Below are 57,671 nucleotides of genomic sequence, written 5' to 3'. Positions count from 1 at the left end.
GATATCAGGCTTTACCGGGCCTACCGTTACGCTCCAGATGCCCTGGTCATTTTTCGTCAGCGGAACAGCCGTCTTTTCAAACTGCCCACTCAGCTTTACCTCCCGGGCCGTTGGGGCCAGATAGCGAAACGTAACCGTGTGATCCGCATGAACCTCGGGCGATACCACCAGCGGTCCCCTCGGTGGCTGGGCCGGGGAAACCCCTATCAGGCCAGCTAATAATCCGCTGAACAACCATCGGATTAGCCGGAGCTTCAGGTAATTGTTTTTCATAGAGTAAAGGGGTTTAGTTTAGAGTAAAGAGAGCCTTTATTACAAAAAGCCTGTTTCATTTGATGGGTTGAAACCTCGTTATTCACCTCGACGGTTTGGTACCGCAGGCACGGCCGACTAGTATAGCCCGTGAGCCTTGCAGGCTGGACCTCTCCACGACTAAATAGCTATGGGTTATTAGTCATTTGGCATTGTCGACGGCATAAACCCGAATGCTGTGCTCAAGCCGCCTACCATTCCATGGCAGCTCTTTCCGCCATGCGGTGGCTGGAGCAGTATGAAGTCAACGATGGGCGGCCGGCATGCGATGCCCGGCATGGATTACATACGGACTGAATAACCAGTCAAGCATGCAGGACGCCATATCTATTCTCCATAAACTCCTTACTGTCAAATATTTATACAAAACAACAACGTCATTATTCCCTCACCCCATACCCCTGCAACGACAGCATCTGCACGGCGTACCGCTTGCCTAATTGTCGGATGCTTTCGGAGGTAAAGTGAAGTTTATCCGGAACCGCCGGAAGGCCCGTCGATGAGATTACGTAGGCATTCGGAATCGTTTGGGGCAGCGTCGCGATGATCGCGTTCATGCTAGCACATTTTCCACCCTGATCTTGATTGACCACTTCACCCGCCAGTAAGGGGATAGAATTCGGGGCCAATCCCAAATCCACCAGCAGATTATCATAAAGTTTCTGAATCTTCGCTGGCCAGGCTTTATCGCCTGTGTTGGACTCCCCCTGATGAATCAGAATGCCTTTAATTACGCCGACTTTTTGAGCCAGCCGGGCCAGTTCCACCAAACGTTCGTAGGGGTTCCCTCCATAAGCCTTCGCCATGTTGATCATCCACGGTCTTTCCGCGGCTGAAGAGTCCAGATAAGCCTGATACTCAGCTTTATCAAAAATTTCAATCTTGCTTCCTGCTACCGCCACGGGTACTACGCCTACTCGGATGGTTTCGGGCAAATGAGCAACCATCGTGCGACCAAAATAATCGGCAGGGGAAAGTCGGGTATTACACCGAAACAAAGGCGGTTTAGCCGGATACCATTGGCCCTGACTCCGTCCCAGCTGCGGACAATCCAATGCTGCCAATACCTGAAACCGGGCATTTACGGTCGTATCCCGAGCCTCAATGGCAGCAGGACCTTCCATATTTGACTGCCCCAGACAGAGGTAAATGTGAAAGTTAGGGTCCTGAGCAACCGTATGCTCACGGCAAAACAGTACTAACATTACGGCCCAAATGATACCGATCTTTTTCATAACAAGTAGTAAAGGCTTAGAGCTCCATCCAAAGCATGGTTATAAAGACTGACCATTTAAATCCAAATAGAGCGGCCTTGCGTTGGCTTTCCCTCCGTTTGCAGGAACAGACGGGTTATTTTCATTTCACCGCCCTACTCTTCCTGTCATCCAGAGCGAAGTGAAGGCTCTTCCTAAGCCTGCGGATTGCTCTGGATTAGTAACTTATCCCAGTTCTATGCAAGTTCTATCACTACGTTCGAGATGACAGAGAGCTTCATTCGTTGAAACCCCGGTGGTCATCCAGAGCAAAGCACTTGCTTGCTCTCTGTCTGATTAAACCAATTCCTGTTCTTTGATCCACCTAATCTGAATTTAGGGCTGAGTAATGGTATCGCTAATATGGAAATAATCGAAATCAGCGTAGCCACCCGTTTGTTGCGTCGCGTAATTGAACAGGCCAAACCGATACCCCATAAAATGCGGAATGGTATAGGGCATTTTTAGCGATTCCCCGATACGTGTCCAGCTTTTGTTGTCAAGGCTGTAGAAGAAGTGAGCCGTATCCTTCCGATCCCGGAAATTGCATTCGGCTTTCAGATACACTACCTTCTGACTCAGGGGAATAGCTTGCAGCTCTACGGGTTTTCCATCTTTCATTTTAAACATTACTACGGAAGGCTTCCCCTGCGTAACCTTTACACCGACCAGCCCATAATCCTTTTGTAACAATCCTAAACCCGCAAAATCACCATCTTTCATCTGTGATACATCCAGAGCAGTGCTTCCCGACGATTCCGGCCCGATGGTCCGTTGGGTGAGGGTATTACGTGCCTGAGTAAAGGAAGTATCGATTCTTCCGGTTTTCAGTCGTAAAAACCCTTTGCGTTCGCTGAGCGACCAGAGCTTCGGTTCGGGGTTATGATTCCACTGCCAAACCAGCGGCAAGGTCGGTTCTCCCTTTTTGCGGCTGAATTCATCGGAGGCGACAATACCCGGAATCAGTCCTTTGCTCGCGGGCAAGGCCAGCTTTTCGGGCACTTTACCATTTTCTCCCAATACAGGCCAGCCGTTTTCCCAGGTAACCGGAACTAAATACGGAATCCGGCCTACGCCACCAAAATCCCGGAACAGATAGGCATACCAGTTTCCATTGGGCATATCGATCAGGCCACCCTGAGCTACGCCTAAATCCTGCAGGCCGACTTTTCCTTCCCACGGACCCGTAATTTTATCGGCCCGGTGAATCACAACCGTACGCATGCTTCCCTTAGGCCAGGTGATGTTAAACAGGTAATATTTTCCATTCACCTTAAATAACTGGGACCCTTCGGCGGGTAATCCACCTTCGGTACCCGAAGGCGTGCTGGCATTTTCGATGATAACCTGTTCGGTAGTACCCGGCTTTACCCCCGACAAATCGGAAGAGAGTTCGATCAGCTTGAGTTTACCCCCACCGTAAATCATGTAGACCCGACCGTCATCGTCGAAAAACAGGCTATGATCGTGATACGCTGGTTTGAACGAAACCTCTTTCCAAGGTCCTTTTTCAATGTTTTGGGTGGAATAGATATAGGTTTTACCTGTTGTCTGAGCGAATGTGGTAACGTAATAAGTACCCTTATGATATCGTAGGCTACTAGCCCAGGAACCTCGTCCGTAAGTGCTCTTACCATTGTTCAAATTCAGTTCATCCACTTCACCCAATCGGTCATACGCATAACCCACCAAATGCCAGTTGATTAAGTCCTTGGATTTCATCAAGGGCAAACCCGGACTCATGTGCATGGTGGTGCTACTCATGTAATACGTATCCCCTACCCGAATCATGGAAAGATCCGGCACATCAGCGAAGATGACCGGATTCTGGGCCTGGGCGAACAAAAGCCTACCTGAACAAAGCAAACACAGCAAAATAAAGCTTCTTCGCATGTTTATCTGATAAAGATTAAATGTTGAAAGAACCCATCTAAACTGCTTTGGGAATAGAGGATCGCTTGGGCGAGGTAACCTATTCCCAAAGCAGTTTAGTTACCCTTACTTATACATCGGGTCCTTGCCTTCGTACTTCAAATAACGGAAAGAAGCGGTATTAGTACTACTTTCGCCCGAAGAAGTGGCGTACATGCCATACACACAACCGATGAATCCACCCGCTACTTTGGTACTCAGAAACTTACCATCCACTTTATTTTTCAGCATTTGCCAGTTTTTGCCATCCGTTGTATACGAGAAGCTATACGAATCGCCCTGCGAAGAAATGCGAAGGTTTACTTTGTCAGCCGTGGTGTTCAGGGGTGCTTCCGTTACTAATTCCATCGATTTTTCACGGGGTACACTCTTGAAAAGCTGGATGAATGATTTCCCATCTTTCTGGCCTTTACTCAGGAAATAAAAATGATGTTCATCCTGAAGAATCACCAGCCCCGCTTTTTCATGTTCCGCTTTGGGACTAAAGCTCAGTTCGGTTTCTGCTGTACTATATAGGTGTTGCTGACGTTTACCCACAAAAGAAGGATTCCCCATTTCCATGCAGGTTTCTGGCTTTAGTTTCAGGGTTAATCCCTGCTTTTTGGAAAGCGTATACGAGCCGGGATCTACTGTCCGCATGAACAGCAGGGTAGGGTCCAGTTGTTTTTCGAAGGTCATCGTATAGCCGAAGTTACCCGACTGGGGTAGCATATCTTTCGGCTTGTTTTCTGCATAGTTCACCGGATAGGAATACTGAATTTCCTTATGGTTAGGGTTGATGATCGGCCAGTCTTCCTTCCATTCTACCGGAGCAATGAAGGTTTCACGACCCGTGTTGTAGAAATCGCCTTCGTAGGGCCGAACAGCCAGAAAGATCGAATACGTTTTTCCATCGGGGCCTTCCACAAACTGAGCGTGACCCGCCGAGGTAACGGGGTCTTTCCGGTCTTCGGGTAAGCCTTTCTGCGTCAGAATGGGGTTGTGTTCGTAAGGTACGTAAGGGCCCCAAACCGATTTACTTCGGAAAACTACTTCGGAGTGATTCACCGAAGTGCCCCCTTCGGCTGCGTAGAGGTAATACCAGTTGTTTCGCTTCAGGATATGCGGTCCTTCGATCCACACGGGCTTTTTACTGATATCCACCCCGCCGTTTACCAGTTGCTTTTCTTCACCTACTACTTTCAGATTCTGATAATCAAACTCATACATCCGAATGGTTCGGTGACCGGAGTACTGAGGTTTGTTATCGGGAGCATCGCTGTTATAGAGAATATAAGCTTTGTCGTTGTCATCGAAATACAGCGAAGGGTCAATTCCCCGAACCTGAGGAATACGAACCGGATTACTCCAGGGGCCTGCCGGATTTTTCGCCGTTACCACAAAGTTACCATCGTGGTCGATGTCCGTACAGGTTACGTAATACGTGCCTTTGTGATAGCTGATCGCCGGGGCAAACAGGCCACGCGTTAACCGTTCTCCCATGAAATCCATTTGCGAGGGGCGGTCAATGACATTGCCGATCTGCTTCCAGTTTTTCAAATCCTTGCTGTGAAAAACCGGAATGCCAGGAAAGTAGGAAAACGTAGAATTAATGAGGTAATAATCTTTGTCTACCTGAACAATACTCGGATCGGGATAGAAGCCCGACAAAATCGGATTTACTAAAGTTGTCTTCTGTGCTATTCCCACATTCAGGCCCCAAAGGCAGAGAAAAAGAACTGACAAAATAGGTTGTCTCATGTTTCTGTAAAATCGCTACGATGATGTGATAGAGGTTGCTCGTCGGGGTAACTTTTCCGTCAAGCTTGGTACTGGTCTTTTCTTCGTTTTAACGTAGAAGTCAGCGGACTCAAATGTAGAAGTAACCCAAGAAAGGCTAGGATAGAAATCTTTAAAAAATCAGAAAAAATGTTTAATTAGTTAAACATAAGCCCTCGTTAAGTCCTATTATTTACATTATTTCTATATTTTTTTACATTTCTACTACCGTCCGGTTATTCTCTCCCTCTAGTTTTGTTCAACCATTTTATCAGCCCAACACCCACGTAACTTCCAGTGTATTGTTCAGAAAGGGAGAGCCTTTGCGGACCTCAACCTACCGCTTAGCGATCCCTACCTGACTTCTATTCCTAATCAATTACTTCACAAAATTTCAACCAATGCTATGGGTAAATCTGTAACATTTAGAGAACATCCAGTCCGATGGATGATGTTTCCGCCAATGGTTTGTTTGCTGTTACAAATGCATCCGTCCCGTGCAGCAACCGACTATTTACGTCATGCTTCGATACCTGATAAAGCGATAGCCGGGCCTAGAGTCTGGATTGATCGGGTGATTACCGGAACGGTTAAAGACGAGCAGGGACAAGTGATTCCGGGCGTAAGTCTAGCCATCAAAGGCTCTACCCTGGGAACGGTTAGTAACGAACAGGGACAATTCCGATTAACCGTTCCTGATGATAATACAACGCTGGTCATCACGCACGTGGGTTATGCCAGTCAGGAAATCGTGGTAGGTACCCGGTCTTCCGTTGATGTAGTTCTTAAAAATGATCAGCGAGTGCTGAGTGAAGTAGTCGTAGTAGGTTACGGTACTCAACGTCGGGGAGCCATTACCGGAGCAGTATCTTCTGTTACCTCCAAAGCCCTTAATGAATTACCCGTGGCAGGAATTGATCAGGCCATGCAGGGACGGGTAGCGGGTTTAAACGTCACCAATAACGGATCACCGGGCAGTGCTCCCATTGTGACCATTCGCGGTATTAGCTCCATCAGCTTTGCCTCTGATCCGCTGTACGTAGTCGATGGATTTCCCACTGCTATTTCAAACATCGATCCCCGCGATATTCAATCAGCTGAAGTATTGAAAGACGCCAGCTCCGCCGCAATTTACGGTTCCCGAGCTACCAATGGTGTGATTATCATTACTACCAAAAAAGGTGCACTGCAAGATCGTCCGAGGGTTTCATTTGATGCTTATTTCGGGGTTCAAAGTCCAACTCGTGAGTTTAATCTTCTTAATACGCAGCAATATTTACAGTACGAAAGAGCTCTGAACGGAGCCAGCAGTTCACTACCCCCCCGGCTGGAATCGGCTAATTTCAATCTACCGGTTTACGAAGGCACTTCCCAGACGTTTGCCCAGACCAACACCAACTGGCAACGGGAATATTTCAGAAGAAATCAACCCCTTCAGCAATACAATGTCTCTTTAAGTGGCGGTAATGGCGTTTCGCGTTTTTATACCGGAGCGGGCTATTTCGATCAGCAAGGCATTGCCCAGGGTCTTAATTTCAAGCGTCTGAACTATCGCCTGAACTCGGAACATACCTTAAGTAAGGTCTTTACCTTCGGTGAAAACCTCTACATCAGCCAATCCAAACAACGATTCGACGTTTCTCAGGGCAACCGTACGCCCATTGTGAACGTCATTCGCATGCAGCCTTACTTACCCGTATACAATCCCAACAATCTGGGCGGTTTCATGGGTCCCCAAAACAGTTTTGATGCTTCCGATCCAGTCAATCCGGTTGAGCGGGCGTTTCTCGTAGAAAACATCAATAACACAACCCGTATCTTGGGCACCGCGTACCTGAAAGTAACGATAGCTCCCTGGTTGAAATTCACCTCCACCTATGGTCTGGATTATTCGAATGTAGCCATCGAGAACTACACGCCCATTCACAACGACGGCGGAACGTCCATTGCCGCCACGGCTTCCATTCAGAATCAGCGGCTGCTGACCAATACGCAACTGTTTACCCAGCAGTTAACCTTCGAAAAATCATTCGAAGGTCATAACCTGGGGGCCACATTTGTGTACGAAACACAGGGACAGAACGTGCGGAATGAAACGGCCAGCGGTACTCAGAGCACGAACGTGGTAAGAACACTGAACGGAGCGAACAACGTAACGGCTAACAGCATTTATGAAACCAACTTCATTCGCTCGATGGTGGGTCGGATCACGTATGATTTCAATGAACGCTATCTCCTAGCCGCCTCGCTTCGCCGGGATGGTCTCTCCGTCTTTGCTCCCGGTAATAAGTTCGAGAACTTTCCTGCCGTTTCCGCAGGCTGGCGAATTGATCGGGAAAACTTCATGAAAGAGGTAAACTCTATTTCTGAACTGAAACTCAGAGGAGGGTATGGGATCACGGGTATTAACGGGGTGCTGCTGGGGAATTACCCCTACCTACAACCCATCCAGCGGAATCAGTCTACCTATCCCTTCAACGGTACCGTTATCAATGGAAATGGCTCTTTTTATAACGGGCTGAGCAATCCGAATCTGGCCTGGGAGAAAACCAAACAGGCAAACATCGGTTTGGATATGGGCTTTCTGGAAAACCGCTTAACCTTCGTAGCAGAATACTTCCAGCGTAAGACAGACAACCTGATTCTGACGGTTCCTACGCCAACCAGCTTTGGCTTTGGTGGAGCGGGTACACTGGCTAACGTAGCCGGAATGGAGAATAAGGGCTTTGAATTTCAGGCAAGCTATCGCAAAACGCGGGGCGATTTCACCTGGAATGTAACGGGTTTACTAAGCGTGATTCGCAATCAGGTCGTACGCTTGAATAATGAGAATGCCTCAATCACTGCCGGTGGTGATGCTGATTTTGGCGGAGGTGGTCCTTTGACGAATACCGTAGCGGGTAAGCCCGTGCAATCGTTCTATGGATATTTAGTGGAAGGTATTTTCCAGAGTGAAGCCGAAGTAACGGCACACGCCAAGCAAAGTGGAGCCGCTGCCGGAGATCTGAAGTTCAAAGACCTGGATGGCAATGGCGTGATTAATGACGATGACCGCACCTTCATTGGAAGTTTCCTGCCGAAGTTCAGTTACTCGCTCAATTACGGAGCTAACTACAAAAACTTTGATTTCACCGTGTTCTTCCAGGGGGTACAAGGAAATAAAATCTTTAATGCAGCCCGGATTATTCGGGAAGGGATGCCTCGCTTATTCAATGCCGACGTGGCAGTGTTGAATGCCTGGACTCCTTCGAACACCAACACGGACATGCCAAGAGCCGTAAACGGAGACCCTAATCAGAACGTGCGGCCCTCCACCCGCTGGATTGAAGACGGCTCTTATCTACGATTTAAAAACGTAATGATTGGCTACAACGCCCCCGAATCCTGGACCAAGCGGACGGGTGTACTGGGCATCAGCAGATTACGCCTCTATGTTTCTGCCCAAAACCTGTTCACCGTTACCAAGTATTCTGGTTTAGACCCAGAGATTGGTTCGAAAAATGGTACGCTAACGAATGGCGTGGATTACGGACAATACCCCACTCCCCGATCATTTCAAGCAGGAATCCAGGCCACTTTTTAATACATAATCGTATGAAATTATCCAAGCAAACCATTCGGACGATGTGGGTGATCGCTGTTCTGCCCATCTTCTATTCCTGTAATGATAAAGCGTTGAATACCATTAACGAAAACGTGGTGTCAACTACCGATTACTTTAAAACCAGCGACGAACTTCTGGCGGGCACCAACTCTATTTATGCAACGGTGCGTAACATTTCACTGGTATCTCGGGAATGGTTTTTCCTGCATGACCTTCGCAGCGATGACGCCGCCGCCGGAGGTAGTCAATTGGAGGTGCCCCGTTTTCAGATTCTGAGCGGAAACACAGACCCCACCAATAGCGTGATGAACTCGGTGTGGAATGGTTTATATACCGTGATTCACCGGGCAAACACCGTGATTCAAAATGGGCCTAATGTGACGGATAATACAGCCGTAAGAGACCGCGTGGTGGCAGAAGCCAAGTTTCTACGGGCCTGGGCTTACTTTGAGTTAGTTACCTTCTGGGGAGCCGTACCTTTGTATACCTCACCCGTGAAAACGCCGGCAGACTACCAGGCCAGAGCAGACGTAAATGCCGTGTATACCCTCATTGTGGAAGATTTACGTCAGGCTGCCACTACGTTACCGAATAAATCTGCCACGGATAAAGGACGGGCCACCAACGGAGCTGCCAATGCCTTGCTGGGTCGGGTGCTGATGCAACGCAATGATTACGCCGGAGCCAAGGAAGCTCTGCTTAAGGTCACTACCTCAGGTGCGTATACCTTAACGGATCGTTACCTGGATAACTTCGAGGAAGAGACTGAATTCAACGCGGAGTCCATATTTGAAGTTGTGTACGTGGATAAAGGGGATAATGACTTCAACTGGGGCGGTAATGATACGCCGAACTCCGCTCAGTCAACCATTCGGAATCAGGAGTATAACCCCGTCGCCTGGCGAAACCTGATTCCATCGGACAAGCTGCTGAATGAGTTTGAAAACACGGCGACCGGAGCCGCCAAGACCGATCCACGGTATAGTTTCAGTTTTTACCAAACTGGCGACCGTTACAACAACGATGCGGATGTGCTGACGGATGCCGATCAAAATGGTAACTCATCCACCGTGAATGGCGTTCGGAAAAAAGTCAGCGTTCGGAAATTCATGATCCTTTACAAAGAGGGAAAAGCCAAGGCAAGTTACCACCCCGGTGGTAATAATCAGCGGATTATCCGTTACGCGGAAGTACTGATTAACCTGGCCGAATGTGAAGCCGAACTGGGAAACCTGACGGCGGCAGTGAATTACCTCAATCAGGTCAGAGCTCGCAAAAGCGTAGCGATGCCTGCGTACCCCACAAGCCAGTATCCAACCAGTACGAAAGCCCAGGTAATCAAGGCGGTTATGCACGAGAAAATGGTTGAACACTCCTTTGAATGCATTCGGAGTATTGACATTCTCCGCTGGCGTCCTAAGGGGTACTTCACTCAGGAGCCCTTCGCTTATTTTCGGTCGCAAAGAGACGAATTACTGCCCCTGCCGATTGCGGAGTTAGATAATAACCCACTGGTCAGCGGCAAACAGAATCCTGGTTATTAATCCTATAAAACCCACACCGAAACACTAAGCTTCCTGTAGAGAATTCTACTTTGAGTTTATTCCTTAATCACAACAAGTGCTGAATGGAAATCCATTCAGCACTTGTTTTTTTATAGCCTATTGTTCGTTTTGGTTTGCTCTTTAACACAATGCTGCCAGCGAAAAAGCTGGCCGGGCCACGCTGGCAGCGGCTGGGTTCGATGATTACTTGAAATATTGACTATTTATTATTCTATAAAATACCCTTCATTTTAGATCACTCTTCATCTAAACCGCTGCCAGCGTGGCCCGGCCAGCTTTTCGTTGGCAGCACTATTAACTCCCAGGGAAACAACACACTATTACTTGCCTAAGTATCACAATGCTGCCAGCGGCTGCGTTCGATAATTACTTGCAACGTGCAGCATTCGTTATTTTATAAAATACCCTCCGCTCTCGTCCGCTCTTTCTGGATGTACTCGGACGGAGTCATGTTAAAGTGAGCTTTGAATACCTTGGTAAAGTAGTTGGGGTTAGCAAAACCTATCTCATAAGCTACCTCGGCAATGTTCATGTCGCTTTTGTTTAAGAGCAAAGCGGCACGTTCAAGCTTGATGGATCGGATGTACTCAACCGGGGTCATACCCGTAAATTCAAGTAATCGGTTATACAAAGAGGCTCGACTCATGGATAAATGACTGCTTAGCGTTTCCACCGATAACTGCGGATTAGACAGATTATCATGAATATAAGCTAGCACTTTCTCCAGAAAACGTTCCCGTTCTGGAATAATTTCCGGATTGGGGGAAGTCATCACGACCTGCTTGGTGTACGTATCTTTAAACACCCGGTTGAGGGCAATCAGGCTATTCATTTTTGCCTGTAATACGGCAAAATCAAAGGGCTTGGTGATGTAATCCGTTGCTCCCGACTCCAGACCAGACAAAGGCCCATTTTCTTCAATGGCAGCGGTCAGTAATATGATGGGGATATGCTTGGTTCGCTTGTCGGCTTTCAGTTTTCGGGTTAACTCTAGACCATTCATCTCGGGCATATTTATGTCACAGACGATGATATCAGGGTGATGAAACAGAATTCGTTGCCAAGCCTCCTTCCCATTGGTCGCTTCAAAAAGCCGATAAAACGTTCTTAGGTTTTCTTTGATGTAAAAACGGAAATCTTCATCGTCTTCCACAATCAACACCAAAGGTTGATCCGAATTTTTACCAGAACTCTCCACGACGGGGAAAGGCACTAAGTCCTGATTCACAGGAACCAGGGTCTCGTTGACCACAGCAAGCTCCTGACTTACTTCGCGTTTCAGCCGTAGCCGAAAGGTAAATTTACTGCCCAGTCCTACGGCACTTTCTACGGTGATGTGTCCATCATGCATTTTGACAAATTCCTTGACAATAGAAAGGCCAATGCCCGTTCCCTGATTAAGGATAGCCGGACCAGTATCGTGCTGGAAAAAGCTTTCAAAAATCCGGCTCTGAGCTTCGGCAGGAATGCCAATGCCTGAATCTTTGACGGACACAGCTATACACGCCACCTCAGCGGTAGATTCTTCCAGACACTCTTCAAGGCTTACGCGAATAGACCCTTTCTCCGGGGTGAACTTAAATGCATTGGATAACAAATTGAACAGGATTCGCTCGACTTTATTTTCATCGAAGTAGAGCGTTGCTTCCTCCATTTCACTGGAAAAAGATAAAATGATATTCTTTCGGATGGCCAGGTCGTTGAAAGAGTTTACCACGTCTTTCAGAAAAGCCACCATCTGCCCCGGCTTCAGGTGAAGTTTCAGTTCCTGCTCTTCCAGTTTCCTGAAATCCAGGAGTTGATTTACTAAATTACTCAGCCTGCGAGCATTCCGATTAATCAGGTTAAGCTGATTGCTGGCACTTTCGTCCATATTCAGTTTTAACAGTTTTTCGGCAGGGCCCGCAATCAGCGAAATGGGTGTTCGGAATTCGTGACTAAGATTTGTCAGGAACTTAATCTTCATACGATCGAACTCCCGCAGGTATTCGGCTTCTTTGCGTTGTTGTTCCAGACGCTGGCTGGCCTGAAGTCTTTCCTGCTGAATGGCGAATTTCTGCTTTAACTGATTAATGCTGCGGCGACGTATTAAAAACAGAATACCGAAGCCTACCAGCACGTAAAATACATAAGCGTAGATGGATTGCCAGAAGGGAGGAGCTACGTTGATCCGAATGGATCTCCCTTCGGTATTCCAAAGCCCATCATTATTCGACGCAATGACCTGAAAGGTGTACTCACCAGGGCTCAGGTTTGTGTAATAGGCACTGTGTTCTTTTCCTGCATCAACCCATTGGTTATCCACTCCTTCCAGCTTGTATCGGTAATGATTGTGTTCAGGAACGGTGAAATTGAGGGCTTCGAAATGAATGGAGAAATTTTGTTTGTAGGCCAGTCGGATTTCGCTGGCCGTCAGTAAAGACTGATCGATAGGTCCTTTAGGAGAAGGGACAACGGCCTGATTATCAATTTTCAGCTCCGTCAGGACCACTTCCGGTATTTGATTATTAATCTTAATATCCGACCGCTTAAAGTGATTAAAACCACTCTGTCCACCGAAATAAAGCTCTCCGGTAGAAAGCTGTAACCCAGAGCCCAGGACAAAAGCTCCGCCCTGTAAACCATGGTGGTGCGTATAATTTTTAAATCGTTTGTTCAGGGGATTGAAACAGCTCAGGCCTTTATTCGTACTGAGCCAAAGTTCGCCGGTTGGGGTTTCGATGATTTTCAGCACTACCCCATTAATCAGGCCGTCGCTTTCTGATAATACCTTAAACTTCTTGCTTTGCGGGGTAAGATAGGCTAACCCATTTCCATTGGTTCCAACCCAGATGGTACCTTTGGAATCTTCTTTGATGGATAGAATATAGTTACTGGGTAAACCGCTGTTCTTTTTTTTGTAAAAGGAAAAGGTTTTGGTTTTGGGATTATACAACGAAATACCGCCGCCAAAGGTACCTGCCCAGATTCGTCCGGATTTATCTTCTTCAAACGCCCGGATGTAGTTATTGGAAGGTTTGGTTATGTCATCGGTATTGTCACTCTGACTAACCAGTTTTTCTATGGTATTTGTTTTGACGTTGAGGATGTTAATTCCCCCACCGTTCGTCCCAATCCAGAGGTTGCCCTGTCGATCTTCTTTCAGACAGAAAATGGCATTACTATTCAGATCTTTTGGTCCGTTTCCCTTTTTGAATTGAGTATAGCGTTGTGAATCTGGCTGGTAACAAAACAATCCGTTCAAATAAGTACCTACCCACAACTGCTGGTTACGATCCATTGCCAGAGCCAGCACGCTTAAATCATGACTTATGTTTTTGCTATCATCGGGTAACTGAATTTGTTTGAATAGGTCCTTCTGCGGTATATATTCATGCAGTCCGCCGCCATCAGTTCCCACAAAAACACGGTTTCGGTACTCCGCAAAGGAAGTAACGGTGGACGATTTTAAGCCGAAAGGATCAAAAGCATTGCTTTGTTTTAATTTAAAATGGCTCTGACTCTTGTCATATTGGTTAAGCCCGCCCTGATACGTACCAATCCAGTAAATTCCCTTCTCATCCACCAGAATGGACCGGATGGATCGACTACTCAAACTATGCGGATCGCGGCTGTCAGGGCCATAACTGACAATGTACTCCGTAGCCAAATCCAGCACGTCCAGGCCTTCGTCCGTTCCCAACCAGAGTTTACCATTGTCATCGGCGGCTAGGGCGTAAATGGTGTTACTGCTGATCGAATTTTTACCGGGGGAATCATTAAAATTCTTAAACCCACTCCCTTCTGCTTCCAGCTTACTCAAGCCGCCAATGGTGCTCACCCAAATCTGATTACGGCTATCCTGAACAATCGCAGAAATGTAGTTATGCGTTAAACTGTTGGGATTATCGTCCTCATGCGTGTAGTGTCTGATGAGGGTATAGTTTTTGTCATACAACCACAAACCCTGATCCGTTCCTATCCACATTTGATGCTTCCGATCCTGAAAGGTGTAGAGTGATGTCTGCCCTTCAAAATGCTTCATGATTGCCTGATAGGGCTTTTGCACCAGAAGTTTTTTCGTAACCGGATCGATGATATATAAGGCTCCGTAGCTGGTAATCCAGATATTCCCTTTATCATCAGCCGTGATGTGGGTAATAGCGGGCTGTATTTTCTTTTTGTCCCCTACTTCTTCAAACGGAATAATAGAGTCGGAAAGACGGTCATAATAACTGAGCGAACCTCCGTTGGTCCCGATCCATAAATCGCCGTTATTGCTTTCAAAAAGAACCGTAATATGATTGACCTTTAAACCCTTGTATTTTTCAGCATCATGCCGGTATACTTTGAAATTCGTTCCATCAAAACGATTGAGTCCATCTTCGGTAGCCAACCAGAGGAAACCGAAATGATCCTTGCACAAGCCGTAGATTGTACTGGAGGATAAGCCATCTTTGTTCGAATAACTCTTGAATTCCAAGGGTAATTTCTGGGCTAATACCCCAGCATTATTCAGGATAGCTAGTGTAACTAGAAGGGAAAAACGTATCAAGATTTTCATGCCTACTTGCTGCTAGATAAACACAGGTGTTGAGCTTATCTATGGAATGGAATAGCAGTTTTTCAAGAATAGACTCCTGCTTCTGGGCAATACCCGATCATCAGAGGCACAGGAGCCAAGTATTCTCAAATAAGTCCAAAAGTTAGTCAAATAAATCCATGATCTAAACTTTCGACCCGGCATTCATTCGAGGCACGATTGATCTTTTAAGCAGGAAAACAAAAAGTGATTCATTAGCAAAGCGAAAGTTTCTGGACAGGCAAACCTGACTTCACCAGAAGCTTTCGCTTTGCTCTACCTGATACCCAACGTTTACAATCATACGCTACCTTACTGGCTAACTAGCGTAATCTCTTCACCTTTTCGGGTGGGTATGTCGTACAGGAATGTTGGTTTGAGGGTAAGGTTATTACGTGGGGCCTGGGACGAAACTATTGCCGCTGGAATTTCCTCGGTGTAGTAATAGGGATTGGTATTAGAGCCCGTCGCCTGTGTTAGGCTTAATCCACCAGCCCCTTTCAATGCCTGGGGCGTTCGAATTCGAAGATTTCCGCCTAGTGTAGACCGAATAACCACTTTCTTTAGTTGACCCTGTTCCCATTCCAGAGCAAGAATTTCAAACCCACCTCTGGCTCGCAGTCCTCCAATGCTGCCTTGAGGCCAGGCATCGGGTAAGGCAGGTAACAAATGAACCGACCCGTCGGCACTTTGCAGCAACATTTCAGTAATACCGGAGGTACAGCCAAAATTTCCGTCGATCTGAAAAGGGGGATGGGCGTCAAATAAATTGGTATAGGTACCTCCCCCTTCTTTGTTAACGCCAAGCGGCGTTAACTGATTCTGAATCAATGCATAGGCATGATTACCATCCTGTAGTTTGGCCCACCAGTTTACTTTCCAGCCCATGCTCCAGCCCGTAGATACATCGCCCCGATGCAGTAAAGAAGTGCGGGCAGCCCTAAACAGATCAGGGGTACGATACGCTGAGATTTGGCTTGAAGGAAACAACCCGTACAAGTGCGAAACGTGGCGGTGCTTATCTTCGGGATCGTCTACATCGTCGAGCCATTCCTGTAACTGACCGTATTGACCCACGTGCATGGGAGGCAGTTGGCTGCGTTTCTGTTTTAACATTCCCACAAAATCCGCATCTTTTTTCAGGAGTTCAGCGGCTCGTATCGCGGTGCTGAATACGTCAAAAACAATCTGGTTGTCCATGGTAGTGCCCGCGTCGATCGACGACCCACCGTGAGCCTGGGGAGCATTTTCGGGCGAAGTTCCCGGAGCCACCACCAGCCAATGATACTTGGGATGTTCTACCAGAAAATCCGCGTAAAACTGGGCCGCCCCTTTCAGAATGCGATACGCGGAAGCCAGAAATTTCTGGTCGCCACTGTAGAGGTAATGCTCCCAGAGGTGCTGACTCAGCCAGGCTCCGCCTGCCGTCCACATGCCCCAGAAGGCCCCGTCTACAGGCCCGTTAATCCGCCAGAGGTCGGTATTATGATGAGCCATCCAGCCACCCGCCCCATACATCACCTTAGCCGTTTCCTGCCCCGTTTCTGCCAGTTCCCGAATCATCCGAAACAAGGGTTCGTGCATTTCGGACAGATTCGTTTTTTCGGCGGGCCAGTAATTCATCTGCGTATTGATGTTGATGGTGTACTTACTGTCCCAGGGCGGCCTCATCCGGTGATTCCAGACACCCTGCAAGTTGGCGGGTTGTCCGCCGGGTTGTGAAGACGAAATCAGCAAGTAACGTCCATACTGGTAATACAGCGTAACCAGTTGAGGATCATTCGTAAAGCGAAAGTTCTTGAGCCGTTCGTTTGTAGGCTGGGTGGCGGCATCACTCGTTCCGAGATCAAACGTTACCCGATTAAAAAACTTCTGATAAGTCGCGACGTGTGCTTTACGCAGGGCCGCATACGATTGGGTGAAAGCCTTATTCAGGTACGCAGCAGCCCGGGCGTCTGCCTGGCCGCTGAGGTCTTTGTACGTGTTGAAATTGGTAGCAATAGAAAGATAAAGCGTTGCTTCATTCGCTCCCGTTACCGTAAGCGAAGTATCCGTACGCGTAAGGGTTCCGCCTACGGTTTTAAGCCGGGCCATGCCTTGAAAGTTCACCAGCCCTTTCACACCTTCATGATCGGAGGTAATCCCGGAAAGGGTTAGTTCCCGGGCAGGAGTGGTATGACGTTCGGCTTTTGGGTGCGGGGAAGAAAAAGAAGCGGTGAAGGATAGTTTTCCTGGCTTGCTGGCCCTTAGCTGCATCACAATCACCTGATCGGGAAATGAAGCCAGCATTTCTCTCGTGTAGGTCACCTCTCCAACCCGGTAAGACGTTCGGGCAACCGCCTGTTCGATATCCAGTTCCCGGGAATAATCCGTAAAGGAATCGTGGCCGTCGAAGTTAAGGTTTAGATTACCTACGGGCTGAAACATCTGACCATGCGATTTTTTGGTTAAAACCGACTGGTTCGCCAGTTGCTCGGCTTCCTTTTGTTTTCCGGCAAAAATCAACCGCCGAATTTCTGGTAGGGCCGAGAGGGCGTTAGGATTATCATTCCGATTGGGGCTACCGCTCCAGACGGTATGTTCATTAAGCTGAATCGTTTCCGTACCCACGTTTCCATACACCATCGCCCCCAGTCTGCCGTTCCCGAGGGGTAAGGCATTTTCCCAAACTTTTCCAGAGGGTTCTGTATACCAAAGTTTTAAGGCCGGCTTATGCTGTGAAAAACCAGTGACAGAAATTATTAATAAGAGCAGGCAGAGGTATCGTCGCAACATAAGCAGAGGCACAGAATCGGATGAATGTGAGGCGAAAGGTAGAACGATTATTGGGTTAAAGAAAGACGCAAACCCGGTTGGCTTCCGCCTTTCTTCAAAAAATAGACTACTTTTTACTTAGCTACGTTCGGTTACGTAAGGAATTATGGTTTGAATCAATCCCTGTTCATCATGCCTAAGCTCCGTTACCTTAATACTTCGCAAATGAGTAACCCCATTGGATAAACTGGAATCGTGATAAAACAGGTACCACTTGTTTTCAAACGCACAGATGGAGTGATGAGAGGTCCATCCCACCACTGGTTCCAGAATTTTTCCGGCGTAGGTAAAAGGGCCATACGGGTTATCGCCAATGGCATAGCAGATCAAATGGGTATCTCCGGTGGAGTAAGAAAAATAGTATTTCCCCTGATACTTGTGTAACCAGCTCGCTTCAAAAAACCGTCTTTCGTTATCACTGGCTACCAATACCTCTCCTTTTTCATCCACGATGCGTATTTCCCTGACTTCTTCCGCAAATTCCAGCATATCGTCCGTTAACCGGGCTACACGCGGCCCCAGAGCTGGTTCATTACCCGTGGGCTCGGTATGGCTTTCATCGTATGTATTCGCCCGATACGACTGTAACTGTCCCCCCCACAAGCCGCCAAAATACATATAAGCTACGCCATCATCATCCACAAAAACCGCAGGATCAATGGAATAACTTCCCTGGATGGCTTCGGGTTGCGGGGTAAAGGGTCCGGCGGGAGAATCGCTGACGGCGACGCCAATCTGAAAAATGCCGTCGGCTTTTTTCGCGGGAAAATACAGGTAATACTTCCCTCCTTTAAATGCCGCATCGGGTGCCCACATTTGCCGTTCTGCCCAAGGCACCTCCTTTACGTGCAAAGCCAGTCCATGATCAACTGCGGGTGCATCCGGCGTTTCCATGGAAAAAACGTGGTAGTCTTCCATGGCAAAATGGCTTCCCAAATCGTCAAATGGAATACCGGCATCAATATCATGCGAAGGATAGATGTAGATTTTTCCCTCAAACACGTGAGCCGACGGATCAGCGGTATACATATGAGAGACCAGCGGCTGGGAAATCGCCTGCGTACGGAGTTCTGCAAAATCAATATGCTCAATTGAATCTTCTGGCATAGCAAAAATTAGTTATGGGTTTCTAGAAGGGCACTACGTCTAGCCTGAAGGTCTAATTCAAGCTTATCCTCCATTTTTTTATCAATGCGGTATCCGAACAGCAGCAGCGTTGCTCCGCCCATGAAAATCAGGCCGGGAACCAAACTCACCAGTAAGCGAATGCCCTGAATGGCACTTTCGGTCTGCACAGCCGCCTCGGCATCGTAACCGAAGGTACTGAGCAACCAGGCGGCAATGGCTCCTCCAAAACTCAGGCCTACTTTCAGACCAAAAATCATGGCTGAAAAAATGATGGCCGTTGCTCTCCGGTTGTTCTTCCATTCACTGTAATCGGCTACGTCGGCTATCATCGCCCATAAAAGCGGCGTGGTGATGCCGTACAGGAAGCCATGCAGCGTCTGTAAGGCAAAAACGGTGGACACGGCGGTCTGCGGAAGGAAATTGATGACCAGCAAAGTCATTCCCGAAAGGGTCAGAAAAATAGCATATACATTTCGCTTTCCGATTTTATCAGCCAGCGACTTTGAACAGATGATGCCTACAATCATGGCCAGGGTACTGGCCGCACTCACCACACTGGCCGTGGCGTAGGGAGCACTGCCGGGCTTGCGAAACTCGGCCAGAGCCGCTTTACCCGTGATACTTTCCAGGGAATTGAGCAGGCTTCCAAAGCCCAGATTGTCCAGAAAAGCAACCTGACTGGCGGTAGTCAAGTAATACTTGAAGTAAAAGATGTTCATTCCACCCTTAATGGCTAGCGTAATAAATACCAGAACGGTGAGGCCCAGCATAATCAGCCAGGGTCGGTTATGAATCAAATCCGACAAGTCCTGTACCAGCGGCGTCTTCTGTTCTTTAGGCGGTGAGACGCGTTCTTTGGTGGTGAAGAAGGTAATCAGAAAACAGATTACCCCGGTAATGGCAAATACGGTCATTACCTTTTCGAACCCGGCGGCCTTATCGCCTTTACCAATTGAAATGACCAAAGGCAATAACAATACCTGTACGATAAACTGAGCAATCATTACCGCCACAAAACGGTACGAAGAAAGGCTGTTGCGTTCTCTCATATCGCCCGTCATTACCCCACTCAGGGCCGAGTAGGGCAGGTTATTAGCTGAATACACCATAACCAGAATCAGGTACGTCACGAACGCATACGCTATTTTTCCGCTTTCGCTAAAGGAAGGCGTCGAAAAAGCGAGCAGAGCGATGATGCCGAAGGGTACAGATGTCCAAAGGATCCAGGGCCGGAATTTGCCCCATTTCGTCTGGGTTCTGTCGGCGATGGCTCCCATCGCCAGATTGAATATGGCTCCAATAAACCCACCCGTGAGCATAATAAAACTGGCACTTCCGGGCGAAATTTTATAGACATCCGTATAGAAAAACGTAAGAAAAGCCATCAGCGTCTGGAAAATAAGGTTCGCTGCCAGGTCTCCCAGGCTATACCCTATTTTTTCGAGTACTGATAATTGAGGTGAGGTGGATGGTCGCATGGGTTAATTATTGATGAGCCTGAATGACTTTATAAAAAGCTGGTTTGGGATTGTATTGCCGGTCGAACAGCAAGGGATAATTGGTTCTTCCCCGCACGGGCCAGCCGTTAAGCCAGCTTTGTCCATCATGCACGCCCCAGAAAGTAACTCTCGCTATTTTGTCTTTGTGCTTCACAAACAGCTTAAACAGTGACTCGTAATCACGGGCCAGTTGTTGCTGAAGTGAGTCGGGTAGTCCGCTGGTATAAGGGTTCAGGCCTTGCTCATTACTCATCCGCTGGCTGACTTCAGCTCCCTGAAAATCACGTTTCAGTACCTCAATGTCCAGCTCCGTGATGGCTACTTTAACACCCAAAGCCGCGTACGCCAAGATGCTTTCTTCGATATGCTGCAAGGGGATTTTACCTACGTGCCAATGGCCCTGAATACCCACGCCGTCAATTCGCACGCCTGCCGCCTGAATCTTTTTAATGATTTCAATACAACCTGCTCTTTTGGCGGGTTGCTCATTGTTGTAATCGTTGTAGTACAGTTGCGTTTCGGGGGAAGCCGCCTGAGCCAGTCTAAATGCTTCCACCAGATACCCTTCGCCTAACTTATTGAGAAATATGGATTTGCGGAGTGTTCCATCTTCGTTTAAGGCTTCATTAACGACGTCCCAGGATTGTACTTTTCCACGGTAGCGACCCGCAACGGTCTGGATGTGTTCTTTGAGGAATAACTGAAGGGAGTCCGCACGCTTGATTTTCCGTACAAAAGGCGGCAACTGACTATGCCACACCAGCGTATGAGCATTGATGGCCAATTTATTCTTTTTTCCAAATTCAACCAGCTTGTCTGCATACGTGAAGTTGTATTGATCCCAACGGGGGTGAATCACTTCCGCCTTCATGATATTTTCGGGCGTAGCGGCATTGAATTGCTCCGCGATGAGCTGTGTCTCCTTTGGACTTTTCTCGTCAATCTGCCCCGCATTTAAAGCGGTTCCGATCAGGAAATCGTCCTTATACACCTCTTTCAGTGACGGAAGATTCAACGGCACTAGCGAGTTAGACTCCGTCGTAAAATTGGTCAAGGCCAGAAAACCTATCCCCAGTAAAGCAATTGGCGTATACTTCAGTCGTATCATATCTATTTATCAGATGTTTCATACCTAGTTTCTTCCGGCCCCAAATAGCTTGGCTCGATGTTCCCAAAGTCCACTACCAGCTTTTGTAACACGACTCCCGGACTAACCAGCCAGAACTTGATCGTGTGTTTGCCCGGTTTGTCAAATCGGTGTTTACTGGGCTTTATGATGATATTGTTAGCCGCCCACTGGTTCCACACGCCCCGGTCACTCGTTTTGTCTTCCTGATTGAGACTGATGAGTTGTGGCGTTTGATCGTCTACGGACAAGGCATATTGCAATCCTTTTTCGGAACCATAGAAGTTCAGACTCGGAGAAAAATACGCGTGAATGGTGGCCTCTCCGTCGGCATACGTATAAATGTCATACGCTACGTGCGGGGCGTTTCCTCCCGGACTTTGTTCGGAGCCTGTTACGGGAAAAGCCGTCAGGGCCGAACCCGTTCGACCGTGGTCGGGCAGCACTTTCCAGGTTACTCCGTTGGAATGAACAACGTGGGTAAAATGATCCGCCTCTATGGAAACGCCCCGTTTTTCATCCTGATAGAAAACCGGGCTTTTTACTCCTGCCGGAATTGTTGCCTGACGCGAGTTTGCAGTTTGGGAGAAAGGTTTTTCGCTTCCTTCTCCATCGTACAAACGAAATACCTGAGGCATGCGTTGTCGTTCAGGCTGTTGCCAGTAGGTGTAACCAATGTGCGTCTGACTCATGAAATGATTCCACTTACCATTATTGAGCTGGTGATACCGTTGGGTAATCAGCGAATCTTTTTCGTATAATTCCCTGACCCGTTCAGCGTACGCATTGGTTTCTTTCCATTTTTGTTGATACGCCTGATGATTGAGTGCGACCTGGTAATACATTTCATTCAGATTGGCACAGGCCTGAATCGGATGTAACACCAGTTGAAAAAACGCATCCCGATATTGCGTTGGAAGTTTGGCATTCAGCTTCTCGGCTCTGCCTAACAGATCATTATAATCGGTTACTACCGTTTCCCATTCTCCATTTTCTAGTCTGTACGTTTTTGCGTCCAGTAGTTCGGGTTTTCTGCGGGCATTATACTTGGCGTAACGGGCCAGCAGGAAGGCAATTTCAGAAGCGTCTGCTTTACCAAACTGAGCCGCTGCCCATTCCTGCGTATAGGTCTGTAACTGGTCAGGGCCTATTCGCTCTGGATTCCAGGCATAATCCAGAAAAAAAGAAATAGGAAATTCCATGGGTTTCAAGTCACCCACATTCACAATCCAGATGTTTTTAACCTGATGCTCCCAGGCCAGATGCATCTGCTCCCAGATTCGGGGTAGTGGATTGGTATTCAGCCATTTGTAATTTCTGGGTCCGCCTACGTAATCAAAGTGGTAATAAATCCCGTATCCTCCCTTCCGGCTTCCAGCCTTTGGAGAAGGGAGCTTTCGCAGGTTACCCCAGTTATCGTCGCACAGCAATAGAGTAACGTCGTCGGGCACCCGCATTCCCTTGTCGTAATAATCCTGAACCTCTTTGTACAAAGCCCATAACTGCGGCGTTTCTTCGGCCCGTTTTCCGGTTACTTCCGAGATGATTTTCCGTTGGTCATCCACAATTTTTTCCAGCAGGGCAGTCGCCGTTTCTCTCGACATGGGTTCGTCTCCATCTCCCCTCATGCCGATGCTAACGATTTTCTCATTGGAAGCCCGCTTCATTCCCTCCCGCCAGAACTGACGCAGTTGCTGTGAGTTGGTTTCGTAATTCCAGGCACCTTTCCCTACTCGTCGCCACTCGTCATGGGCCCGCATTAAGGGTTCATGGTGAGACGTTCCAATCACGATGCCATACTTTTCAGCCATTTTGATATTCAGTGAGTCGTCCGCGTAAAAAGCGTTTCCCCACATGGCAGGCCAGATATAGTTCCCTTTCAGACGAAGGATAAGTTCGAATACTTTTTCGTAGAACTTATGGTTAAAGCCGCCAAATTTTTCTTTAGCCCATCCGCATAAGGCGGGGGCTTCATCGTTCAGAAAAATGCCCCGATACTTCACTTGGGGAGCATTCTGTAGCTGCGTATTTTTATGAATGTATACTTCGTTTTGCTTTTTGACCGGTACATCAGCCCACCAGTACCAAGGAGACACGCCCAACTGACGGGATAATTCAAACACGCCATACGCGACTCCCCTTCGATCATTACCGTTGATGACTAAAGCCTGAGAAATGGTGGGAGAAGGATTGCTTATAAGTCTGATCTGGTATGCTTCCCAGGTATCGGCCATACCTGAAAGTTTCTGGGCCGTTGCTAATTGCTTCAGAAATCCAGACTGTTCCATCGTGCCAATAGCAATGACGTTTTGACGAATCTTGTCCAGCGTATGGACCAAGGGCACCTTCCGCCCCGTTACCCGTTCAATATCCTGTTGAAGCAATTGAGCTGAGGTCTGAACCAGCTCTGCTTCTTTGGTATCCACATAAATAACGGCTTTCGTGACCGCAAAATTGGTAGGTTTCTCAGATACCATTTGCTGAGCATGGCCCACCGATAACCAAAGTATGCCTACTGTAATGAGTATTCCTATTTTCATGTTGAATGGGTATCCAATGAACTGACTTAGGAGTATGGGTAACTCCTCTCCTGTGAAGTAGTGATGCTGGCAATTGTCACGATAGAAAGGCCAGATCATTAATCAACTATCGCTTGTGCAGCTTCATTAAGCAGGCCAAGTATTGCCCGACCCAATTCATGACTTTTCAAAGAAATAGTTTAACAAAAGTAAAATACAAGCTTTCGCTGCTGTGAGAACAAATGTATAAAAGAGTGAAACAAATGTTCAATAATCTGTAACGTGTACCATTATACGTTATCCAGGTCCATAGAAATGTCCTCTTCCTACATTCCCTTGTTAATCGAAGCATTCATGCTTCCCAGTAGGGAGCTAAAAGGTATAAAACCATTTCATCGTCCAGATTTTCTTTTTGACAAGGATTCAGTCTATAAATATAAAGTGTCAATTGAACATTTATTTTCCGGTCAACCCGTCTAAAATCATAATTATATTAATAAATAATTACATTTGTCTTAGAGAATACCTCAAAAACATGCTTTAACTAAGGTAGAAAGGCACGAAAGTTAGTCTCTCCCTGCGTTCGAGCGGATGAAGGGAAGCGTATACAATTCGTCAAAAAAGCATTGGTAACGCTTCGCATGACCATGTGTACCTAGTCAAGGACGAACAGGATCTCAGCGAAAGGGAAGGAAATATATAGGGCATTTTTAAGGCTTTTCTTTTAACGATAATACATGCGGATTAAAAACATACTTGCTACCATTTTACTAAGCTGTACCCTCCTGTTTCCGACATTCGAGACATGGGCTGGACCGCAGCCCATGATGTTTACCTCGCTTACCACCAAAGACGGTCTTTCTTCAAACACCATTGCCGCTATTCTGAAAGACAAATACGGTTTATTATGGTTTGCGACGGAAGATGGGCTTAACAAATACAATGGTTCTAATTTCACGGTATACCACCATGAGCAATCCAATCCGAATAGCCTGGGCTCCAATGAGGTTTCTGCATTGTTCGAAGATGCTGCGGGTCGCTTGTGGATCGGAACCATTGAAGGTTCTCTCCATTTATACGACCGGAAAAAAGATTCATTCATTCGGATTAATGTTGGGTTGAACGTGTATTCCATTTGTAGCGATCAACAGGGGAGGCTGTGGGTAGGAACGCATTCGGGTGTGTTTAACGTAGATCCCCAAACGTTAAAAGTGACTCGACCTCCCATTAAAAATTATGCCTTAGTAGACGGTAAACCCTGTCGGCGGGTATTCGAAGATCAGCAAAAACGTATCTGGATCACTACCAATGATGGGCTGGTTGTCTATCAGAAGAAAACAAACCAGTTCAAAGCCTTTTTCCACGATCCCAACAATCCTAACAGTCTGGCGAGTAGTACGACGATGTGCATTACTCAGGACAAAAAGGGAAGAATATGGGTAGGCACTCAAAACGGTCTCAATCTGCTTTTACCTGACGAAAGTGGATTTAAAACGTTTCGTTACCAAAAGAATGATCCTGCATCTCTCAGTAATAATACGATTTATGCCATCGAGGCTGATGAAGCCAATCGATTATGGATTTGTACGGAAATGGGTCTGAACATTATGGATGGGGAGACGGGCAAAGTAGAAAGATACCTGCCAAACCCGAACGTACCGTTCAGTCTGGCCAATCGAGCCGTCAAGTGCATGTTCATTGATCGTATGGGCATTACCTGGTTAGGAACCTATCAGGGCGGCATTAACAAGTACGACAAAAATCTTACACTATTTGGTTTACAAAAAAGTCGGCCCGGTGATGCCGCCAGCCTCAGTGCCCCTTTTGTTACCTCTTTCGCCGAAAATCCTAACGGGGATTTGTGGGTCGGTACCGACGGTGGAGGATTGAATCTCTACCACCGCAAAACCAATCGATTCAGCCGGTTCAGGCTTTATTCAAACGAGGGAGCCGAATTACCTAACCTGGCTATTCTCTGCATGACCCTTGCTCCACGTAATCAGTTATGGATTGGTACATTTCAGGAAGGCTTGTTTTTGCTGGACGTTGCCACGGGAAAATGCCAGCAGTTCAAGGCAGGCCTGCCTCATGCCACTATTAATCACAATGATATATTCTGCTTAAAGACGGACAGAAGTGGCAAAATCTGGATAGGCACAAACGGAGGCGGTCTCAATTGTTTCGACCCGGTTCGAAAGGAGTTTACGTACCTCAACCCTCCCTCCCACCCAAGCCCATCCGTTATTCCGTTAAATGCTTACATACGAGCCATCGAAGAAGACCAGCAGGGTAATCTCTGGATTGGTTCGTTTGGAACAGGTCTTGCGGTGTTGAATCCCGTGACTCAAAAGGCCATTCGGTATGACAAGGGGAACAGTAACCTGCCTAGTAATCGCATCACGTCCATTCATGCCGATGAAAAAGGTTCCCTCTGGATTGGAACGAATGGGGAAGGACTGGTCCGATTTAATCCAGCCAGCCGTTCATTCATTCCCTATGGGGCCCAAAAAGGATTACCCAACGGCATCGTTAATAAAATTCTTAGCGATGGAGAGGGAAGACTTTGGGTAAGTACCAATAAAGGCATCAGCAGCCTGGATGAAGGAGGCAGCCGATTTACGAATTATACCGCTCACAATGGTCTTCAGGATGACATTTTCGCGTATGGATCGGGCTTATTAGCTTCAGATCAGACTTTGTTTTTTGGGGGTATTCAGGGATTTAATTTCCTTACTACCAGTACTATAAAATCAAGTGCTTTGTCGTACCCCATTCAATTTACCGATCTGAAAGTGGGTAATAAAACCATTACGGCCGCTGACTCAACCATTACCCCGGAGCATATTTCGCTGGCAAAAGTTATTCATCTGGATTACAAGCAGAATTTCTCCATTAGTTATGCCTCATTGAACTATACCAACGCCCATCAGAATGCGTATCGGTATCGGTTGAAAGGCTATCAGGAAGACTGGTATTACGCGGGCAAAACAACCGTAGCTCATTATACGAATCTCAATCCCGGTGAATACGTCTTCGAAGTACAAACCAGCACGCACGGCAATGTCTGGAACCCGCAGGGGGCATCGATTACCCTTGTAGTTCACCCGCCCTTTTATCTGACTATTTACGCCTACCTCTTCTATGCCTTCGCCCTTGGATTCACGATTTGGTACCTGCGTCGTCGTGGTATCCAGAAAATCAGGCAGAAATTTATGGAGGAACAGCAAAAGCGGGAGGTGCAACGCATTCGCGATCTGGACCAGATGAAAATCAAGTTCCTTACCAACCTGAGCCACGAATTCAGAACCCCTATTTCCCTCATTCTGGCCCCGCTGGAAGGCATTTTAGCTAAAAAACACGAGTCGGCTATCGATTCCCAGTTACAAACCATTGAAAGAAATTCAAAGCGATTGCTCAATCTGGTGAACCAACTGCTGGATTTCAAGCAAATTGAACAGCAGGAACAAACCCTGCATTTATCGACCAGAAACGTCGTCTCCTTCGTCAAAGAAACCTGCGATTCCTTTCAGGATCTTTCGGAGAAAAAACACATTGATTTTGTTTTTGAAAGCTACGCGGCTGATCTGGAGCTTACGCTTGACTTCGACAAAATTGAACGAGTGCTTTACAATTTACTTTCCAATGCCTTCAAGTTCACGCCTAAAGGGGGAAAAATCAGGCTTAAAGTTTTCTCCCAGATGGATGAACAAAATCCAGACCAGCACTGGCTCTGCGTTTCGGTCAAGGATACGGGCATCGGCATTGCTCAGGATAAACACTCGCAGATTTTTGAACGGTTTTATCAGGAAGAAACCCAGAATTCCATCATGAATCCAGGCAGTGGCATTGGATTATCCATTGCTCAGGAATTCGTCGTGATGCACGGCGGAAAACTTCTGGTTGACAGCGAGCCGGGGAAAGGCAGTACCTTCATCATGTATCTGCCTCTGGTGGAAGCTCCGTCTTCGCAGGTGGTTTTTCTTCAGGAAGAAAGGGCAGAGGCCGCCCCTCTGCTTACCGAAAAATCTGGGATCGGCCCCAGTGGCATTGATACAGCCGAGCGATTGTTAATTGTGGAAGACAATGACGAATTCAGGCATTACCTTATGGAGAGGCTTAAAGTACATTACCACGTTTTTGAGGCAGCAGATGGCCGGGAAGGCTGGCAGAAAACGCTTTCCATTCACCCTACGCTCATTATCAGCGACGTAGCCATGCCAAATGTAGACGGCATTGAGTTTAGCCAGAAGGTAAAATCAGATAAAAGAACCAGCCATATTCCCCTGATTCTGTTAACGGCCTCTACTGGCGACCAGCAGCAACTTAGGGGCTTGCTGTCTGGGGCTAATGATTACCTGACCAAGCCGTTCAATTTTGAGATTTTGAACGCTAAAGTCAATAACCTGCTGGCTTTGAACCGCGTTTCAAAAGGGTATTATTCCAAACGAATCAATCTGGTGAAACCGGAGGTTGAAATTGAATCGGGTAATGAAAAGCTGTTGAAAGATATTGCCTTCTTTATTGAAGAAAACTTGAATAACTCGCTGCTCAGTGTAGAGAATTTAAGTAAACACGTGGGCATGAGCCGGGGAACGCTGTACAGTAGGCTTCTGGAGTTAACGGGCAAGACCCCGGTAGAGTACATCCGGTCTGTCAAACTGGAAAAGTCAGCAATGTTGTTGGAAAAAAGCGATCTGAATATCTCTCAAATTGCTTACTCGGTGGGTTTTCCCAATGCTAATTACTTCACCAAGTCCTTTAAAAGCCAATTCAATATGCTGCCTTCGGAATATCGAAATGCTAAACATCTGGCGAATGAAGTCTAAAATCGTTTTGTAGAAAGCAGCCGATTTCAGACTTCATTCACCGGAGCATCCTAGATGGTAACGCTTTTGCCCGAACGTACCGATTTATAAATGGCTTCGACCACTCTGATATCCCGTAACCCCTCTTCGCCCGGGGCCATGAGGTCCGTTTGATTCATGAGGGCCAGGCAATCTTCATCCAGTTGTTTGGCCTGCTGATTTTTAATGGGAAAGTTGATAATCGTCCCGTCAGACATACTTCCTTTATTACCCAGATAGCCCGACTGCGGTTCGAGTTTCAGCCAGCCTTTCTCATAGTTAACCTGCAAATAGTTCATATTGATGCCAAAGCTCGTCTGGCAGGCAGCCCGTGCCCCACTGGGGAAATCCAGCATGAACATCATAGTTTCTTCGACTTCTTTGTAGATGTCAGGCCGCGTGGTAGAAGCCTGGGCGATCACACTGATGGGCTCTTCCCCCGTAGCCAGTCTGGCTCCCTGCAAAGCATATACTCCCATATCCCCCATCACACCACCCCCAAGGGCTTTTTTCTGCTTCCAGTGGTCCGTCCGACCATCGAAATACCCGGCGGCACTGTTAATCATCTTTACTTTTCCGAATTTCTGTTCTTTGGCTACCTTCATCACTGCCTGAATATTCGGATCGTGCTGACAGCGATATCCAATGGCCAGTTTCACCTTGTTGCTTTTACAGGCGGCAATCATGGCTTCACAATCCGCTACCGAAGGGGCCATGGGCTTTTCACAAAACACGTGTTTGCCCGCCTTTGCAGCCCGAACGACAAATTCCCGGTGCATGGAAGGCGGAAGCACAACGTAGACTACGTCAATGTCAGGGTTATTAGCAATCTGATCGAAATTCTGGTAGTTGTAAATGTTTTTGTCCGGGATCTTATACTTGGCTTTCCAGGCCTCTGCTTTGGCAGGCGTACCCGTTACAATTCCGGCCAGGTAGCACTTTTCAGTCATTTGAAGAGCCGGTGCCAGCAAGTCCGTGCTGTAGTAACCCAGCCCAACTAGGGCAATGCCTAGCTTGTCTTTCTTCGGTGCTGTGGCGGCTATTAACGCGTTTCCGGAAAATAAAGTGGCGGCACCCGCCAGTGATAAGGTCGTTAAAAACTCCCGTCTTTCGATTTGAGTCATATTTTAAGTGATTTTGATTCAGAGCTTTTCACTTTCCCCTGCACTTCCTCTGCTCTGCTTTTTTCGGTTTAGATTTCTACGAAAGTTACCCATTCCATCTGAAATGTACCTCTGCCCGCTGAACCAGAGCGATGCTAACAAATGAAGAAAGAGGGAGCACCCCTCTTTCTTCACATCAAGTACACCGTATTAGCTTCCTTTCCTGGCATTTAATCCAGAAAAGAACCAGCGTTTATAAATAGCCTGGATTCTGATAAGCGGCTTTTTCATCAGCCGACATGTCCATGTTATCAAGCTGCCCCTGAGGAATAGGTCTGAGGTAGTGATAATTTTCGATTTTTCTGTTGAACGTAGAGGGCGTATGGTTTCCTACCCCTGGCCCACAAATCGTATAAGTCGAGGCAAGCTCTTTCCATTTCTGCGTACGAACCAGATCATACCAGCGGTAGCCTTCCCCGTAATATTCACGCGAACGCTCGGCCAGAATGTAGTTAACATCAATCGTAGCGGGAGTCGCCGCAATCATGGCGGCACTATTGTCCTGTACTTTGGACACATTCCCCTGATTGTACCAACGCCATTTACCTGCCCGTGCCCGAATCACATTGATGAGATCCCTTGCCGTTTGTCCTGCCTGTGTCGTCGCTCCTTTTACCGCTGCTTCTGCCGCAATAAAATAAAGTTCTGAGAATTTAGCGATGTTAAAGGGACGGGTACTTGCCGCATTGGGCTGACCTAATCCGTTACCATTATCCGTGCGATAAACACCTAACTTCCAGAGGCCTGGATAAACCAACCGACTGATGCCACTGGGTCCTACTACGTAGTCGGCCCGACCTGGCAGTACGCCCAGGCCCATTCCACTCTTGTATACTGAATTAGAATAGTCGATGGCTGTCGATGGCTCCTGATCCAGGAAGGTCATAATCGCCTCTCCCGGACGAACCTGTAGGTTGTTTGCATTGTATAAAAATTCGTTGGTAACCCCAGCCTTATTCCAGTTACCCCGATAAGCCGTAGTAAACGTACCGTCGTAGCGGGAATCGTTGGTTTTATCGGCAAACGTTTTGTTAAAAACCTCGTGAGGAGGAGCCATGCGTACCCAGGGGCGTCCTAAAGACTGAGCCGCTTCCCGTTGCACGGAATTGACCGTGCTGGGGGCACTCCAATTGGTCTTTGAGCTTGTAATGCTGGTATAATTCCAGGTTAACATCCACACGGCAAAGTTATCCGCATCACCACCACCGGCATACGTCAGGCTTGAACCATTAAACAGCTCACTGCTTTCGGTATGATCCGCATAGAGCAACAATTCACTGTTCCGATCGTTCGAACCCAGGTTTACGTCATAATAGGTACTCTGTAATCGGAAAGGACCAGGATTATTGATGGCCTGTGTCGCTACATCATACGCCTTCTGGAAGTACCACTGAGCATCGTGTCCGTCTGGGTCAGTCCGATTTGTAGCTGGGTACGTAGGAATATTATTTGGATTTTGCAGCCACCAGCCGTAGGTTAAATAAGCTTTGGATAGGTAAAGACTAGCCAGCGTTTTGGTTACTCCACCGATCACTCGTCCACTCGCAGGCAGGTCATTTACTGCCTTCACCAGATCAGGAAAAATAACTTTGGTGTATACTTCAGGAACCGTGTTGCGTTTCGACGTTCGGAGCGTAGAAATGTTGAAAGCTAACTCACCCGAGCCCAGATCCAGAGGCACGCCTCCGAAGGTCTGAACCAGCATGAAGTAATCAAAGGCCCGAAAGAACCGTGCTTCGGCAATTAACGCTTGCGAAATCCCAACCGCAGTGGCGTTTTCAATCACCCCATTGGCGGTATTGATATTCGGGAAGGCATTGTACCACAGGTTACTGGCATCACTCGCCAGAGGCGTAATGAGTTGATCCGTAGACAAATCGTGCGATTGAAAGTTGCTTCCGCCCCCACTGGCACCCCAGGTTGCCTCGTCGGTTCCGGTCATGCAGGAATTATAGAAATAAGCATTTCCGAAAATCCAACGCAGGTGAGCATACATCCCCGTTAACCCACCGTATACTCCTTTTTCGGTTTTGAAATATTCAGGGGTGTAAATGGCTCGTGGCTTCTCGTCTAATATTTTGGTACAACTCGTAAACAAGAGCGTCAATACGGCTGCTGCTTTGAGATTTTTTATGTGTAAACGTTTCATAGTAATGCTTTTAGAAAGTCAGATTGACACCTACGATATAGTTTCTGGTCGAAGGCGTGTTCGTGCCAATGGTCAGGATGCGTCTGAGGGCAGAGGATAAAGGCACCGCCGCGTTTTCGTTGCCATACGAGTTGGTTTCTGGATCCATTCCTGACTCGCGGTGATAGGGCGAGAACATCACGAATGGGTTCTGAGCGGTGAAGTACACGCGGAGGGTATTCATCCCTAGTCTTCCCAACACCTTGCTGTCTACGTTGTAGCCCAGCGTCATGGTACGGATTTTCAGGAAAGAAGCATCGAAATAGCCCAGTGTACTGCCATATTTCGGGTTGTCACCACCAATACCACCGGGTGCGGGGTATTTCGCTCCGGTATTTTCTGGGGTCCAGTAATCCACTCTTACGTTATTTCCAGCCCGGGCATTCAGGTTGTTCAGGTAACCCGAAGAACCATAAAGGGTACTGTTAAGCAAGCCGCCGCTTTTAAAAACGCCTACGATGTTCAGATCAAATCCTTTGTAAGCAACCCGGGTGTTCAGACCTCCCTGGAAATTCGGCTGCATGTTAAGAATCTGGCGATCAGAGGCATTGATGGCCCGCGTTGGAGCTCCATCCGAGTTATAATCGCCGGTGTATTTCACCCGAATCATCCCCGCATTACCACCGGGTTCGTAAATATTGCGGAATTGATCATTCTCCTGCCAGAGCCCTATTTTTTCATAATCGTAGATTACGTTAATCGGATGGCCCACAAACCACCAGTTTCCTTCGTCACGCTGTTGACCGGAAGACAGAGATACCAGTTTGTTACGGTTGGCATACACGTTGAAACCTACGTCCCAGGTCCAGCCATTCGCGTTTTCCAGCACCGTTCCGTTCAAGTTAAACTCGACACCTTTGTTTTGCGTCTGACCAATGTTGGCTGTATAACCGCCTACCCCAGAGGTGGGAGGCAAACCAACGCCGAGAAGTACATTCTTCGTTTGCTGTTCGTAAAGTTCGAACGTACCTGACAGCCGGTTATTGAAGGCTTTGAAATCCAGACCAATATTGATCGTGTTTGAAAACTCCCATCCTAAACGAGGGTTTGGAGCATTAGACACGTAAAATCCGGTAGCGTAGTTCGAACTGCCAAAGTTGTAAGGCCGGGTTGACAAAAGTCCCAGGGTTTCGTAAGGGTTTACGGCCTGATTAGACGTTTGACCGTAGCCTACCCTCAGCTTTAACTGGTTGATTTGGGTAACGCCACTCATGAATTGTTCCTTGGAAATATTCCATCCGGCTGAAATCGCGGGATACGCATTCCATTGGTGTCCTTTGGCTAAGCGGGATGAACCATCCGCCCGGAAAGTCACACTTAACATATACCGATCATCGAAAGAGTACATGACACGACCCATGTAGGACAACAATCCCCATTGGTTATAGCCCTGATTCGCTGGGTTTACGGTAATGATTCCATCGGCCCGGCCCAGGTTATAGAACTGAAAGGCATCGGATGGAATATCCCGGGCCCCAATAGAAGACGAATTGAAGGTATTCTGCTGAGCGGAGTATAACCCTACCGCGTTAATCTCATGTTTCCCAAACTTGCGGTCGTAGCTAAGCAAGTTTTCGATGGCCCAGTTGAGGGTATGAGAATTACCAATCCCCGCCGTAGATACGTTCAGGGGGTTACCACTGAAAACGCCCTCACCGGTGTAGTTTCCGCTGGTACTCTGCCGGTAGTTCAACCCTAAGTTAGCCCGGTACTTCAATCCCGTAACACCAGGAATCTGTATTTCGGTGAACAGGGTGTTGTAAGATCCATAAGCCCGCGTCTGATCAATGTATTTATCTCCCAGTGCATTAAACCGCTCCAGCGAAGGCACCCATTGAGGACCAGACGTTTGCTCCTGAATGATGGTCTTCATCGAACCATCGGCATTGTAGGGATTGGCAATGGGAGATCTTCCCAGGGCCATTCCTACGGCAGGCACACTGTTTCCGTTACTCACCGTAAAGTTGGAGTTCGTCGAAAAACCTACCCGGAAATGCTTGTTAATGTCCTGCGTAATGGAAGCCTGAAGCGAGTAACGCGAGAAATCCTGAAGAGGCACCACGGCGTTTTCTCTGTAATAACCCAAGCCAAAGGAATAGTTTCCATTTTCAGAGCCACCCGATACGTTAATATCATGACTGCTCATCAGGCCGGTTCTATAGATTTTATCCTGCCAATCGGTATTTACATCGTTAGATTCGTCAATTGTATTTTGGAATTTTTGCAAACTTGCGGCCCGCAGAGCGGCAAATTCAGGCCCGTTCATCATCGGATACTTGGCAAAAACGGTCTTGGGACCGTGAAAACCATTGTACGAAAACGTAGCTTTCTGTCCTCTTTTACCCGTATTTGTGGTAATCAGAATGACACCGTTTGCACCCCGGGAACCATAAATCGCCGTCGCCGAAGCATCCTTCAGGATGTCAATGCTCTTGATATTGTTCGAGTTAATATCCGTGATAGAACCTGAGAAAGGAATCCCGTCCAGCACGATCAGCGGAGCATTATCTGCTCGGAGGGAACGCTGGCCACGAATCAGAATATCCATGGCAGCTCCGGGCTTAGTGGAAGTCTGTGAAATCTCCACCCCCACAATCCGGCCCTGTAAGGCCTGAGATATGTTCGCCGAAGGAATTTCCCGCATCACATTCCCGGTCACGGAAACAACCGACCCCGTCACGGCTTCCTGACGCTGAGTACCGTAACCTACTACGACTACTTCGTTGAGGACTTTATCATCGTTGGAAAGCACTACATTTAAAACGGTCTGTGATCCAATCGCCACCTCTTTGGGAGCATACCCTACCAATGAAAAGATCAGCGTCGCGTCGCCTGGGCGGATGGTTAGTTTAAAATTACCATCCTGATCGGCGGTGGTTCCACGGGTGGTTCCCTTGATCAGCACGTTTACGCCCGGAAGTCCTTCACCATTTTCCCCGGTAACTTTCCCTCTGATTTCAGTATCTACCGCGACCTTCCCCCGCGGCCCTGCCTTCGTAACCTCACGGAGGCGAACAGGGCTGTTAGGTTCGGCCATACTGGCGTGAGTCAGCACAACCATCAATACTACTTGCAGCAGCGGAGATTTTAAATCCCTTCTGCGGACCTTCCGAATGGTAGAAAATCGATGCATACTTTTTTTATGATTTAACAATTCACTTGAGATTTAAAGGCAAAATCTTCCTGACCATTCCTGCCTGGGAATGGAACCGTACGATCAACCATGCGGGTTGATCAATCAGTCAAAGGGGTTAAATGGCTACGTTGCCACTAGCGATCTGGACTCGCATTACTTCGATCAAAACTGTTTTGAGTGTATGGATTATCAGTACAAAATCTACTAACTTTACTGAGTATACGTAACCTTAACTTACGTTCCTGTTCCCAATGATTTACGAGTGGAACCTCGGCTTACGTTACAATGGATTTAAAGCGTTCGGAACGGATATATTTAAAAATACGATCTTTTTCGCTCTGCTTTATTCCCTTTAAATAAGTAGAAAAAGCATAATTTTTTTGATAATATTTTTAACTAATCATTGAACAAATGTACTTCTAACACGAAGAATGAAGAGAGAAGATTTGTATAAATAAATGCTACAAATGTTCAAAAGAGCTCTTTTTTATAAAAAACTGCCTATAAAATTGAACGGAACCCGGATATACGGCCCAGAACCGACGGTTTCTTGGGGGATACCCAGCCTTTTTTGACAAATACTTAACAAGATTTTAAAACAGGATTACCGAGGCGATGCCAATCCCATCGCCTGCATTGACCTGACTTATTTCAGAAACGATTGGCCTGACTATACTGACTGGCACTCTGCCCCGTAATTTTTTTGAAGCTTCGTGAAAAGTAGGATAAACTTTCGAAGCCTGTCTCTTCGGCAATTTCTGATAAGCTCAGGGAAGTCGTCAGCATTAAATATTGAGCCCTTTCGATTCTTCGCTGCATGAGGTATTCCAAGGGCCGCTGACCCGTCGCCTGTAAAAAAGTTTTAGAGAAGTAATGAGCACTTTGATTAACCTCCCCGGCGAGCAATTCCACCGTCATCGGTTCGGATAGATGCGTTTGAATATACAATACCGTTTTCTCGATTTTAGGCGATAGTCGGCCCCGTTGGGATGAAAGAAATTCTTCATCCGTTAAAAATCGGGACAGTAATTGTAGAATCAGTCCGTTCGTTTCTACGTATGCCGCAAAGGAGATATCATTATTCTGCTGCTGGAAACCCTTGAGTAAAGGTTGGTTCTGATACTCTCTGGGGTCATCGCTTCTTCTCAAGTCACGTCCTGGATTTAATTGCAGCAGACGCTTAAAAAGTAAGAAATCTTCGGGTATCGATGGAATTTTCAGTACCCTTCGGCTATAGGTAAAAAGCGAAAGTCCGGTTGGGTTATCTTCTAAAAAGTGTACGTAATACTGGCTTAAAAAATCCCGGCACGAATGATCACACCTAGTAAAACTTGGAATCAGATACAAGTATCCCTTCTCCAGAAGCAGGGCCTGATCGGTGTCTCCCAGCGAACCTGACCCGTCGTCAATGAGGTAAATTCGATAAAAGGGGCTCATTACATCTTTGTAATTCCACGATTTGTTCAACTGAACATAATCTGTATGCAATAATGAAAAAGTAGCTTTAAAGCCCGTATTGTGCATAAATAGCTGTTATATTAGGTCTAGTTAAGTAAAAAATGTACGTAAGTAATTTTTCAAAATTATTCATAAAACCCGATTTGTTAAAATTAAAAGCCTTTTTGTACAATTTAAATATTTTATTATACAATACATTTGTATCGTTGAAAGTCTCCATTGAACATGTTTTGCATTAGCCTCAGGATTTACTTATGAATCGTAGAACTGCTCTTAAAAGTACGCTTGGTTTATTACCCGCTTTAAGCCTCTCTAATATTGCACTAGGCTCTATAGCTGATCAGATCACCAGAAAAGGACCTTTCTTACCTACCTGGAAATCGCTCGAGCAGTTTCAGACGCCTAATTGGTTTAAAGATGCGAAATTTGGGATGTGGGCTCACTGGGGACCGCAGTGCCAGCCCGAAGCCGGCGATTGGTACGCCCGGGGCATGTATCAGGAGGGTAGCCATCAGTATAACTACCACCTCAAAAAATATGGACATCCCTCCAAATTTGGGTTCAAGGATGTCATCCACGAATGGAAGGCGGAAAACTGGGATCCAGAAGAGTTAGTCGCTTTGTATAAGCAAGCTGGAGCTCAATACTTTATGGCCATGGCGAATCACCACGATAACCTGGACCTGTATAACAGCAAACACCAGCCTTGGAATTCCACCAAGGTCGGTCCCAAAAAAGACATTATTGGTGGCTGGGAAAAAGCGTCCCGTCGGCAAGGCCTTCCGTTCGGCGTGAGTGTGCACGCGGCTCATGCCTGGAGCTGGATGGAAACGGCTCAGCGGAGTGACAAACAAGGGCCTTATAAGGGCGTTCCTTATGACGGCAATGTGACCAAAGCTGACGGAAAAGGCAAGTGGTGGCAAGGCATGGACCCACAGGAGTTATATGCCCAAAATCACCCCTTGAGCAAAAATAGCTGGGACGATGGTATGATTCACAGTCAGTGGAACTGGGGCAACGGTGTAGCTAAACCAACCAAAGCGTACTGCGATAAGTTTTTAAAGCGTACCATTGATCTCATTGATCAGTACAATCCCCAATTCGTCTATTTCGATGATACAGCCCTGCCACTGTGGCCCATCGATGACGCTGGGCTAAAAATTGCAGCTCACCTTTATAACAAAAATATAGATAAGGATGGGAACCAACAGGCCATTGTGTTTGGCAAAGTGCTCGACGAGCAGCAACGCAAATGCATGGTTTGGGACATCGAAAGAGGACAGAGCAATGCCATTGAACCCCTGCCCTGGCAAACCGATACCTGCATTGGGGACTGGCACTACAACCGGGCGGTGTACGATCGGAAAGGGTATAAATCGGCGAAAATGGTCATTCAAACCTTAGTTGACGTAGTCAGCAAGAATGGAAACCTGATGCTTAATATTCCGGTACGGGGCGATGGTAGCATTGATGAGCAGGAGCGGGCTGTAGTGGTCGAAATTGGTAACTGGATGAAAGTCAATAGCGAAGCCATCTATGGTACTCGCCCCTGGAAGGTGTTTGGCGAAGGACCAGCCCAGGAAGGAGCAGCCCCCCTTTCGGCTCAGGGTTTCAACGAAGGCAAAGGCAAAGCTTTTACTTCCCAGGATATTCGGTTTACGGCCAAAGGCGAAGCTTTGTACGCGACGCTCATGGGCTGGCCTGATGATAAAAAAGTGGTAGTCACCTCACTGGCATCTGGTAAGGGCTTACATACCTCCCCCATTCGCCGCGTTTCGTTGCTTGGAGGTAATGATTCATTGTCTTTTGAGCAAACCAATCAGGGTCTTGTCGTTCAGCTACCCGAAAATAAACCAGCATTGTCCTATGCCAACGTGTTGAAAATTGTCTAGACCCGCGTATGAAAAAGTTCTGCCTTGCTCTGGATTTGAAGGACGATCCCGAGCTCATCCGCCAGTATGAAACTTATCACAAATCCGAAAATGCCTGGCCTGAAGTCACCCAAAGCATACTCGATAGTGGCGTGACCGCCATGGAAATCTATCGCACCGGCAATCGGCTCTTTATGATTATGGAAACAAAGGATGATTTTGACTTTCGTGTGAAAGAGCAAATGGATCGCAACAATGCCAAAGTCATGGAATGGGAAGCCCTTATGTCACAATTCCAGCTTCCCCTGAGCTGGTCAGCTGAACATGAAAAATGGGTACAAATGGATCGCATCTTTACCTTAATCCCTGCTTAACCTTTGGGTCACAAGTAAGCTGTTTGTAGCTTTCGTTTGGGCACATCTATTACGTATATACATTAACGTTAATTAATTATGTTGTGTTTTGCAAGCTTGCTCTTCTGGTGTTCTGGAAGCGTAAGCTTGCCCATAGCACTTGCTTCTTCCCCAATCATTTTAATAAGATTTTCTCGATTCTATTTTACTACCACACCCGTTTAAGCTTATCAATGCTTTCTCACATAGCTCGCTAAGCCTATGAACTAAGATCCCTCTAGTGCCTCTATTTTCTCCTATGCTAACATGGGTTAGCCCTCTACAGCCTTTAACCGGGGCTGCTTTGTAACCTTTATTTTACCTTAATACATTTACTATGAAAACCTCTATTTTCCCCCTCTCCCAAAGGGTGATGCAGCAAGCAATCCTACTAGGATTTACCTTAGCTGCCGGTTCTTCTCAAGCCGGGGCCGTTCGAGCACTTCCTTTACCTACTGAAAAGAGTCCTACATCCGTTTTCCCTTTTCACCTGAGCAAGAAAAATGCGATCCCTGCTTTTATCCTCACGGGTAAAATCACGGATGAAAAAGGAGCGGCCGTTCCAGGAGCTACGATTCGCTTGCAGGAAAACGCAAACATTGGAACCACCACTAACCCTGACGGGAAATTTTCGCTGAGTATTCCTAGTGAAGGCGGTACTTTACTTATTTCTTCCGTGGGTTACGTCAGTCAAAGCGTCGTAGTTAGTGCCAGTAAGACGGTCGTGGATATTGTTCTGCAAACCGACAGTAAAGCTCTGACCGAAGTAGTGGTGGTAGGGTATGGTACACAGAAAAAAGTAAACTTAACGGGTTCTATTTCCAGTATCTCGACCAAAGAAATTGAAAACCGTCCCATCACGCAGGCTTCTCAGGCTTTATCCGGTTTGGTAACTGGGGTAGTCGTCTCTCAGGGTTCCGGTCAGCCTAGCAATGACGGAGCAGGCATTACTATCCGGGGAATTGGTTCATACGGAGCCGGTGGAGGCCCCCTGATTCTGGTGGATGGTCTGGCTACGTCTATTAATGATGTAGACCCCAACAACATCAAAAGCATTTCTGTGCTCAAGGATGCCGCCTCCGCCTCCATCTACGGAAGCCGGGCCGCCAACGGGGTTATTCTCATCGAAACCAAACGGGGTCAGAGTGGCAAACTACAGGTGACGTATAATAATTACCTGGGCTGGCAAAAGCCCACCGCACTACCTGAATTTGTGGACTCCTGGGAGTACGCTCAGCTCAAGAATGAAGCCAATCAGAATTCGGGGCAGTCGCCCTCTTACACGGCTGCTCAGATTGAGACTTTTCGCAACCAGTCTGATCCAGACAATTACCCGAACGTACCGCATTTTAAAAACCTGCTGACCTTAGGTAGTGGTTTTCAAATGTCGCACTCCCTGAATTTTGCGGGCGGTACTGAGCGGAGTCGCAATTTGTTTTCCGTGAGTTACCTGTCGCAGGACGGTATTGTGGCTAAAAATGGGTACACTCGCTACAATTTCCTTTTCAACAATGATACTCAGCTCAACGACAAGCTGACGCTAAAAGTAAGTTTACAAGGATACACGGCTGAAAATCACTCGCCTAACCAAAGCGGCGGCGGGATGAACAGCATGATCAATTTTGCCGTTCGTCAGGGGCCCATCTACGCCGGACGAAAATCGGATGGAACCTATGGTTACCAGGATAATTATAGTCCCGAAGCCTGGTTATCCAGCAACTCTTTCTATAAAGGAACGAACAAATACTTTTTAGGAGGAGCGGAAATGAACTGGAACATCCTGCCGGGATTGAATCTGAGTGGCAAAATCGGCTATAACTTCTGGAGTAGTTATAACAAAGACTACGTTTCTGATTTTCAGTTTGATGCTAACAAATATGTGGGTCCTAATACCCTCAACGTGTACTCAGGTCAGGGTACTCAGGTAACCTTACAATCCCTACTTTCCTACGCTAAAGTGATTCAGGATCATTCCTTTACCATTCTGGCGGGGGTGTCGCAGGAAGAATACAATGATTCGTACATTTCAGGATTCCGCAAGGACTTTCCTACCTCTTTACTTTACGAGTTAAATGCGGGTTCAGGCACGGGCATGAGTTCCTCGGGTTCGGCCTCTTCCTGGGGGATTCGCTCGGTTTTTGGCCGACTCAATTATTCATTCAAAGACCGGTATTTACTGGAAGCGAACCTGCGAGCGGATGGAACTTCCCGCTTCCCAGCCAAAGGCCGCTGGGGCGTTTTCCCGTCCTTCTCGGCTGGCTGGAGGCTCTCCGAAGAGGCATTTCTTAACACGGCTACTTGGCTGGATAACTTAAAACTGAGAGCCTCCTGGGGGATATTGGGCAATCAGAATGTAGGTACTTACCCTTACCAGAACCTGGTAAGCTTGTGGTCAGAACTACTCCTTCGGTGGAGCACTGGCTACGGGAGCGGCAACGACCCGACTTAGTAACGGAGATATTACCTGGGAACAAACAGCCATTTCCAATCTTGGACTGGATGTAAGCGTCTGGAAAGGAAAATTAAGCCTCGTTCTCGATATGTTTGATAAGAAAACAACGGGCGTTCTGTATACCGTTGCTACCTCTTCCACCCTGGGCTTGGGTACATCAGCCGTTAACATTGGAAGTGTCAAGAACACGGGTTTTGAGGCTCAATTAACGTATCGGGGTAAAAGCAATGGGGTTAACTGGGCCATTTCACCTAACTTCTCCTACATCAAAAACCGCATTACGGCTTTAGCCGATGGTTTACAGCAAAACATTGGCAGTGGCCTCTTTGTAGGACAGCCCATCGGGGTTATCTACGGGTATGAAGCTGACGGATTATTCACAAGTACAGATGACATCAGCAAATATCCCACCCAACCCTACTCGGCCCAACCGGGTTTTGTTCGCTATAAAGATATCAGTGGACCCAACGGTGTTCCCGACGGAAAAGTAGACGCCACCTATGACCGCAAAGTTATTGGTACCACTGTTCCCAAATATACCTTTGGTACCAATCTGTCCATTGATTATAAGGGGTTTGATTTCTCTGCATTGATTCAGGGGCTGGCGGGTTATCAGAAACAAATTGGCTCTTATTCGGCCTTTGCGTTTTACAATGGTGGACAAATTCAACGCTGGCAGGTAGAAAACCGCTGGACGACCGAAAACCCCGATCCCAACGCGAAATATCCCAAGCTAACTAACCTTCAAATGGGCAGCGGAACCATCCAGACCTCTACCTACTGGAATCGGGATGGTAGTTTCGCTCGTCTGAAAAACCTACAGGTGGGGTATAGCCTTCCCACGGAAGTGCTTCAAAAATGGAAGATCAGCCGACTGCGTCTGTACTTCAGCGGGCAGAATCTCTTCTCTCTTAACAAGTTCTACAAAGGCTGGGACCCCGAAATGACGAATGCCACGGGAGATGGCAGTCAGTTCTATCCCATTACCAAGGTTTACACCTTCGGTATCAACCTCAACTTGTAGTACTCCTAAAAGATCAAGCAGCGATGAAAAACATACTTTTTCCTACTACTCGACGAATAGTTACCAGCCTACTTACTATTCTCACAGCTACTATTGTACCGAGCTGTAAACCCGATTTTTTCGATAAGCAACCCCTGGATGCCATTTCGGATGCAACTTTCTGGAAAACCGAGAAGGATGCAAACCTGGCTCTGGTAGGCTGTTACAACTTTGGTTCGGGTTGGGCTACGGGAGACTTCTTTGGTGGAATGTCCATGATTTATCTGGACATGATGGCTGGCTTTGGTTCTGAAAAAGAACTTATTCCTGATGCCGTTACCAATGGTACATTGAATTCAGCTTACTGGCTTACGGGTGCTTTCTGGAGTAACTCGTACACCACCATTGCCCGTTGTAATAATTTTCTGGAACGCGTCAATACGATTTCCATTAATGAGACAACCAAGGCTATGATGGTTGCCGAAGTAAAAACGATCCGAGCCTATTTGTACCTGAACCTGGCCTTGTACTTTGGGGATGTTCCCATGCCGACCAAAACGCTTAGCATTGCTGAAGCTAATTCCATCAAGCGAACCTCGAAAGCCGAGGTGTGGGCTTTTGCTGAAAATGAACTGAAAAGCAGTTTTCTCAATCTTCCTTCCACCCGTCAGGCCAGCGAACGCGGACGTATTACCTCAGGGGCTTCCTTAGCTATTTTAGGACGATTGCAAATGGCCGAGAAAAAATGGAGTGATGCCGCTGCTACTTACAAGCGAATCATGGACAGTGGCGTTTACAGTGTGGATCAGACAGGTTTCTCCCAACTTTTCTGGCAAACCGGAGAAAATAGTAAGGAGGTTGTTTTTGCTCACGAATACCTGGAAGATTTTCTGAGCACCGTCATGCTGCAATACCTCTACCCAGAAACTTACGGCGGATGGCATCAGTTTTCTCCTTATAACGAATTGGTACAATCCTACGAATGTACGGATGGAAAGACGGTAGACGAATCTCCTCTTTACAACTCAAATGATCCCTATGCCAATCGGGATCCGCGTCTGGATTATACCATCATGATTTCAGGACGTACGAAGTTTAAAGGGATTACCTACGAGGCCAGTCCTACTTCCAATTCTCCCGACCGCATTACGCGTTACAACTGGAGTGGGTATTGCATCAACAAGTTCATGGACCCTTCTTTTTCGGGAAGTCTGACTAACTATGGAGGTAATTTCCCGCTCATTCGTTATCCCGAGGTGTTGCTGAGTTATCTGGAATCAAAACTGGAAGCAGGAGAAACCATCGACCAGGCCTTACTTAACTCGACCATTAATTTGGTAAGAGGTCGTAGCTCGGTAGGGATGCCTGCCGTTACGGCTACAAACGCGGCCAGTCTACGAACCATTATTCGTCGGGAAAGAAAGGTAGAATTTGCCTTTGAAGGGTTGCATTACTATGATATTCAACGCTGGGGTACTGCCGCTACTGAATTAAATCGGCAGTTTACGGGGATGAAACTCACCAATACTCCGGCTACTTACAAAGATTTTCCGGTTGATAATCAAGGCTTTTTCCTGTATCAAAAACGGAATTTTGTGGCTGGAAGAAATGAGCTATGGCCCATCCCTCAATCGGAGAGAGATATTAACCCGAATTTAACTCAAAACCCTGGGTATTAGGGCGAGCGGGAGGGTCTTTTCGATACGGGAAGGCTCTCCTTTTTTAATATCTGCTCTTTTGGGGAAGAAGGTAAAAGCCTGCCTACATTCCCTATCCATCCATTTTCCAGTAGCCTCATGGGGCATTTATGTATATGACTCCAACAATTTCTTCCCTATTTGTACAGGTAGGATGAGCCTATCTCCATCTATTATAACAAATAGGGTCCTTCGTTTACTCGATTGAGCACCCAGCCAGGCATCATTTATCGGACCTCAACATTGAATATGCAAAATCAATCAAACCCAACGGAATCGTTTCAATTAAGTGCCCTCTCTCTGCCTCCCGTTATTTTCGGAACCAGCGGTCTGGGTAATATTTACGAAGCCACTCCCTTTGAAACCAAGCTTAGCATTGTTCAGGCCTGCGTAGCTCATTCACCTGGAAAAGCCGTTTTCGATACCGCAGGGAAATACGGAGCCGGACTAGCCCTGGAAGCTCTGGGTCAATGTCTGGAAGCCTTACGAGTGGACCCCAGTGATGTATTAATCAGCAACAAGCTAGGCTGGTATCAGGTGCCACTCACCACTCCCGAACCTACCTTCGAGCCCGGCGTGTGGAAAGATCTGAAACATGATGCCGTCCAACGCATTAGTTACGAAGGTATTCTGGAATGTTTTCATCAGGGCAATGCCTTACTGGGTAAGTATACCTCACAATTAGCCTCGGTCCATGATCCCGACGAATACCTGGCCAAAGCAACCAGCCCGGAAGAAGAAGAGGCCTTGTATCAGGATATATTAGAAGCGTACCGGGCTTTAGCAGAATTAAAAGCCTCGGGGCAAATTCTTGGTATTGGCGTGGGTTCCAAACAGTGGCAGGTCATCGAACGCCTTTCCAACGATGTGCCGCTGGACTGGGTGATGATTGCGAACAGTCTTACGCTTCATGATCACCCGGCAGCACTCGTAGCCTTTATTCAAAAGCTGCATCAAAAAGGAGTTGTTGTGATTAACTCGGCGGTATTTAACGGCGGCTTTCTCATTGGCAGCGACTATTATAACTATCGTCTGGTAGATGAACAGACCGAAGAAGGAAAAAAACTAGTGGAATGGCGGACAAAATTCTGGTCGGTGTGTGAGCAATTTGGGATAAAACCCGCCGAAGCTTGTTTCAATTTTGGCTTTACTATTCCGGGCGTTAGCAGTGTGGCTTTAAGCACGACCAAGCCCGATAAGGTAAAGTTGAACGTTGAAATGGCAACCAAGAAGATTCCAGAGGATTTTTGGGAAGCCTTAATGAAAGAAGGGTTGATTAACGCAAGATTCTAACACCATTGGTCTTTTTTACCGAAAGAAAAGTAAGTCCCTCCTAACGACTATTTATCAAACTAATAGTCGTTAGGAGGGACTACTATTATGGATTGGCTATTGAGGAGAATTGAGGGCCCGAGGCGTTTATAAAAATCAGGCTCCTTGTAATTCCCCTTGATTGATTTCTTCCATTACTTCGGCAAAAAACCGAATCGATTTTAGCCGATCTTCCAGAGCATAGGTAGGGCACACGGCGATGAGCTCGTTCACCTGCGTTTCTTCCAAAAAAGCCTGAATCTGCTTTTTCACCGTTGCTTTACTACCCACAAAGGAATATTTCAGCATTTGATACAAGGTAGGATGATTCAGCAATTGCCTCAGTTCATCGGTCATTTCCGTCGGCGGTTGCAGGGCGTCTTTTGATCCCGTCAAGACTCCAAGAAACATGCGTATGAGTGTGGTGAACAACTGTTCTGCTTCTTCATCCGTATCAGCAATCAATACATTAACCCCAGCAATCGTATACGGCTGACTTAACACCTCGGAAGCCTGAAATTCCCTGCGGTAAATCGTTAAGGCATTCAACAAATGCGTAGAAGCGAAATGGCTGGCAAAGGCATAGGGTAAGCCCTTTTGAGCAGCCAAGTGGGCACTATCCATACTGGACCCTAAGATATAGAGAGGTACATCGGTGCCTTCCGCAATGGGGGCTCTTACTTTCGAATACTGATTGTCTTTTGAGAAATACTGCTGAATTTTGACGATTTCTTCGGGAAAAGACTGGGCCGCCTCCATGAAATCAGAACGGATGGCATATGCCGTTTGCCGATCAGTTCCCGGGGCTCGTCCCAATCCTAAATCAATGCGATTGGGATATAAATGGGCCAGTGTTCCAAATTGTTCGGCTACCACCAGGGGCGAATGGTTGGGAAGCATAATCCCCCCGGAACCCACTCGAAGGGTGCGGGTATTTTCGGCGATATACCCAATGAGTAGCGAAGGAGCCGTACTACCGATATGATCCGCATTATGATGTTCGGCAAACCAAAATCGAGTATAGTGCAGAGATTCCGCTTCTTTGGCTAAGATTAGCGAATTGTTCAGGGTTTCTTTAATCGTACTGCCCTGTGGCGTAAGGGCTAGCTCTAAAATGGAATAGGCTACAGGCTGGTTATCCATACTATTACTGCGTTGATGAAATAGACATTAATTAAAGTAGTGGCACTTGATTCAGGCCCTTGCGAAGAACCTAAGTATACCTATTAAAGAGAAGGTTTGAGAGGGACTAATGGTTCAATCTTAGGATTCTTATCATCACTTGAGAGGTTAATGTTGATCTGTTACTCAGCAAATGAGATCATATCCTCTGGCTTGATGCCAGAGGTTCAATGCAGGGCTATTACTGCCCAAGTACAACTCAGCCTTCAGGATTTATGACTATACTTGTTATAAATCCTGTCCTCTTTATGAAACCTTATTTCTTTCTGTTGATTCTATTTACCCGGCTGACTTCGGTTACGGCTCAATCGGATACCACTACTTTTTCTGGGTATCAGGTTAACCCTACGTTTAAACTCCCCGTTACCACAGTGGCTCTCGCAGCATCGTATTTTGGATTTAAGCAACTGGACCGAACGGCTTCGCTTTCTGCTCAGGAAGTATTAAAACTCAACCCTTCCCAGATCAATTCTTTTGACAGAAGAGTGGCCTTTTACGATCCCGGCAGGTTTGCAGAGGCCCAGAAACGCTCGGATTTGTTCCTGAATATTTCCATCGCCAGCCCGCTGATTTTAATGCTGGGGAAGTCCATGCGTCAGGATGCCCTGGACTTATTAACCCTGTATACAACCGCTCATGCCGTTAACAATCTCTTATACTTTGCGGCGGCTTACTCCATTCGCAGAGCCCGCCCCTTAACCTATAATGCAGCCTTACCCCTTGAAGCTAAAACGGGTCTGGCCAAGAGTAATTCCTTTTACAGCGGCCACGTATCTTTCAGCACAACTGCTACTTTCTTTGCCGCCAAGGTTTTCACGGATTATTATGACCTCAGGGGCTGGAAAAGAATCGCTGTTTTTTCGGTAGCTGCGGTACCGCCCGCATTCGTAGGAATCAACCGGATGCACGCTGGCAAGCATTTTCCAACGGATGTATTGACAGGTTTTGTTATAGGCTCCGTTTGTGGCATCGCCATTCCTGAGTTACACAAAAAAATACGCTCCCATCCGCAGGTATCTCTCCGCCCGGAATGGTTCCCTGGCAGTTCCAGGGGACTGGCTCTCTCTTATACTTTCTAAGGGGCTTTTGGGTTGAAAAGCACTGTTTCTGTGTATCTTCCCGGATTAATCTCTATAACCTATGCTACCTCTAAACGTATTTCTCCGCCCTATTTTCATTACTGCCTTCAGTATACTTGGCTTACTTTCGGGTCATCTGATGGCTCAGGCTATGCCTCCTGCTAAAAAACTGGTGTTGATTGCCGGTAAAAAATCGCATGGTCCCGGCGAGCATGAATACCTAAAGACCGTACGCTTACTTAAGGTTATGTTAGATCGGACATCCCAATCGACGGGCATTACCACTGAAATTCATGCGAATGGTTGGCCTTCTGATCCCTCAACGCTAGATAATGCCGACGCTATTTTTATCTACGCGGACGGATCAGATTTCAACCTGGCTCAGGACCCAATTTTTGCCGAGGATCACTGGTCGCAACTGGAAAAACAGATGAAACGCGGCTGTGGACTGGTGCTCATGCATTACTCCACCTTTGCTCCCGCTACCTACGGTCCGGCATTCCAGAAGTGGGTCGGTGGGTATTTTGATTATGAAAGTGGAAAACCCGGAGCTTCAGGAAACCAGGCGTGGTATTCGGCCATTACTACTGAAACAGCTCAGCTTCTGCCCGCCCCCCATCCCATTACCCAGGGGGTGGCCCCTTTCCAACTTCACGAAGAATTTTACTACAAAATTCATTTTCAAAAGAACGATACCCGTCTGAAACCCGTGCTCATGGCACAGCTTTCAAAGATTGAGAACCCACAAACGGTAGCCTGGGCAGTAGAGCGGGCGGACGGAGGAAGAGGCTTCGGTTTTACCGGAGGCCATTTTTATGCCCACTGGCAAGACCCTAATTATCGAAAGCTATTACTCAATGCTTTGGTATGGACTGCCAAAGGTATCTTACCAAAGCAAGGAATAGATTCCGTTTTTTACACGGATGCAGAAGTAGATGCTTACCTTAAATAAGCTTGCTGTTGTAAGTGGTTGCTACCAGCAGAAAAAGCTGGTCGGGCCACGTTGGTAGCAACATGACCTTTCTAGTTCTTCAGCAAAATTGGTTGGGTTTAAATACCGCTGCCAATGTGGCCGCTGCCAGCTTTTTCGCTGGCAGCATTACCTTAGGCTATGCAAGACAATCATGAAGTAAGTGGTTGCTACCAGCAGAAAAGCTGGTCGGGCCACGTTGGTAGCAACATGACCTTTATAGTTCTTCAGCAAAAATTGGTTGGGTTTAAATACCGCTGCCAATGTGGCCGCTGCCAGCTTTTTCGCTGGCAGCATTACCCTGGGCTACGCAATACAATCATGAAGCAAGTGGTTGCTACCAGCAGAAAAAGCTGGCCGGGCCACGGGCCTTTCTATTCTTTCAGAAAAAATTGGTTGGGTTTCTGTCGCTAGGGGCTAATGGCAAAACAGGTAATTATTTACTCAATTTTGAGCACATCTTTTCACTTTTCATTAATTCTCGAAATATAAGAATCATGGACGTTTTGTATCTCCAATTAAGGAATAGTCAATATTACATTTAACTTCCTCATTTTGCACTTTTTACAATTGTTACTTAAGCAGTATAAAGCGTTTTAAAATAAATCATATAGGTTTCTACAAGGAAACAATCATCCCCTAAATTAAGGGGATGTTATTAGTATTTAATAATCATTTTTTCATCAAAAAAATATTACAATCAGATTTTTATCGCAATAAACGTATTCATCAGTAGGCCCTGAACTGATTCAATTGAATTACGCGTAGTAATGGAATGTATTTTTTATAAATAGCCCCATACTTAAAACCTATATTGATCCTCATGAAAACTAAAAGTAGCGTAAAACAGGTTTCTGAAAAAGATTCATCTGCTCTTCAAGAATTATTTGTTGATTCTTTAAAGGATATTTACTGGGCTGAAAAACACCTGGCGAAAGCCTTACCCAAACTAGCCAAAGCGGCCACTTCTGACGATCTCAAAGCAGCCTTTGAGCTTCATACAACCGAAACCGAAACGCACGTGGAACGCCTGGAGCAGATCTTCGAGTTAGTAGGTCAAAAAGCCGTTGCTAAGAAATGCGAAGCGATGGAAGGCTTACTTAAAGAAAGTGATTCCATCAAGGAAGATACCGAAAAAGGCACGCTGGTGCGGGACTGCGGCCTGATTTTAGCGGCTCAGAAGGTCGAACATTATGAAATTGCGAGCTATGGTGGGTTACGTACTCTAGCTCAAAAGCTTGGGCTCGATGAAGTCGCCAGTATCTTACAAACGACGTTGGATGAAGAAGGCACGACAGATAAAAAGTTAACGGAACTGGCTGAAAGTTACGTAAATGAAGAAGCCGCTCAGGAAGATTAACCACACGTTGGTTATCAACATCTGACATAACTAAAAAGGAAGTGGTGAGGTCTCCTGGCATTACCACTTCCTCTTTAGTTATTATCATTCATAATCCATTTTCAATTGTATGAAATGAGCTTAATTACTATCTGCTAGTTATTAATCATTTAGTTTTATAAACAAGTAATAATCCTCATTTAATAAACCCTAATTTACCTTAATCACATTTACTAAAATTCAAAATTTTTACCCTGCAAAGGTATTAAATCAATATTTACATAAAATTAATTTATAAAAAACTACCAAAGTACATTAAGTATTAATACTTCCACAAAAGCCACTTGCCTTCGTATTTACTTGTACTACTTTACATACGATTAAAAACTCTATAGCCTCTGGTTCGTTTATTAAGAATAGAATATTCTGTTTTCTATTTTGATATGACTAAACGAAACTCCGTCTATACCAATCAGATTAAGCAATTAACGGACTATTTATTCGCTCGTCAGGAGACCATTCTCAACCTTTGGCGAACCCGATGTTCTGAAGACAATAATCTATTGACGGGCTTGAGCTTCTCGCGGGAGGAATTTAACGATGAGCTGGCGGTTCTTTTGAATGTGCTCAGTCAACGGCTGCAAGGTAAACCCGAACAAGCCAATGCCCTGGAGCATTCGGGTACTCATGGTCTGCATCGTTGGCAACGGGGTTATACCCTGGCGGAGTTAGTCAATGAACTGAATCATTTATACGACATTATTGACGAGCAGTTTATGTCATTTTTGGAGCTTTACCCGCAGACCCAGTCTCAGGTGATGGTCCATGCATATCGACAGCTTCTAAGGCTTTCGAAAGATATTAATCGGGGCAGTGTTATGTATTTCGATCAGCTTAGGCAAACGGCGGCGATCAAGCAGGTGCAAACGCTGGAAGAAGCTCTCGATAATCTTCAGTCGATTACTCACCAACGCGGCGAGCACTTGAGGCAGGTTTCTCATGATTTACAAGGCAGTTTGGGTGTACTTTCGGGCGTGGCTAACTTGCTTAAACTACCCAGTAAAAAAGCCGACCGGGAGAAGTTCATGGAATTGCTCACGCGAAATTTACAGGCCGTAGAAATTATGCTCAGGCAGCTTATGAATTATGCCCGTCTGGAAGCAGGTCAGGAAGTAGTAGAAAATCAGCCCTTTGATGCCAGCGAACTTGTGCAGCAACTCGTCAGGTCGGTGGAGGGATTAGCAAAAGCGAAGCAACTGGTTCTACAGGCAGACGGCCCAGAACAGTTAATAGTCGTAGGGGATGCGATGAAAATTCGTCGTATTATTCAGAACTTACTTCTCAACGCTCTCATGTATACCGAAAGTGGCTGGGTTAATGTCAGTTGGGCTCTGGAAAATAAGGAACGCTGGCTAATCTCTATTCAGGACACCGGGCCGGGCCTTTTGAACGGTCCGTTCGCTCCTTTAGCTCATCAGCTTCAGCCTCAGGTAGAACCCACCAGTGCTCATCAGCCGGACGGTCCTTTGAATCCCCCTACCATCGTTGCACCCACGTCTGCTGAAAAGGACTCGTCGAGCAAAGGCGGCGAAGGTATTGGCCTTTTCATTGTCAAACGCATGTGCGAGTTATTAAAAGCCAGTATGGACATTGAGACCAGTGAAAAAGGGACTTTGATTCGCATTCGCTTACCAGTCGAATAAAGTTGCCACAGCAATGGGGTATTTTCACGACAAAGTCTACCGTTTAAAATCATTAAGATTCAGGTACAGCAATATCTTTCATACGATTCCATAATAAGTAGACAATTATCCTTAGATCAGCACTCCCCAGTATCAGCGGAGTGCTCTGTTTTAGGCGTTTAGGTAGGTCTGAGTGGTTCAATATTTTTCCTAGAAAGCTTATTCGATTCTGGTGAACGACAACCAAATCACTTTTCTATTGGCTGATTAATAGTAGTAAACCAGATCCTTACGCTCACGTAAAATGTCTAGAACCTATGCTCGCCATGAACTACCGGGGGCCTTTCAGGGTCCGTGTGGATCACAAGCCCTACCCCGAAATACAGCATCCCAACGATGCCATCGTCCGCGTTACCCGTTCGTGTATCTGCGGTTCAGATTTACACCTTTATCATGGGTTGGTTCCTGATACCCGAGTAGGAACCACCTTCGGCCACGAATTCATTGGCGTAGTGGAAGAAATTGGTTCTTCCGTACAAAACCTGAAAGTGGGCGATCAAGTGCTGGTGCCTTTCAATATTGCCTGTGGTAGCTGTCCTTTTTGTCAGCAGGAACTGTACGGAAATTGCCATGAATCCAATCCAGAGGCTACTGCGGTGGGAGGAATTTATGGTTACTCGCATACTGCTGGTGGTTATGATGGCGGTCAGGCCGAATACGTTCGGGTGCCTTATGCCGATGTAGGACCGATGGTTATTCCAGCCGACCTGCATCCCGACGATGCCGTGTTACTCACGGACGTCGTTCCTACGGGTTATCAGGCCGCCGAAATGGCGGGCATTAAACCGGGCGATACCGTAGTCGTGTTTGGAGCCGGACCCGTAGGAATTATGGCGGCGAAATGTGCTTGGTTGTTTGGGGCGGGCCGGGTAATCGTCATTGATCACGTTGAATACCGACTCGATTTTGTTCGCTCCTATGCCCAGTGCGAAGCCTATAATTTCAGATCCATGGATGATCCGGTTCTCTTTCTGAAGAAAACGACCGATTACTTTGGGGCTGACGTATGTATTGATGCGGTAGGCGGTGATGCCGCAGGAAGTGCCCTGCAAACCATTACCGGGAGAAAGATGATGTTACAGGCGGGTTCGGCCACGGCCTTGCACTGGGCGATCAATTCCGTAAAAAAGGGAGGGATTGTTTCAATTGTCGGCGTATATGGACCTACGGACAACCTGGTTCCCATTGGTAATGTAGTCAATAAAGGCATTACCATTCGGGCCAATCAGGCTTCGGTCAAGCGGCTGTTACCTAAGCTCATTGATCACGTTCGTGCGGGCCGTCTGGACCCTAAGGCAATCATTAGCCATCGGGTACCGCTGGAAGAAGTCTCAGATGCTTATCATATCTTCTCGGCTAAGCTCGACAACTGTATCAAGACGATCCTTATTCCACCCTCAGCCAGGGTATAACGCTAGTAGTCATGGAAAATTTAGCAAGTGATTATTCACATATTAATGGATGGGGAATTGACGCGGACCCAAAGAACGAGCCTACCTATCCCATGAAAAAATACACAGGCGACGATTACCGACGGCTCAATTACCAGAGGTCGCCCCAACAGCCAGTCAAGGTTGAGATCCTTCATTCCAATGAAAGACCCGGCGTGACGGCAGTATTTGGCACCTCCAGTCCTCCTTCGGGACTGAGTGGAGTCATCCGCCGCTACGCTTTTCGATTTAGTGAATCCGAATACGGCCATTGGTTACCCTTGCTCTTCGCCGACCGGGTTAATGTGGTTGAAGGAATTATTGACGATCTCAAACGCGGATATGTTCCTAATATTTTCGCGGAGAAAGGCTGGAACGCTGCCTGGAAATACAATCGCAAAGGGCTGATTACCAAGATTGCCGTAGGGGCTTTGATAACCACCGCTACCGTCGCTTTCCTCTGTCGACGTGGTTCAAAGCATGAGGAGGAATAGGGTAAGCTTTTTTCTCATCTATGCGGATAACGAACTCAACCGGTAGGTTAGGAATGATTACTCCTACCTACCGGGTGAGCTCGGTTGTTACCTATTTAACCGGGAAAGCTGAAAAGATTCCCACTCAAAACCGCCCTGTAAAACCTGTACCTTCAGCGTATTTTTTCCTTTTTTAAGGTTGATTTTTGAAGAAGCCGTATTTACCCATTGATCCTTAGCCGCGGGAATCAGAACAGCAGGAACCGCCATCTTGCCATTAATAGATAAAGCAAGCGAAGCCTGAACGGGCGAAGTCACCCGAAACTTTACTTCATAGGCACCTGATTTCTCGACCTCTACGGTATACTGTACCCACTCTCCCGGCTGGGTATGGGTAATGACATACGCCTTTTCTTTTTTCTCTATATCTACCCCATCATTTCGGTATTGATGGCCGCGATTGCCAACGGTATTTACGCCGGGCGTGTAATGATAACTGGCCGAATCGGTATCAAAATACGCGGATCGTTGTCGTCCCAGATCAAAATCAACGGCTTTGATAACCGTCTGTTTGGTAATGACCTGGGTTTTGAAAGGCCGGGTTTCGGCTGAATGCACCTGTCGAAACATCGCATCGACCACATCAGGATGATACCTGTTGTTTTCCAGTTTTAGTAACTCCAGTAACTCATTCAGCGTTTGCGACGCTTCCGCTTCCGAGGGCTTGGGTCCTTTCCCGTTCCAGTACGCCAGTAATTTTTCATACCCTGGCGTTACCCGGATTTCCAGCGGATTATTGATGCCCATTTTCTTTTCCTGCCACCAGCACCAGCCCATGTCATTTTTCTCCATGAGACGAATTGCATCCGTAAACCAGGTATTCGAATTCTCTCCCGACTCACCCAGCCAGAGGGGTACCTGATGCTCCTTTCTCAGATTCAGGAATGACTGAATGGCTTCTTGCGTATTAAAGTTTCCGTATTTGTGAAAACTCAAAGCCATGTTCGGGTCCCAGGTTGGCAAGAGGCCGCGATAGTTATTCCCGAATCCATTTCCTTCAATAATAATCAGGTGGTTTTTATCCACTTCCCGAATGGCCTGGGTAATAGCCACCATCAGCTTTCGCAAAGGCTCATTGCGGGTTTCTTCCGTTCCCCGGGTGTCTTTGGCATCCTGAAATCCCCAGTTGGGTTCATTGATAAGGTCAAACCCCGGCAATCCAGGTTTTATTGGCATAGCGTTCGGCAAGTTTCCGCCACAAAGCAATTGTTTTCTGCTGGTTGGCTTCGCTTTGCCAGAGCGAAGGCTGAGCCGGATTACGGTCAGAAATCGGTAAATCGTTGCCCTGCCCTCCGGGAGCTGCGTGTAAGTCCAGAATTAGGTAAACCTGATTGGCTTCACACCAACTCAGCAGGCTGTCTGTCAGAGCAAACCCTTCTTCCAACCAGGTATTTTGCCCGGCTACGGGTTCCTGCTCTATGGGTAGAGTGTAGAGGTTATAATGCATGGGCAGGCGAATGGAGTTAAAGCCCCAGGCCGCCATTGAATCAATATCAATTTTTCGAGTGTGATGGGTTAACCATCCTTTATAAAAAGCTTCCCTTTTTTCGGGGCCAATTAATTCCTGAATTCCTTCTTTGATCCGATATTGCTGTCCGCGACTGCCCAGACGGAACATATACCCTTCCTGTAGCATCCAGCCGCCCAGCCCCATGCCCCGAAGTAATAAAGGATGTCCTTTACCATCCACCAGCCGGGCTCCCTGGGCTTTGACAAAGTTCTGTCCCTGAGACCCCAGAGAACCGCAAAACCCTATGATTATTACTAGTACTAACGTTCGAAAAAACATGCGTGAAGGATACTTAGAATGGGAAGAAAGACACGATTATTTTTCAATCATGGGATAAACTCGAACATAATCGACTTCCATGGAAGTCGGGAAAATAGCATCATCTATGCCTTTAGCTCCGCCCCAGTCGCCTCCAACAGCTACGTTCAGTAACAGGTGAAAACGTTTATCAAAAGGCCATTCTGCAAACGTTTTACCTTCGTTGACAAATTCAAAAATAAAGGCATCGTCAATGTAGCCGCGAATGGCATACGGCGTCCAGTCAACCCGGTAGGTATGAAATTCGTCAAAGACGTTGTCCAGCTTACGCTTAGCCGTTTTTTGGGTATTTATTTTAAAGTAATACGCCAGACTGTGCGTACTAATATGCACCACGTTGGGATCATACCCTACGTGTTCCATAATATCAATCTCGCCCGAGTTGGGCCAGCCTCCATAAGCCCAGTCAGTAGGTAACATCCAGATGGCGGGCCAGGTACCCCGGCCTTTGGGAAGCTTAGCCTTGATTTCAAAACGGCCATAGAGAAAGTCGCCTTTTCCCTTGCTAATGACCCGGGCAGAGGTATAGGATTTCCCTTCTTTGGCTTCCTTAAGGGCCGTGATGTACAGCTTGCCATTGGCCACATGGGCATTTTTCTCGCTATTGGTGTAGTATTGTAACTCGTTATTACCCCAACCGCTGCCGCCCAGATCATAACCCCATTTTTGGGAATCAGGTAATCCTTCGTAATCAAATTCATCGGCCCAGACGGGTGTGGAGGCAAACGTCCAGCCTAAATCTTTAGGTTTAGAAATTGGTGTAGTGGGAGTAGGCTCTACGGCAGGTTGCTGACCCGAACAGGCAAATACACCCAAGAATAATAAGGTCGATAAGCTGGTTAATCGCAGGTACATCATCGTTTGGGTTAAAAAGGGCCGGAGGCAATACCTCCGACCCTCGGTTCATAGGTTAAGTATAGAATTGAAACGAGTAATGCTGTGACTAATGTATAGTCAGGAGTGTTGGTTATTTAGTCCCACCCCATTCTTTGCTTTGCTCCAATCGGGTATTTTCAAGTTCCAGCAGAGGAATGGGAAGAATTTCGTGTTTTCCTGCCACAAAACCTTTCGATTGCAGAACCGTTGCGGCCCGACCCCAGCGAACCAGGTCAAAGAAGCGATGCCCTTCTCCCGCCAGCTCCAGCCGACGTTCGCGAATGATATTTTCTAGCGTGGCCGTTACCCGGTGTTTATCATCTTTATAGGCCCGGTCGCGAACGGCGTTGATCAGAGCAGCCGCCCGTACCAGATCACCCCCGCCTCTAACCAGAGCTTCGGCTTCGAGCAGATACGTATCCGCCAGACGTATTTCGTACATATTTTGCGGATAATTCAACTCTGGAGCCCCCGCACCCGTAGGTCGATCAGACTGCCGGGCGGCCAGCTTACCCAGGAAGTAACCGGTATTCATGTATCCTTTTTCATAGGTAGCAATTCCATTTTTCTCCAGACTGTCAAGATTAGCGACGGTAGCCGTGCTACGCGGGTCATTGCGAATGGCATTGAACAAATCCGCCGTTACAATCAGAAAACTCCATCCCGAAACGTAATCAGGAGCGTTCGCTTGTAATGTCCGGTATCCTCGTGGACCTACCATGATATTCAGCACGTTACCTTCCGTACAGGCGATACAGCCCCAGTCGCCGGCAGAGGTATTGGTGTATGAAATCTCGAAAATCGATTCGCTGTTAAATTTACTGGACGTTTTCCAGAGGTCAGCGAAGTTCGTTACCAGTTTATTGCCATACGTTGAGGTTCCACCCGGCGTTCCGTTCACCAGAGCCAGTTCCTGAGCGGCCTGCGTAAACTTTTCCTGTTGCAGATACACTTTTCCCAGTAAGGCATGAGCGGCGGCCTGCGTCGCCCGGCCCCCTTCTGTTCCCACGGGGATGCTGGCGGGTAACACCGAAACGGATTCCGTCAGATCTTTTTCAATCTGGGCGTACACTTCCGCCGGAGCAGCCTGCACAACATCATACATT

At 47.0% G+C, this 57,671-nt stretch carries 35 protein-coding genes (2 of these 35 running past the window's edge); 16 read left to right on the top strand and 19 right to left on the bottom strand.

Annotated elements, in window-relative coordinates; genetic code table 11:
* The 4 genes from QE390_RS00515 to QE390_RS00500 form a co-directional block, all read right to left on the bottom strand.
* Window positions 1-273 carry the beginning of an esterase gene (locus tag QE390_RS00515; RefSeq protein WP_307140639.1) on the bottom strand. It extends 900 nt beyond the left edge of the window, so the window shows 273 of its 1,173 coding nt (coding positions 1-273); it begins with the start codon at window positions 271-273; the stop codon falls past the left edge of the window.
* Window positions 274-692: 419 nt separating this feature from the next.
* The gene (locus tag QE390_RS00510; protein ID WP_307140638.1) at window positions 693-1,547 is read right to left on the bottom strand and encodes a sialate O-acetylesterase; all 855 of its coding nucleotides are present in this window, start codon (window positions 1,545-1,547) and stop codon (window positions 693-695) included.
* Window positions 1,548-1,901: 354 nt separating this feature from the next.
* The gene (locus QE390_RS00505) at window positions 1,902-3,458 is read right to left on the bottom strand and encodes a glycoside hydrolase 43 family protein (RefSeq protein WP_307140637.1); all 1,557 of its coding nucleotides are present in this window, start codon (window positions 3,456-3,458) and stop codon (window positions 1,902-1,904) included.
* Window positions 3,459-3,563: 105 nt separating this feature from the next.
* On the bottom strand, window positions 3,564-5,237 hold the full coding sequence (locus QE390_RS00500; RefSeq protein ID WP_307140636.1) for a glycoside hydrolase family 43 protein: 1,674 nt from the start codon (window positions 5,235-5,237) through the stop codon (window positions 3,564-3,566).
* 502 nt (window positions 5,238-5,739) lie between these two features.
* Here QE390_RS00500 and QE390_RS00495 point away from each other — a divergent pair.
* Together QE390_RS00495 and QE390_RS00490 are read left to right on the top strand one after the other, a co-directional pair.
* Window positions 5,740-8,838, top strand: a complete 3,099-nt coding sequence (locus QE390_RS00495; RefSeq protein ID WP_307140635.1) for a TonB-dependent receptor — start codon at window positions 5,740-5,742, stop codon at window positions 8,836-8,838.
* A gap of 11 nt (window positions 8,839-8,849) precedes the next feature.
* On the top strand, window positions 8,850-10,403 hold the full coding sequence (locus tag QE390_RS00490) for a RagB/SusD family nutrient uptake outer membrane protein (protein ID WP_106638308.1): 1,554 nt from the start codon (window positions 8,850-8,852) through the stop codon (window positions 10,401-10,403).
* A 415-nt stretch (window positions 10,404-10,818) separates the two neighbouring features.
* Here QE390_RS00490 and QE390_RS00485 read toward each other — a convergent pair whose 3' ends face one another.
* The 6 genes from QE390_RS00485 to QE390_RS00460 all read right to left on the bottom strand — a co-directional run bounded on the left by QE390_RS00485 (window position 10,819) and on the right by QE390_RS00460 (window position 24,092).
* Window positions 10,819-14,967, bottom strand: a complete 4,149-nt coding sequence (locus QE390_RS00485; RefSeq protein ID WP_307140634.1) for a hybrid sensor histidine kinase/response regulator transcription factor — start codon at window positions 14,965-14,967, stop codon at window positions 10,819-10,821.
* Window positions 14,968-15,297: 330 nt separating this feature from the next.
* Window positions 15,298-17,760, bottom strand: coding sequence for a glycoside hydrolase family 95 protein (locus tag QE390_RS00480; RefSeq protein WP_307140633.1), 2,463 nt, complete (start codon window positions 17,758-17,760; stop codon window positions 15,298-15,300).
* A gap of 117 nt (window positions 17,761-17,877) precedes the next feature.
* Entirely contained in the window at window positions 17,878-18,906 is a 1,029-nt protein-coding gene (locus tag QE390_RS00475) for a glycoside hydrolase family 43 protein (protein WP_307140632.1), read from the bottom strand.
* Between the two features lie 8 nt (window positions 18,907-18,914).
* Entirely contained in the window at window positions 18,915-20,405 is a 1,491-nt protein-coding gene (locus QE390_RS00470) for an MFS transporter (protein ID WP_307140631.1), read from the bottom strand.
* Between the two features lie 7 nt (window positions 20,406-20,412).
* A complete protein-coding gene (locus QE390_RS00465; RefSeq protein ID WP_307140630.1) occupies window positions 20,413-21,534 on the bottom strand; it encodes an endo-1,4-beta-xylanase in 1,122 nt (373 codons plus the stop codon).
* A 2-nt stretch (window positions 21,535-21,536) separates the two neighbouring features.
* A complete protein-coding gene (locus tag QE390_RS00460; protein ID WP_307140629.1) occupies window positions 21,537-24,092 on the bottom strand; it encodes a glycosyl hydrolase 115 family protein in 2,556 nt (851 codons plus the stop codon).
* 803 nt (window positions 24,093-24,895) lie between these two features.
* Here QE390_RS00460 and QE390_RS00455 point away from each other — a divergent pair.
* A complete protein-coding gene (locus tag QE390_RS00455) occupies window positions 24,896-28,897 on the top strand; it encodes a hybrid sensor histidine kinase/response regulator transcription factor (RefSeq protein ID WP_307140628.1) in 4,002 nt (1,333 codons plus the stop codon).
* Between the two features lie 50 nt (window positions 28,898-28,947).
* Here the strand turns inward: QE390_RS00455 and QE390_RS00450 are convergent, their stop codons facing one another.
* From QE390_RS00450 to QE390_RS00435, 4 genes are all read right to left on the bottom strand, one after another.
* Window positions 28,948-30,039: a Gfo/Idh/MocA family protein gene (locus tag QE390_RS00450; protein ID WP_307140627.1), complete on the bottom strand. Its 1,092-nt coding sequence runs from the start codon at window positions 30,037-30,039 to the stop codon at window positions 28,948-28,950.
* 232 nt (window positions 30,040-30,271) lie between these two features.
* Complete coding sequence (locus QE390_RS00445; protein ID WP_307140626.1) at window positions 30,272-32,227, bottom strand: RagB/SusD family nutrient uptake outer membrane protein; 1,956 nt, start codon at window positions 32,225-32,227, stop codon at window positions 30,272-30,274.
* Between the two features lie 10 nt (window positions 32,228-32,237).
* On the bottom strand, window positions 32,238-35,399 hold the full coding sequence (locus QE390_RS00440) for a TonB-dependent receptor (RefSeq protein WP_307140625.1): 3,162 nt from the start codon (window positions 35,397-35,399) through the stop codon (window positions 32,238-32,240).
* Between the two features lie 654 nt (window positions 35,400-36,053).
* Entirely contained in the window at window positions 36,054-36,839 is a 786-nt protein-coding gene (locus QE390_RS00435; RefSeq protein WP_157830468.1) for a helix-turn-helix domain-containing protein, read from the bottom strand.
* A gap of 275 nt (window positions 36,840-37,114) precedes the next feature.
* Between QE390_RS00435 and QE390_RS00430 the strand changes: the two genes are divergently transcribed.
* The 6 genes from QE390_RS00430 to QE390_RS00405 all read left to right on the top strand — a co-directional run bounded on the left by QE390_RS00430 (window position 37,115) and on the right by QE390_RS00405 (window position 45,568).
* Window positions 37,115-38,752 (top strand): alpha-L-fucosidase, encoded by a 1,638-nt coding sequence (locus QE390_RS00430; RefSeq protein ID WP_307140624.1) that lies wholly within the window; start codon window positions 37,115-37,117, stop codon window positions 38,750-38,752.
* A gap of 8 nt (window positions 38,753-38,760) precedes the next feature.
* A complete protein-coding gene (locus QE390_RS00425; RefSeq protein WP_307140623.1) occupies window positions 38,761-39,105 on the top strand; it encodes an L-rhamnose mutarotase in 345 nt (114 codons plus the stop codon).
* Between the two features lie 355 nt (window positions 39,106-39,460).
* Window positions 39,461-41,572 carry a SusC/RagA family TonB-linked outer membrane protein gene (locus QE390_RS00420; protein ID WP_307140622.1) on the top strand — a complete coding sequence of 704 codons (2,112 nt, stop codon included), beginning with the start codon at window positions 39,461-39,463 and terminating at the stop codon, window positions 41,570-41,572.
* A 91-nt stretch (window positions 41,573-41,663) separates the two neighbouring features.
* Window positions 41,664-42,599, top strand: a complete 936-nt coding sequence (locus QE390_RS00415) for a hypothetical protein (protein WP_307140621.1) — start codon at window positions 41,664-41,666, stop codon at window positions 42,597-42,599.
* A gap of 23 nt (window positions 42,600-42,622) precedes the next feature.
* A complete protein-coding gene (locus tag QE390_RS00410) occupies window positions 42,623-44,257 on the top strand; it encodes a RagB/SusD family nutrient uptake outer membrane protein (protein WP_307140620.1) in 1,635 nt (544 codons plus the stop codon).
* Window positions 44,258-44,524: 267 nt separating this feature from the next.
* Window positions 44,525-45,568, top strand: coding sequence for an aldo/keto reductase (locus tag QE390_RS00405; RefSeq protein WP_307140619.1), 1,044 nt, complete (start codon window positions 44,525-44,527; stop codon window positions 45,566-45,568).
* A gap of 135 nt (window positions 45,569-45,703) precedes the next feature.
* On the opposite strand, the gene QE390_RS00400 is transcribed toward QE390_RS00405, so the two are convergent.
* Entirely contained in the window at window positions 45,704-46,729 is a 1,026-nt protein-coding gene (locus QE390_RS00400) for an LLM class flavin-dependent oxidoreductase (RefSeq protein WP_307140618.1), read from the bottom strand.
* A 287-nt stretch (window positions 46,730-47,016) separates the two neighbouring features.
* Between QE390_RS00400 and QE390_RS00395 the strand changes: the two genes are divergently transcribed.
* The 7 genes from QE390_RS00395 to QE390_RS00365 all read left to right on the top strand — a co-directional run bounded on the left by QE390_RS00395 (window position 47,017) and on the right by QE390_RS00365 (window position 53,822).
* Window positions 47,017-47,847: a phosphatase PAP2 family protein gene (locus tag QE390_RS00395; protein ID WP_307140617.1), complete on the top strand. Its 831-nt coding sequence runs from the start codon at window positions 47,017-47,019 to the stop codon at window positions 47,845-47,847.
* Window positions 47,848-47,908: 61 nt separating this feature from the next.
* Entirely contained in the window at window positions 47,909-48,799 is an 891-nt protein-coding gene (locus tag QE390_RS00390; RefSeq protein ID WP_307140616.1) for a ThuA domain-containing protein, read from the top strand.
* Window positions 48,800-49,080: 281 nt separating this feature from the next.
* A complete protein-coding gene (locus QE390_RS00385) occupies window positions 49,081-49,362 on the top strand; it encodes a hypothetical protein (protein WP_307140615.1) in 282 nt (93 codons plus the stop codon).
* A gap of 278 nt (window positions 49,363-49,640) precedes the next feature.
* Window positions 49,641-50,177 carry a ferritin-like domain-containing protein gene (locus QE390_RS00380; RefSeq protein WP_307140614.1) on the top strand — a complete coding sequence of 179 codons (537 nt, stop codon included), beginning with the start codon at window positions 49,641-49,643 and terminating at the stop codon, window positions 50,175-50,177.
* A gap of 422 nt (window positions 50,178-50,599) precedes the next feature.
* Complete coding sequence (locus QE390_RS00375) at window positions 50,600-51,859, top strand: HAMP domain-containing sensor histidine kinase (RefSeq protein ID WP_307140613.1); 1,260 nt, start codon at window positions 50,600-50,602, stop codon at window positions 51,857-51,859.
* Window positions 51,860-52,155: 296 nt separating this feature from the next.
* Window positions 52,156-53,310 carry a zinc-dependent alcohol dehydrogenase gene (locus QE390_RS00370; protein ID WP_307140612.1) on the top strand — a complete coding sequence of 385 codons (1,155 nt, stop codon included), beginning with the start codon at window positions 52,156-52,158 and terminating at the stop codon, window positions 53,308-53,310.
* 11 nt (window positions 53,311-53,321) lie between these two features.
* Window positions 53,322-53,822 (top strand): hypothetical protein, encoded by a 501-nt coding sequence (locus QE390_RS00365; protein WP_307140611.1) that lies wholly within the window; start codon window positions 53,322-53,324, stop codon window positions 53,820-53,822.
* Between the two features lie 87 nt (window positions 53,823-53,909).
* Here QE390_RS00365 and QE390_RS00360 read toward each other — a convergent pair whose 3' ends face one another.
* The 4 genes from QE390_RS00360 to QE390_RS00345 all read right to left on the bottom strand — a co-directional run.
* Window positions 53,910-55,037: a cellulase family glycosylhydrolase gene (locus tag QE390_RS00360; protein ID WP_307140610.1), complete on the bottom strand. Its 1,128-nt coding sequence runs from the start codon at window positions 55,035-55,037 to the stop codon at window positions 53,910-53,912.
* A complete protein-coding gene (locus QE390_RS00355) occupies window positions 55,006-55,650 on the bottom strand; it encodes a glycoside hydrolase family 5 protein (RefSeq protein ID WP_307140609.1) in 645 nt (214 codons plus the stop codon). The genes QE390_RS00360 and QE390_RS00355 overlap by 32 nt, the downstream gene beginning before the upstream one ends.
* Before the next feature lie 36 nt (window positions 55,651-55,686).
* Window positions 55,687-56,547, bottom strand: a complete 861-nt coding sequence (locus tag QE390_RS00350) for a glycoside hydrolase family 16 protein (RefSeq protein ID WP_307140608.1) — start codon at window positions 56,545-56,547, stop codon at window positions 55,687-55,689.
* A 109-nt stretch (window positions 56,548-56,656) separates the two neighbouring features.
* Window positions 56,657-57,671: the 3' portion of a RagB/SusD family nutrient uptake outer membrane protein gene (locus QE390_RS00345; protein WP_307140607.1), read on the bottom strand. It continues 521 nt past the right edge of the window; the window shows 1,015 of its 1,536 coding nt (coding positions 522-1,536); the start codon falls outside the window, past its right edge; the stop codon is at window positions 56,657-56,659.

It is taken from the genome of Siphonobacter sp. SORGH_AS_1065 (genome assembly GCF_030818595.1).
Lineage (GTDB): Bacteria > Bacteroidota > Bacteroidia > Cytophagales > Spirosomataceae > Siphonobacter.
This window is presented reverse-complemented; position numbering and strand designations above follow the sequence as displayed.

Coding starts and splice junctions, on each gene's coding strand:
- QE390_RS00370 (WP_307140612.1), top strand. CDS start 52,156: ATGCTCGCCATGAACTACCGGGGGCCTTTCAGGGTCCGTGTGGATCAC.
- QE390_RS00480 (WP_307140633.1), bottom strand. CDS start 17,760: ATGTTGCGACGATACCTCTGCCTGCTCTTATTAATAATTTCTGTCACT.
- QE390_RS00460 (WP_307140629.1), bottom strand. CDS start 24,092: ATGAAAATAGGAATACTCATTACAGTAGGCATACTTTGGTTATCGGTG.
- QE390_RS00475 (WP_307140632.1), bottom strand. CDS start 18,906: ATGCCAGAAGATTCAATTGAGCATATTGATTTTGCAGAACTCCGTACG.
- QE390_RS00440 (WP_307140625.1), bottom strand. CDS start 35,399: ATGCATCGATTTTCTACCATTCGGAAGGTCCGCAGAAGGGATTTAAAA.
- QE390_RS00450 (WP_307140627.1), bottom strand. CDS start 30,039: ATGACTCAAATCGAAAGACGGGAGTTTTTAACGACCTTATCACTGGCG.
- QE390_RS00420 (WP_307140622.1), top strand. CDS start 39,461: ATGAAAACCTCTATTTTCCCCCTCTCCCAAAGGGTGATGCAGCAAGCA.
- QE390_RS00510 (WP_307140638.1), bottom strand. CDS start 1,547: ATGAAAAAGATCGGTATCATTTGGGCCGTAATGTTAGTACTGTTTTGC.
- QE390_RS00395 (WP_307140617.1), top strand. CDS start 47,017: ATGAAACCTTATTTCTTTCTGTTGATTCTATTTACCCGGCTGACTTCG.
- QE390_RS00350 (WP_307140608.1), bottom strand. CDS start 56,547: ATGATGTACCTGCGATTAACCAGCTTATCGACCTTATTATTCTTGGGT.
- QE390_RS00455 (WP_307140628.1), top strand. CDS start 24,896: ATGATGTTTACCTCGCTTACCACCAAAGACGGTCTTTCTTCAAACACC.
- QE390_RS00505 (WP_307140637.1), bottom strand. CDS start 3,458: ATGCGAAGAAGCTTTATTTTGCTGTGTTTGCTTTGTTCAGGTAGGCTT.
- QE390_RS00470 (WP_307140631.1), bottom strand. CDS start 20,405: ATGCGACCATCCACCTCACCTCAATTATCAGTACTCGAAAAAATAGGG.
- QE390_RS00385 (WP_307140615.1), top strand. CDS start 49,081: ATGTGGCCGCTGCCAGCTTTTTCGCTGGCAGCATTACCCTGGGCTACG.
- QE390_RS00435 (WP_157830468.1), bottom strand. CDS start 36,839: ATGAGCCCCTTTTATCGAATTTACCTCATTGACGACGGGTCAGGTTCG.
- QE390_RS00500 (WP_307140636.1), bottom strand. CDS start 5,237: ATGAGACAACCTATTTTGTCAGTTCTTTTTCTCTGCCTTTGGGGCCTG.
- QE390_RS00400 (WP_307140618.1), bottom strand. CDS start 46,729: ATGGATAACCAGCCTGTAGCCTATTCCATTTTAGAGCTAGCCCTTACG.
- QE390_RS00490 (WP_106638308.1), top strand. CDS start 8,850: ATGAAATTATCCAAGCAAACCATTCGGACGATGTGGGTGATCGCTGTT.
- QE390_RS00390 (WP_307140616.1), top strand. CDS start 47,909: ATGCTACCTCTAAACGTATTTCTCCGCCCTATTTTCATTACTGCCTTC.
- QE390_RS00355 (WP_307140609.1), bottom strand. CDS start 55,650: ATGTTTTTTCGAACGTTAGTACTAGTAATAATCATAGGGTTTTGCGGT.
- QE390_RS00415 (WP_307140621.1), top strand. CDS start 41,664: ATGTTTGATAAGAAAACAACGGGCGTTCTGTATACCGTTGCTACCTCT.
- QE390_RS00495 (WP_307140635.1), top strand. CDS start 5,740: ATGCATCCGTCCCGTGCAGCAACCGACTATTTACGTCATGCTTCGATA.
- QE390_RS00465 (WP_307140630.1), bottom strand. CDS start 21,534: ATGATACGACTGAAGTATACGCCAATTGCTTTACTGGGGATAGGTTTT.
- QE390_RS00445 (WP_307140626.1), bottom strand. CDS start 32,227: ATGAAACGTTTACACATAAAAAATCTCAAAGCAGCAGCCGTATTGACG.
- QE390_RS00380 (WP_307140614.1), top strand. CDS start 49,641: ATGAAAACTAAAAGTAGCGTAAAACAGGTTTCTGAAAAAGATTCATCT.
- QE390_RS00375 (WP_307140613.1), top strand. CDS start 50,600: ATGACTAAACGAAACTCCGTCTATACCAATCAGATTAAGCAATTAACG.
- QE390_RS00365 (WP_307140611.1), top strand. CDS start 53,322: ATGGAAAATTTAGCAAGTGATTATTCACATATTAATGGATGGGGAATT.
- QE390_RS00410 (WP_307140620.1), top strand. CDS start 42,623: ATGAAAAACATACTTTTTCCTACTACTCGACGAATAGTTACCAGCCTA.
- QE390_RS00485 (WP_307140634.1), bottom strand. CDS start 14,967: ATGAAAATCTTGATACGTTTTTCCCTTCTAGTTACACTAGCTATCCTG.
- QE390_RS00360 (WP_307140610.1), bottom strand. CDS start 55,037: ATGCCAATAAAACCTGGATTGCCGGGGTTTGACCTTATCAATGAACCC.
- QE390_RS00425 (WP_307140623.1), top strand. CDS start 38,761: ATGAAAAAGTTCTGCCTTGCTCTGGATTTGAAGGACGATCCCGAGCTC.
- QE390_RS00430 (WP_307140624.1), top strand. CDS start 37,115: ATGAATCGTAGAACTGCTCTTAAAAGTACGCTTGGTTTATTACCCGCT.
- QE390_RS00405 (WP_307140619.1), top strand. CDS start 44,525: ATGCAAAATCAATCAAACCCAACGGAATCGTTTCAATTAAGTGCCCTC.